Below are 56793 nucleotides of genomic sequence, written 5' to 3' on the forward strand. Positions count from 1 at the left end.
GACGGCAACAAGGTCGACACCTACGCCTACAGCCCCCGCGGCGTCCGCCTCCTGGCCCAGTCGAGCGAACCGGTGGCCCAGCCCTACCGCTTCGCGGGCAACTACCAGGACCCCACCGGCCTCTACCACCTGAAGGCCCGCTACTACGACGCCAACATCGGCCGCTTCACCCAGCCCGACCCGTCGGGCCAGGAGAAGAACCCCTACCTGTACGCCGAGGGCGACCCGGTCAACCGGATCGATCCGAGCGGTCTCTACAGCCTTGCCGACGCGATCGATGACGGCAAGGAGGTCTACGACGCGGTCTCCAGTGGCGTGCGGGGCGACACGGACGCGCTGGTGGGCCAGGCCTCAGGCATCGCGGCAGGCATCCTGGTCGAGTCCGCATGCCAATTCGTGGCCGGATTCGCGGGGGCGCCCACTGCCGGCGTCGGAGCAGTGGCGGTCGAAGCCGGTTGTGGCTACGCGAGCACTGCGGTGGGCGACTGGACCGCCAACACGGTGGAAGACAAGTTGAAGTCCTGACCGACCCGGGGCGGTCACCATCGGTGGCCGCCCCCCTGCCGAGGAAACGACAGTGGCAAAATTCTTCGAGAACGCGTACGGGAACCAACAGGCGATCCGCAGGAACGCATGGACAGTCGTCGCCGCGTCGCTGGTCGCTTATGCACTGTCGGCCGTTCTCTGGGCCAAGGGAGGATTCGCCGCCGCGTCCCCACTGCTCCTGGTGGCCGTTGTCGCCGACGCAGTCTGTCTGCTGGTCTACCTGACGTTCCGTAACCGCCGACTCGGGTCGTCGAAGTAAGGGAGGGGACAGCACATGGAACTCGCTCGTACCGAGGTGACTCCCGGAGGAACGCTCGGCGTCGTCCTGTTCGTCGTGGCCATCCTGTGCGTCGTCGTACCGATCGTGATCAACCGGCGCCGCAACCGGTGACGGTCATCATGCAAGCGGGGCGGCCCCGGTCGGCAACGGACGGCCGGGGCCATGCCGGGCAACTTCGTCCTGAAGGGCGGCAGCAAGTTCCCTCGCGAACCGTCGACACAAACGCTGAGAGTCCTGCGGTGCGGACGCGAGAGGGAGAGGCGGACGAACCGTCGTGACAGGCCAGGGAGTTCCGTGGCCGGCACGGCTCGCTGCCCCCGGGGGCGGGCCCGATCTTCCCCTTTGGGGTCAAGTGCTCTTGGTGATCGTGTTCGGGATCGTTGCGGTGTGCGTCGTGGTCCAGCTGATCACGGCGAGGAGGAGACGCTAGTCCGTCCCGGACGGCCGGGCGCGCGAGAGGGCGACACCCCGCACAAGGTGTCGCCCTCTCTTCGTGCGCCGGGGCCGCCGCCGATCGGTGAGGGTCGGGGACCGGCGGCGGACCCGGGGTCCGTGCGGCCTAGCGGTGGTCGCTGCCCGTCGACTGGGTCGCCGCGCGGCCCGCCTCCAGGCGGGCGACCGGGATGCGGAACGGGGAGCAGGAGACGTAGTCCAGGCCCACCTCGTGGAAGAAGTGGACGGACTCCGGGTCGCCGCCGTGCTCGCCGCAGACGCCGAGCTTGAGGTCGGGGCGGGTGCGGCGGCCCGCCTCCGCGGCCGCCTTCACCAGGGAGCCGACGCCGTCCTTGTCGATGGTCTCGAAGGGGCTGACGCCGAAGATGCCCTTCTCCAGGTACGCCGTGAAGAAGCTCGCCTCCACGTCGTCGCGGCTGAAGCCCCACACGGTCTGGGTGAGGTCGTTCGTGCCGAAGCTGAAGAACTCCGCCGCCTCCGCGATCTGCCCGGCGGTCAGCGCGGCGCGCGGCAGCTCGATCATCGTGCCGATCGCCAGCTTCAGCGACGTACCGGTGGCCGCCTCGACCTCCGCGACGACCTGGTCGGCCTCGTCGCGGACGATCTCCAGCTCCTGGACGGTGCCGACGAGCGGGATCATGATCTCGGCGCGCGGGTCGCCCTTGGCGGCCTTGCGCTCGGCCGCCGCCTCGGCGATGGCGCGGACCTGCATGGTGAACAGGCCGGGGATGACCAGGCCCAGGCGCACTCCGCGCAGGCCCAGCATCGGGTTCTGCTCGTGCAGCCGGTGCACGGCCTGGAGCAGCCGCAGCTCGTTCTCGTGCGGCTCCTGCCGGGACTCGGCCAGCGCCACGCGGACGGACAGCTCGGTGATGTCCGGCAGGAACTCGTGCAGCGGCGGGTCGAGCAGGCGGATGGTGACGGGCAGGCCGTCCATCGCCTCGAACAGCTCGACGAAGTCCTTCTTCTGCAGCGGCAGCAGCGCCTTGAGGGACGCCTCGCGCTCGGCCTCGGTGTCCGCCAGGATCAGCCGCTCGACCAGCTCACGCCGGTCGCCGAGGAACATGTGCTCGGTGCGGCACAGGCCGATGCCCTGGGCGCCGAAGCGGCGGGCGCGCAGCGCGTCCTCGGCGTTGTCGGCGTTGGCGCGCACCCGCAGCCGGCGCTTGCGGTCGGCGAAGGCCATCATGCGGTGCACGGCCTCGACCAGCTCGTCGGCGTCGTCGGCGCCCGGGTGCATGCGGCCCTCGAAGTACTCCACGACCGGGGACGGGACGACCGGGACCTCACCGAGGTAGACCTTGCCGGACGAGCCGTCGATGGAGATGACGTCGCCCTCCTCCACCACGTGCCCGCCCGGGACGGTCATCCGGCGCCGCTTGGTGTCGACCTCCAGCTCCTCGGCACCGCAGACACAGGTCTTGCCCATGCCGCGGGCCACGACGGCCGCGTGGGAGGTCTTGCCGCCGCGGGAGGTCAGGATGCCCTCGGCGGCGATCATGCCGTCCAGGTCGTCGGGGTTGGTCTCGCGGCGGACCAGGATGACCTTCTCGCCGGAGCGCGACCACTTCACGGCGGTGTAGGAGTCGAAGACCGCCTTGCCGACCGCCGCGCCGGGGGACGCGGCGATGCCGCGCGCGACCTGCCCGGCCTTGGCCGTCTCGTCGAAGCGGGGGAACATGAGCTGGGCGAGCTGGGCGCCGGTGACGCGCTGGAGCGCCTCGGTCTCGTCGATCAGACCCTGGTCGACGAGCTGGGTCGCGATGCGGAACGCGGCCCCCGCGGTGCGCTTGCCGACCCGGGTCTGGAGCATCCACAGCCGGCCGCGCTCGATCGTGAACTCGATGTCGCACAGGTCCTTGTAGTGGTTCTCCAGCGTCTCCATGATCTGCATGAGCTGGTCGTACGACTTCTTGTCGATCTGCTCCAGCTCGGCGAGCGGGACGGTGTTGCGGATGCCCGCGACGACGTCCTCGCCCTGGGCGTTCTGCAGGTAGTCGCCGTACACGCCCTGGTGGCCGGAGGCGGGGTCGCGGGTGAAGGCGACGCCGGTGCCGGAGTCGGGGCCGAGGTTGCCGAAGACCATGGAACAGACGTTGACCGCGGTGCCCAGGTCGTGCGGAATGCGCTCCTGGCGGCGGTAGAGCTTGGCCCGGTCGCCGTTCCAGGAGTCGAAGACGGCCTTGATGGCCAGGTCCATCTGCTCGCGCGGGTCCTGCGGGAAGTCCCGGCCGGCCTCCTTCTTGACGATCTTCTTGAAGGTGGTGACCAGCTTCTTCAGGTCGGCCGCCGCGAGCTCGGTGTCGACCGCGACGCCCTTGGTCTCCTTGGCCTTCTCCAGCGCCTCCTCGAAGAGGTCGCCGTCGACGCCGAGGACGGTCTTGCCGAACATCTGGATCAGACGGCGGTAGGAGTCCCACGCGAAGCGCTCGTCGCCCGCCTGCTGGGCCAGGCCCTGCACGGACGCGTCGGAGAGGCCGATGTTCAGGACCGTGTCCATCATGCCGGGCATGGAGAACTTGGCGCCGGAGCGGACCGAGACCAGCAAGGGGTCGTCGGCCTGGCCGAGCTTCTTGCCCATGCGCTGCTCCAGCGCGTCGAGGTGCGCACTCACCTCGTCACGCAGTGCCGCCGGCTCCTCCCCGCTGTCGAGGTAGACCTTGCATGCCTCGGTGGTGATGGTGAAGCCGGGAGGAACGGGGAGTCCCAGGTTGGTCATCTCGGCGAGGTTGGCGCCCTTGCCACCGAGGAGGTCCTTGAGGTCTTTGTTTCCCTCGGTGAAGTCGTAAACGAACTTCGCTACGTGGGGTTCTCTGTTTTCCGACACGGTCTCGACTCCCTCGAGGACGCGGTGGCTGCCCTGACGTCGGGGAATGTACCCAGATCGAAGGCGTCTGGGTACGTCCACGCGTGCGTCATGTGCCTGTAACCAGTCCTCTGCCACGGGATCGAAAGTCAAGGCAGGGCAAGCAATCGGCAGCCGATGTTTTCACTTGTTGAACGCAAGCATCCGCCCCTGGCGGTTTCTCGCGCTCACATGAGCGGCAATTGCCACGTCTGAGTTTGCTCGATGAACGATCAAGTGGTGGCACTGAGTGCCACCCCTTGGAGAAGTGCAGGCGCCCATGATCCGCTCATCTGAGCGTCACCCCGATCAGGGGTGGCGAGAATCACGCTGCCACAGGCCGCCCGATGTCACCATGCGGACGGGTACCCGGACGGAAACGCGTCTGTCACGCGCGCGGGCGGTCGCCGCCGGGCCGCGAGGTCGCCCGCCGGAGACGCACGGCCGGCGCCGGCACCGCGGGGGTCACCCGCCCGGGGTCACACCCCCAGCGCCAGCAACCGCTCCTCCACCCGCTCGGGCGCGTACAGGTGGTCCACCACCAGCGCCCCCGCGCCCACCAGACCGGCCTGTTCCCCGAGCCGGGAGGTCACCACCTCCAGGCGGGCCGTCGAGCGGGGCAGCGCCCGCTGGTACAGCAGTTCCCGCACGCCCGTCACGAACGGGGTCCCCGCGAGGTCCCCGGCGAGCACCAGCACGCCCGGGTTGAGCAGCGTCACGACCGTGGCCAGGACCTCGCCGACCTGCCGGCCGGCCTCCCGGGCCAGGGCCGCCGCCTCCGGGTGCCCGGCCGCGAGCAGGTCCCGTACGTCGGAGCCGGACGCGGCGGGCACCCCGGCCGCCGCCAGCCGCCGGGCCACCGCGCCGCCGCTGGCCAGGGCGGCGAGGCAGCCGTAGGAGCCGCAGCGGCACAGCGCGTCGGCGCCCTCCGGCACCCGGATGTGCCCGAGGTCCCCCGCCCCTCCGTCGATCCCCCGGTACAGGGAGCCGTCCACCACGACGCCGGCGCCGATGCCGGTGGAGACCTTGACCAGCACGAACGCCGAGCAGCCGGGGTAGGAGGCGCGCTGTTCGCCGTACGCCATGAGGTTGGCGTCGTTGTCGACCAGGACCGGGACCGGCCCGGCGCCCGTGGCCTCGCCGAACGCCCTGGCGAGCCGGCCGCGTATGTCGTAGCCGTCCCAGCCGGGCATCATCGGCGGCTGGACCACCCGGCCGGTCGTGCTGTCCACCGGGCCGGGCACCGCGAGGCCGATGCCGCACACCTCCCCCGGGGCGTGCCCCGCCGCGGCCAGCACCTCGGCGAACCAGCGGCCCAGTCCGTCCAGCACCCGCTCGGGCCCGTCCTCGACGGCGAGCGGGCCGGCGTGCTCGGCCAGGATCTCGCCGGTCAGGGTGAGCACCGCCGCGCGGGCGTGCCGGGTGTCGAGGTCGGCGGCGAGGACCACCGCGTGCGCGTCGTCGAACTCCAGGGTGATGGAGGGGCGTCCGCCGAGCGGCGAGTCGACCGGGCCGCCCGCGCCCTCGCGCAGCCAGCCCGCGCGGAAGAGCCGGTCCAGGCGCTGGCCGACGGTGGCCCGGGACAGGCCGGTGACCTGCTGGAGCGCGCCGCGGGTCGTGGCCCGGCCCGTGCGCACCAGGTCGAGCAGGTCCCCGGCGCTCGCCTGGCTCCGGCCCCCGTGGCCGCGTCCGGTCATCGCACACCCCCTTGTGTTCATCGATTCTGCATTACATAGTGAGTTCTGCGTGTTAAACAGACGTAACCTCACGGTAGCCACTGCCGAACCCCCGTGGAGCCCCGAGTGGATGGAACCGCCCAGCTCACCGCCCGCCCGGCAGTGCGCGCGTTCGCATACGATCCTCCCGCCGCGCCGGGGTCCGTGCACGCACGGGCGGTGGCTGTCCTCGACGCCAACTGGACCGGCACCTCCACGGTGCCCTCGCGCGGGCTGTACCCGCACCAGTGGTCCTGGGACTCGGCGTTCATCGCGATCGGCCTGCGGCACGTGGCGCCGCTGCGGGCGCAGACCGAGCTGGAGACGCTGCTGGCCGCCCAGTGGGACGACGGACGCGTGCCGCACATCGTCTTCCACCCCTCCGTCCCGCTCGACGCCTACTTCCCGAGCCCCGACTTCTGGCGCTCCGCGACCGCGGGGCGGGCCGCCGGCGCCCCGCGCACGGTACAGACCTCCGGCATCGTGCAGCCACCGGTGCACGCGCTGGCCGCCTGGCTGGTGCACCGCGCCGACCCGGCGCTGTCCAGGGCGCGCGGCTTCCTGGCCCGGGTCTACCCCCGGCTGGCCGCCTGGCACCGGTACCTGCTGCACCGGCGTGACCTGGGCGGGGGCGGGCTGGTGTCGGTCGTGCACCCCTGGGAACAGGGCATGGACAACAGCCCCTGCTGGGACGGCCCGCTGTCCCGGGTCACCCCGGCACCGGCCCGCTCCTTCCGCCGCGCCGACCTGGCCCACGGCGCGCCCGAGGACCGGCCGACGGACCTGGACTACGGGCGGTACGTGCGGCTGGCGGGCGACTACCGGGACGGGGGGTACCGGGACGGGCGGGGCGCGTTCGCGGTCGAGGACCCCTCCTTCAACGCCCTGCTCGCCGTCTCCGAGCACGCGCTCGCCCGCATCGCGCGCGAACTCGGGGCGACGGGCACGGCCCGCCACGCGCGGGCACAGCGGCTGACGGCGGCCCTGGTGGAGCGGCTGTGGGACCCGGCGTACGGCCTGTTCCTGTGCCGGGACGTGCGCACCGGCGAGGCGGTCCCGGAGCGCGGGGTCACCGGGCTGGTCCCGCTGCTGCTGCCCGGCCTGCCGCGCGAGGTGGCCCGCGCCCTGGTGGGCACCCTCACCGGGCCGCACTTCGGGCTGGGCACGCGCACCCGGCTGGTGCCGAGCCACGACCTGCTGGGCGAGACGTTCGACCCGCACCGCTACTGGCGCGGGCCCGCCTGGTTCAACACCGGCTGGCTGCTGGAGCGGGGCCTGCGGCTGCGCGGCGAGCGGGCACGGGCCGACGCCCTGCGGGCGGCGGTGCTGGACCTCGCGGCCGCCTCGGACTTCGCCGAGTACGTCGACCCGTACACCGGTCAGGCGTGCGGGGCGACCGGCTTCGGCTGGACCGCCGCCCTCACGCTCGACCTGCTGCACGACGCGTCCGGCGAGGACGCCGCCCTCCACGGCTGACACTGCACGCGCCGCGACGGCGACGGCGACGGCGACGGCGACCAGGGGATCCAGGCAGACGAGGCACACCTGGGGGAGCCCAGGCAGACGCAGGGAGGGGACCGGGGATGACGGACCGGCATCATCTGCTCGTGTACGGCGGGACGTTCGCCGCCGTCGACGACCGCGGGGACATCGGCGGCGGGCGCGGCACCGGAGCCTGCCCGCCGGGGCTGTTCGTACGGGACGCGCGGCACCTCAGCCGCTGGCAGCTCACCGTGGACGGCGCCGTGCCGGAGCCGCTGGCGCCGGTCGCCGACGGGGACGCCGCCCGCTGCGTGCTCGTGCCGCGCGGCGGCCGCACCGAGCCGCCGCCCTGCACGCTCTTCCGTGAACAGGCCGTCGGCGACGGCTCGTTCGTGGAGTCGCTGCGGGTGACCAACAACTGTCCGGTGGCGACGACGGTGCGGCTCGCGGTCACCGCCGACGCCGACTTCACCGACCAGTTCGAGCTGCGCGCCGACCACCGCACCTACACCAAGGCGGGCGCCGTCCGCGCCCGCGAAGTCCTCGACGACGGCGTGGAGTTCACCTACCGGCGCGGCGCGTGGCTGTCCCGGACCACGGTGACCGCCGAGCCCGCCCCGGACGGCGTGGAGGAGACCGGCACCGGGGCCCGGCGCCTGGTGTGGACCCTGGACCTGGCCCCGCACGGCTCCGCGGAGCTGGTGCTGCGGGTGATGGCCCGGCCGCACGGCGAGAAGCGGGCGTTGCGCGTGCCGCGCTCCCCCGCCGCGCTCACCGGGCAACTCCTCGCGGCCGAGGGGAGGTTCGTCGAGGGCGTGGCGTTCCCGACGGGCTGGCCGGAGCTGGCGGCGGCCTGTGCGCGCGGGCTCGCGGACCTGGCCGCGCTCCAGGTCCCGGCCACCGGCCCGGACGGCGAGGAGCTGCGGGTGCCGGCGGCGGGCGCGCCCTGGTTCCTGACCCTGCTGGGCCGCGACGCGCTGCTCACCTCGCTGTTCACGCTGCCCTACCGGCCGCAGCCGGCCGCCGCCACGCTGCTCGCGCTCGCGGCGGCCCAGGCCACCGGGACCGGCCGGGAGGCGGTGGCGCAGCCCGGCAAGATCGTGCACGAGGTCCGCCACGGCGAGCTGGCCCACTTCGGCCAGGTGCCGTACGGCCGGTACTACGGCTCGGTGGACGCCACTCCGCTGTTCCTGGTGCTGCTCGGGGCGTACACCGAGCAGACCGGGGACACCGCCCTGGCCCGCCGGCTGGAGCCGCACGCCCGGGCCGCCGTGGGCTGGATGCTGGACCACGGGGGACTCACCTCGCTCGGCTATCTCGTGTACCGCGCCGACCGGGGCGGCCTGGCCAACCAGAACTGGAAGGACTCCCCCGGCGCCATCTGCTCGGCCGACGGCAGCCGCCCGAGCGGGGCCGTGATGGCGGCGGGCGCCCAGGGCTACGCCTACGACGCCCTGCGCCGCACGGCGTGGGTGGCGCGCACCGTGTGGGACGACGGCACCTACGGCGCGCTGCTCGCCCAGGCCGCGGCCGACCTGCGCGACCGTTTCCAGCGGGACTTCTGGATGCCCCGGCGGTCCTTCCCGGCGCTCGCGCTGGACGGCACCGGCCGCCCGGTGGACGCGCTCGCCTCGGACGCCGGGCACCTGCTGTGGTCGGGGCTGCTGGACAAGGAGTACGGCGAGCTGGTGGGCCGGCGCCTGCTGGAGGAGGACTTCTTCTCCGGCTGGGGCGTGCGCACGCTGGCCGCCGGGCAGCCCGCGTACCACCCGCTGTCGTACCACCGCGGCTCGGTGTGGCCGCACGACAACGCGCTGATCGCCCTGGGCCTGGCCCGCTACGGCCTGCACGACGAGGCCCGCACCGTCGCGCACGCCCTGGTCGACGCGGCGACGGCGACCGGGCACCGGCTGCCGGAGGTGCTGGCGGGCTACGGCCGCGACACGCACCCGGAGCCGGTGCCGTACCCGTACGCGTGCGTGCGGGAGTCGCGCTCGGCGGCGGCCCCGCTGGCGCTGCTCACGGCGGTCGGCGGGGCGTGAGCGGCGCCCCCGGCGGGTGACCGGCGGTCTCCCCGGCCGGTGCGCCGGCCGGCTCCTTGGCCGGGTGTTTGCGCGGTGTTTGCCGAGCACGGGCCGTCGGGGCTGAACGCGGGCCTGCGGGGCGCCGTACGCATCGGTGGCGGATCCGGCCCACCCCGGGTCCGCCCCACGACCGGCCGCCGCACGGAAGGACCCCCGGGTGCCCGCCTCCACACCCTCACCCGCCCCGCCCGCCCCGACGTCCCCGGCGGAGCCGGGCGCGCAGGGGACGACGGACTCCGCGCATCCGGGCACCACCGCCGGGAGCACCACCACCGAGGAGCCACCCGCGGGCGACGCAGCCGGGGAGGCCGCCCCCGACGCTCCCGGGGCTGCCCCCGAGGTGACGCGCGGGCGCGCCGTCGTCGCGCGCCTGGCCCGGCTGCGGGCCTGGCGGGAGCGGTACCCGCGGGTCGCGCGGGCGGTGTGGTGGGCGACCACCGTGCTGTCGGTCGCCCTCGTCCACCTGGCGCTGCTGCTGCCGGTGCCGCTCGCCGGGTTCGAGCCGCGGATGCTGCTGCGGCTGCCCGGGGAGGCGGTCGTGGTGGCCGCCGTGCTCACCGCGCTGCCGCGCCGGCCCCGCGTGGTGGTGGCGGCGCTGGGCGGGGCGGGCCTGGCCGCGCTGACCGTGGTGGACCTGCTGGACATGGGGTTCGGCTCGTACCTCGGGCGGGGGTTCAACCTGGTCCTCGACTGGGAGCTGCTGGGCGACGCCCGCTCCTACCTCGCCGACTCGCTGGGCGGGACGACCACGACCCTGCTGACGGCCGGGGTGCTCGTCCTGGTGGTGGTGCTGTTCGCCGGCATGGCCGCGGCGATGGTGCGCATCGGCACCGTCCTCGGGCGCGACGCGCAGAAGTCGACCCGGGCCACCCTCGTCGCGGGCACCGTGTGGATCACCTGTTCCATCCTGACGGTCCAGGTGGCCGGGCAGCCGCTCACCGTGCACCGGGCGGCGGGCGCGCTGAACGCGCAGACCGACCGGGTGCGGGACACGCTGCGCGACGAGGCCGCGTTCGGCCGGCAGGCCCGGGCCGACCGGTTCGGCGCCACCCCCGGCGCGCAGCTCGTGCCGGACCTGCGCGGCAAGGACGTGGTGTTCACGTTCATCGAGAGCTACGGGCGCAGCGCGATCGAGGACCCGGTCATGGCGCCCGGCGTCGACCGGACGCTCGCGTCGAGCACCGCGGCGCTCCGGAAGGCCGGGTACCGGGCGAAGAGCGGCTGGCTGACCTCGGCGACCTACGGCGGGAGCAGCTGGCTCGGCCACTCCACCACCCTGTCGGGCCTGTGGATCGACAACCAGCAGCGCTACCGCACGGTGATGGCCAGCGACCACCTGTCCCTGACCAAGGCGTTCCGCAAGACGGGCGCCTGGGACACCGTCGGGGTCATGCCGGGCGTGCAGAAGAGCTGGCCGGAGCAGAAGTACTACGGCCTGGACAAGGTCTACAACGCCTTCCAACTGGGCTACCGGGGGCCGAAGTTCAGTTGGTCGACGATGCCGGACCAGTACGCGCTGGAGGCGTACCAGCGGCTGGTGCACGGCCGGCAGCGCGACAAGCCGCTGATGTCGGAGATCATCCTGACCTCCAGCCACCAGCCGTGGGCGCCGATCCCGAAGATGGTCGGCTGGGACGAGCTCGGCGACGGCTCGGTGTTCGGCCCGATCGCGCAGGCGGGCCGCAAGGCCGGGGACGTCATCGCCGACACCACCGCCTCGCGCGAGGAGTACGGCAAGTCGATCCAGTACTCGGTGACCGCCCTGACCCAGTGGCTGGAGCGCTACGGCACCGACGACACCGTGCTGGTCTTCCTCGGCGACCACCAGCCGATCTCCCGGGTCAGCGGCACCCACGCCAGCCGGGACGTGCCGATCTCGATCGTGGCCAAGGACCCGGAGGTCCTCGACCGGATCGCCGGCTGGGGGTGGACGGACGGGCTGCGCCCGGCGCACGGCGCCCCGGTGTGGAAGATGAGCGCCTTCCGCGACCGCTTCCTGCTGGCCTACGGCTCCACCCCGCACCCCAGCGGGGGCTGACGCCCCGGCCGGCGGGGTCAGCCGCCCGAGGTGTCCAGCTCGGCGTCCTCGCCGATGCCCGCGCAGTCGTACGGGTCCTTCAGCCAGCCGTCCGGCAGCACCACGCGGTTGTTGCCGGAGGTACGGCCGCGGGGCCCGTCGGCGCCGTCCGGCCAGGGCTGGTCCAGGTCCAGCTCGTCGAGGCCGGCCCGCAGCTCGGCGAGCGAGGAGGTGACCGCCAGGCGCTTGCGCATCTCGCTGCCGACCGCGAAGCCCTTGAGGTACCAGGCGACGTGCTTGCGGAAGTCGATCACGCCCCGCGCCTCGTCGCCGATCCACTCCCCGAGCAGGGTGGCGTGGCGGACCATGACGTCGGCGACCTCCCGCAGCGCGGGGCGCGCCAGGTCGGCCGGACGGCCCTCGAAGGCGGCGACCAGGTCGGCGAACAGCCACGGGCGGCCGAGGCAGCCGCGGCCCACGACGACGCCGTCGCAGCCGGTCTCGCGGACCATGCGCAGGGCGTCCTCGGCGGACCAGATGTCGCCGTTGCCGAGGACGGGGATCTCCGGCACGTGCTCCTTGAGGCGGGCGATGGCCTCCCAGTCGGCGGTGCCGCCGTAGTGCTGGGCGGTGGTCCTGCCGTGCAGGGCGATGGCGGTGACGCCCTCCTCGACGGCGATGCGGCCGGCGTCCAGGTAGGTGAGGTGGTCGTCGTCGATGCCCTTGCGCATCTTCATGGTGACCGGCAGGTCGCCGGCCCCGCTGACGGCCTCGCGCAGGATGGCCCGCAGCAGGGGGCGCTTGTAGGGCAGGGCGGAACCGCCGCCCCTGCGGGTGACCTTGGGCACCGGGCAGCCGAAGTTGAGGTCGATGTGGTCGGCCAGGTCCTCCTCCGCGATCATGCGGACGGCCTTGCCGACGGTCGCCGGGTCGACGCCGTACAGCTGGATCGAGCGCGGGTTCTCACTCGCGTCGAAGTGGATGAGCTGCATGGTCTTCTCGTTGCGCTCGACCAGCGCCCGCGTGGTGATCATCTCGCTGACGAAGAGGCCCTTGCCGCCGCTGAACTCCCGGCACAGCGTGCGGAACGGGGCGTTCGTGATGCCGGCCATGGGGGCGAGGACCACGGGGGGCCGGACGGCGTGCGGGCCGATCTGCAGGGTCGTGTTCTGGGCGGGCGCGGTCGTGGGCATTCCCCCATTCTCCCGTACCGGACCCGGTGGGGCGACATTCATTAGTTAGGCGTACTATTCACCTATGCCCGAGCTCAGCCACCGCCGGCGCCTGCTGGTCCTGACGATCTGCTGCTTCAGTCTCCTGATGGTCAGCCTCGACACCACCGCGCTCAACGTCGCCCTGCCCGCCATGCAGCGCGGCCTGGACGCGAGCACGGCGGGGCTGCAGTGGAGCATCGACGCGTACACCCTGGTCCTCGCCTCGCTGCTGATGCTGTCGGGCTCCACCGCCGACCGGATCGGACGCAAGAAGGTCTTCCTGACCGGGCTCGTCCTGTTCGCCCTCGGCTCCCTGCTGTGCTCGCTCGCCCCGAGCCTGGAGCTGCTGGTGGCGTTCCGCATGGTGCAGGCGGTCGGCGGCTCCATGCTGAACCCCGTCGCCATGTCGATCATCACCAACACCTTCACCGACCCGCGCGAGCGGGCCCGCGCCATCGGCGTGTGGGGCGCGGTGGTCGGCATCTCCATGGCGGCCGGCCCGCTGGTCGGCGGCCTGCTGGTGGAGTCGGTGGGCTGGCGCTCCATCTTCTGGGTGAACCTGCCGATCGGCCTGGCCGCCCTGCTGCTCACCCTGCGCTTCGTCCCCGAGTCCCGCGCGCCCCGGGCCCGCCGCCCCGACCCGGTGGGCCAGGTGCTGGTGATCGCCCTGTTCGGCTCGCTGACCTACGCGATCATCGAGGCGCCGGAGAGCGGGCCCGCCACCGTCCTGCCCTTCGCGGCGATCGCCCTCGCCGGGCTGCTGGGGCTGCTGTGGTACGAGCCCCGCCGCGACGAACCGCTCATCGACCTGCGCTTCTTCCGCTCGGTGCCGTTCAGCGGCGCCACGCTCGTCGCGATCTGCGCGTTCGCGGGGCTCGGCGGGTTCCTGTTCCTGTCCACGCTGTACCTGCAGAACGTGCGGGGGCTCGACGCGCTGCACGCCGGCCTGTGGATGCTGCCGATGGCCGTCCCCATGTTCCTGTGCGCACCGCTGTCCGGACGGCTGGTCGGCACCCGGGGGCCGCGGCTGCCGCTGCTCGTCGCGGGCGCGACGATGACGGTGAGCGGGGTGCTGTTCGCCGCGTTCGAGGCGGAGACGTCGGACGTCACGCTGTTCCTCGGGTACGTCCTGTTCGGCATCGGCTTCGGCTTCGTCAACGCCCCGATCACCAACACCGCCGTCTCGGGCATGCCCCGGGCCCAGGCCGGCCTGGCGGCGGCGGTCGCCTCCACCAGCCGCCAGCTCGGCCAGACGCTCGGCGTCGCGGTGATCGGCGCCGTGCTGGCGTCGGGGATCGGCGCGGGCTCCTACCGGGGGTCGTTCGTCTCGGCGGCGGTACCGGGGTGGTGGATCCTGGCCGGGTGCGGGGTGCTGGTGCTGGTGCTCGGGGCGGTGAGCAGCGGGGCGTGGGCGCGGCGGTCGGCGGAGCAGGTGGCGGATCGCCTCGCGGCGGGAGAGGTACGGGACGCCGTGCCGCAGCTGGAGTCCCGGGCGTAGGAAGGGTCCTCCCGGATCACCCGACCTCCCTCCCCTCCCTCCCCCTCACTGCCTCCCCTCTCTCCCCCGGGCTGACCCGGCTCGTCCGACGCCGGGGCGTCAGGCGGGCCGGTCGTCCCGTCGCTGCCGCCCCACGCGGAAGGTGAGGTAGGCGTAGGGCTCACCCGCGCGGGGCGCCCGGGTCCAGGACCGGGTGGTGAACGTGGCGAGCCTTCCCCGGGTCAGCGCGAAACGGGGCAGGGACAGACCCAGCTCCGTGTGCAGGGCCGCCAGCATCCGCCGTTCCCGTACCGGTTCGCTGTCGTCCGGGTCGATCAGGCGCGCGGGGTCCAGCGCCCCGGGTACGGCGCCGGAGCGCTCGACGTCCGCCCCCCGTACGGTGAACGCGTACCGCTCCTCACCCCGTTCGGCCACGGAGAGGTGGAACGCGGCCGGGTGCCGGTCCGGGAAGGCGCTCCTCGGCTCCCGCCACACCACGACCGCGCGCCCGGCGCCGGAGGCGGCCACCGCCGGGGACCGGATCAGCCGGCCCATGCGGCCTGCGGAGTGCCCGTCGAAGGCGAAGGCCCACCCCTCGGGGCCGCGGCCCACGGCGACCACGGCCCTGTCCTCCCAGGGCTCGGTGTCCTCCCGCTCGCCGCGTGCCCGCCAGCGCGCCCCGAACCGGTTCACGGGGGCGCTCAGCCGCGCGCCCTCCTCACCGATCAAGGCGGGCAGCCGGGCCGGATCGACGCCCTCCACCCAGACGCAGCGGTACCCGTCGAGCGGCTGCCCGTGCACGGCGGGCTCGGTCAGCCAGTGCAGGCCCGGCGGATCGAGATCGGGCACCGGCTCGGGACCGGGGCCCGTGTGCCCCGCCCGTGGTGTCGCCAGGATCTGCCGTCCGCGGTCCGGGGTGACCGGCGGGCCGAGGACCGGATCGGCGAGCAGGCCGACCGGGGCGATCAGCGACGGTCCGGGCGCCTCCCACCGCGGGAGCGCCTCGCTCAGCGTCCGCCAGGCGACGTCGGTCGCGCCCCAGCGGGCCGCCTCGCGGGCCTCGGCGACCGCTCGGCCCCACGGTCCGGGCGGCGCGTAGCGGTAGGTGCCGTCCCGCATGCCGCCCAGCACGGCCTCGGCGGTGCTCCGGGGCACCCCGCGAGCCGCCATCATCCCCAGCCAGTGCTCGTCCCCGTCCGGCCGCCAGGTGCCGTTCGCCTGTGCCATCGCCTCCACCGGCAGCAGGTCGGGCAGATAGCGCGGGTCGCCCACCAGCATGCCGTAACTCAGCGGATCGCCGGGAGCGTTGAGCTGCCGGAGCTGGGTCAGCAGGGCGGCGCTGTGCGGCCGGCCGAAGGAGGCAGCCTCCTCGAGCAGGGGCAGGGCCTCCTCGTGCCGTCCGCGCAGGGCCAGCACGCGGGCCCGGTCGACGCGGTCGTCCTGGGCGCGCGTGGTGGCGTTGGCGAAGTCGGGGCGCGCGGCCCGGTCGGCGTGGAAGGCCCGGTACATGGCCTCCATGTAGGCGCGGAAGGACGGGTAGCGGTCCGGCGGCTCACCGCTCCAGCCCTTGTGGACGTAGAGCGCCCACTCACCGTCCTGGCCGGTGTCCCCCGGATCGAGCAGGGCGTACGACATGTCGGAGTCCGTCTCCAGCCGCAGCGCCCGTCGCCACATCCCGGCCAGCAGGACCTCCTCCCTGCGCGGGTGGTCGCCGAGGTTCCCCTCGTAGAGCGGGGTCAGGTCGTACGGGTCCCCGAACCAGCCGATGTCGGCGGTGCCGCCGAGCTGGTAGATCCCCGCGGCCTGCCCGACGTGCCACCCGTCGCTCACGGCCAGGAACGCGCGGTACGAGGGCGGCAGCCGGCACCCGAGCCGCTGCTCGGCCGCGGCGATCGCCGTCTCGCCCGCCCCGGGCGCTCCGAGCGGCGGGAAGGCCGCCGGACCGGCCGCCTCCTCGTCGGCGCGCGGGACCCACTCCTCCTGCCAACGCCCCAGGAACTCCCGCCAGTTCAACGACTCTTCGCTCATGGCCGGATCGTCGCACGCGGCACTGACAGCGGCACCGCCCGGAGCACTGCCCCCCGGGGCGCCGGACGCCCGCGGTCAGGGGACGCCGTCAGCGCACCGTGCGGGGCAGGCGCAGGCTCAGCAGGCCCGTGAGGAGGACTCCGGCGAGTTGGGCCGCCAGGGTCCACAGCAGGGCGTCGCGCATGCCCGTGTGGGGGGCCAGGGAGAGGAACAGGGTGCCGAGGGTGGCCACGCCCAGCGCCAGGGCCGACTGCTGGGTGGTCACCATGACCCCGCCGCCCACGCCCGCCCGGGCCGGCGGCACCTCGGACAGCACGATCCGCATCAGCACCGGGAGCTGGAGCGCCTGTCCGGCGCCGGCCACCGCCGCGCCCGGCAGCAGCTCGACCAGGCCGAGGTCCGGCCACGCCCGCCACGCCGCCAGCATCATCAGCGCCACGCCCACGCCCTGGATCACCGCGCCCGCGCTCACCACCCGGGTGCCGTACCGGGTGACCAGCCGCGGGCCGGCCAGCGAGACGAACAGGAACACCAGGGCCATCGGCGCGAGGGCCAGGCCCGCCGGGACCGGGTCCAGGCCCGCGCCCCGCTGGAGGGCGACCGCGATGACGAACATGAACCCGCTGAAGCCCATCGAGAACGGCACGATCATCACCAGGGCGCGCCGCAGCGAGGTCAGCGCGAACAGGCTCGGCGGCACCAGCGGCGTACGGCCCTGACGGTCGGCCCGGCGCTCCACCGCCCAGAACGCGCCCGCCGCGCAGGGGAACGCGGCCAGGGACAGCCACGTCCACAGCGGCCAGCCGGCCGCCCGGCCCTCGGTCAGCGGGACGAGCAGCGTCAGCAGCGCGGCGGCGAGCAGTGCCGTGCCGGGGCCGTCCACCGGCTCGGGGCGCCGGGAGCGGGTCTCGGGCACCGCGCGGGCGGCCAGGAGCAGGCCGACGACCACGACGGGCACGTTGACGAGGAACACCGAGCGCCAGCCGGTGCCCGCGAGGTCGGCGGCGACCAGGACCCCGCCGAGGATCTGGCCCGCCACCATGGACAGGCCGGCCGTGGCGCCGTACAGGCTCATCGCGCGGGCCCGGCGGGGGCCCTCGGTGGCGGCCTGGATGGTGGCGAGGACCTGCGGGAGCATCGCGGCGGCCGACGCGCCCTGCGCGACGCGGGCCGCGACCAGCGTCCAGGCGTCCGGCGCGAGGCCGCAGGCCAGCGAGGTCAGGCCGAAGGCGGCCATGCCGCCGAGGAAGAGCCGGCGCCGCCCGAAGAGGTCGCCGAGCCGGCCGCCCAGGACGAGCAGCACGGCGTAGGCGACGCCGTACCCGGCGACGACGAGTTCCAGGACGGACTCGCTCGCGCCCAGGTCGCGGCCCATGGTGGGCAGGGCGACGTTGACGATGAAGAAGTCGACGAGCGGCAGGGACGCCGCCAGCAGCACGGTGAACAGTCCCAGCGTGCCCAGCGCGGGCGGTGCCGGCGCGGTGCGCGGGCTGTGGGCGCTGTACGGGGTGGAGGTCCTTGCCGTCGGTGCGGTCGTTCCGGTCGTGGGCGTTGTCTCGGTCACGGGACCGAGCCTGCGCGCCGGCTCAGACGGGTACCAGAGTGTCCTTGTCCTGGTAGCAGGAGTACCTGGCAACAGGATCCGCGCCACGGCACCCTGGAGGCATGGCGAGCACGGCGAGCACCACCAGCACGGTAGGCACGACGGGCCGGCACAGCGCGAGCGCGACCGCGCGGGACGGCACGGAGATCCGGCGGCACGAGCTGGCCGGGTTCCTGCGCAGCCGCCGCGAGCGGATCACCCCCGAGCAGGTGGGCCTGCCGCGCGGCACCCGCCGGCGCACGCCCGGGCTGCGCCGGGAGGAGGTCGCCCAGCTCTCCGCGGTCGGCGTCACCTGGTACACCTGGCTCGAACAGGCCCGCGACATCCACGTCTCGGTGCAGGTCCTCGACGCGCTGGCCCGCACCCTGATGCTCGACGCCGGTGAGCGCGCCCACCTCTTCCAGCTCGCCGGCGCGACCGATCCGACGCCCGCCGCGCGCTGCCCGTCCGTCACGCCGGCGCTGGAGGAGATGCTGCACCGGCTGGAGCCCCTGCCGGCCTGCATCCAGAACAGCCGCTACGACATCCTGGCGTACAACCGGGTCTACGGCCGTCTCCTGGGCGACCTGGACGCGGTGCCGCCCGAGGACCGCAACTGCATGCTCCTCGTGCACACCGACCCGCAGTGGCGGTCCTCGATCGTGCACCTGGAGGAGGCCGAGCGGCTGATGGCGGCCAAGCTGCGCGCGTCGATGGCCGGTCACCTGGGCGAGCCCGCCTGGAAGATGCTCGTGGCGCGGCTGGAGGACCGGTCCCCGTCGTTCCGGGAGAACTGGCGCCGCTACGAGGTCCACGCCAGCCCCACCCGGACCAAGCTGTTCCGCAACCCCTGGGTCGGCCTGCTCACCCTGCACCACACGGACCTCTGGCTGACGCCCGAGTTCGGCGCCCGCATGGTGACGTACGCCCCGGCGGACGACGACACCCGGCTGCGCCTGGAACGGCTGCACGCGCTCGTGACGCGGGACGAACGGCGGGATCACCCGGAGGCCGCGGCGTGAACCGGGTCGGACCGCCACCGGTCCGACCCGAGATACTTCCTAGGGCCGCAGGCCCCGCAGGAGCAGGTCCACCACCGCGGTGAACTCGTCGTCGATGGTGGGGGCGGTCCACTCGCGGGCGTGGCATGGGTCGTGGAAGCGTCCGGTGGCGTGGAAGACGGCGCGGGCCGCGGTGAGCGGGTCGGGAGCCGTGAAGGTGCCGTCGGCCACGCCCGCGCCGATGATGGCGGCGAGCTGCGCGGTGAGGTCCTCGATGTGCTCGCCGACGGCGGGGCCGCTCTCCTCGACCAGCACCATGTAGGTGGCGAACAGCTCCGGGTCGTCGCCCGCCTTGTGCCGCTTGGCCTCGAACAGCGCGGCGAGCCAGTCCCGCAGCCGGGCCCCCGCGTCGCGGTCCTCGGCGGCGATCACGGCCAGCCGCTCGGAGGTACGGTCCAGCCAGCGCTTGGTGACGGCCTCGCGCAGCGCGGCCTTGGTGCGGAAGTGGCGGTAGACGCTGCCGTGGCTGACGCCGAGCGCGCGGGCCACGTCGACCACGGTGGCCTTGGCCGGTCCGTGGCGGCGCAGCACCTCCTCGGTCGCCTCGAGGATGCGCTCGGCGGTCAGGGTCTCGGTGGTCGCTGCCATGTCCTAGACCGTACCCGGTGGCCTCACTTGCTCCCGAGGTGAGCCATCTGCGCGGCCGGGTAGCGGTCGCCGGCGGCGGCGTCCGCGGGCACGGCCCGCTCCACGGCGGCGAGGTCGGCCTCGTCCAGCGTGACGTCCAGCGCGCCCAGGGACTCGGCCAGCCGCTCGCGGGTGCGGGCGCCGACCAGCGGCACGATGTCCTCGCCGCGGGAGAGCACCCAGGCGATGGCGATCTGCGCGACGGTGACGCCCTTGTCCGCGGCGATCGCGCGCAGGGCCTCGACGAGGCCGAGGTTGTGCTGGAGGTTCTCGCCCTGGAAGCGGGGCGACATGGCCCGGAAGTCGTTCGGGGCGAGCCGCCGGTCGGGGGTGAAGTGGCCGGAGATCAGACCCCGGGACAGGACGCCGTAGGCGGTGATCGAGATGCCCAGTTCGCGGGTGGTGGGCAGGACCTCGTCCTCGATGCCGCGGGAGATCAGCGAGTACTCGATCTGGAGGTCGGAGACGGGGGCGGTGGCGGCGGCGCGGCGGATCGTGTCGGCGCCGACCTCGCTGAGGCCGATGTGCCGGACGTACCCCTTCTCGACGAGTTCGGCGATGGCGCCGACGGTCTCCTCGACGGGGACGTCCGGGTCGAGCCGGGCGATGCGGTAGACGTCGATGTGGTCGACGCCGAGCCGCTGGAGGGAGTAGGCGGCGAAGTTCTTCACGGCGGCGGGGCGGCCGTCGTACCCGCTCCAGCCGCCGTCGGGGTCGCGCAGGGCGCCGAACTTCACGCTGACCTGGGCCTGCTCCCGCAGCGCGGCGGGCGCGGTGCGCAGTGCCTCGCCGATCAGCATCTCGTTGTGGCCCATGGCATAGAAGTCGCCGGTGTCGAGCAGGGTGATCCCCGCCTCCAGGGCGGCGTGGATCGTGGCGATCGACTCCGCCCGGTCCGCCTCGCCGTAGAGCGCGGACATGCCCATGCAGCCGAGGCCGAGGGCGGAGACCTGGGGACCGGTGGTACCGAGGGTGCGCGTGTGCATCGTCATGCCCCCAGCTTGGCATGACGACTGACAGATTTCAATATCTGTTATTCGTTACTCGTCCGCGTGTCGCGTCCGGTCAGGCCGGCGCAGTCCGCGCACGTGCCGAAGATCTCCACCGTGTGGGCCACGTTGACGTAGCCGTGCTCCGCGGCGATCGCCTCGGCCCACTTCTCCACCGCCGGGCCCTCGACCTCGACGGCCTTGCCACAGGCGCGGCAGACCAGATGGTGATGGTGCTCGCCGGTGGAGCAGCGGCGGTAGACGGACTCGCCGTCGGAGGTGCGCAGGACGTCGACCTCGCCGGCCTCGGCGAGGGACTGCAGGGTGCGGTAGACCGTGGTCAGCCCGACCGAGTCGCCCTTGTGCTTGAGCATGTCGTGGAGGTCCTGGGCGCTGCGGAACTCGTCGACCTCGTCGAGCGCCGCCGCCACGGCGGCACGCTGCCGGGTGGCGCGGCCCTTCACGGGCGGTCCAGCGGTCGTCACCGGTCTCTCCTTCGGATGGCTCGCGTCGGCACCTGCCGGGCCATTGTGCCAGCCCGGCTCCCGGCCGGTCAGGCGCCGACGCCGCCGTCGGGCGCGCGCGTGGCCGGAATCGCGCACTCCGCCGGGTCCCCGGACGGGCCGTCCGCGGCCAGGGCGCGGGCGCGCCGCCGGGCCAGTGGGGCGGCCAGCGCGGTCAGCACCAGGAACGCGGCGATGGTCAGCAGCACGATCGTCGCGCCGGGCGGGACGTCCTGGTAGTACGACGTGACGGTGCCGCCGAGGGTCACCGTGACCCCGATCGCGACGGCGACCGCGAACGTCGCGGCGAAGCTCCGGCTCAGTTGCTGGGCGGCGGCGACCGGCACGACCATCAGGGCCGACACCAGCAGCAGGCCGACCACCCGCATCGCGACCGTCACCGTGACCGCCGCCGTGACGGCCGTCAGCAGGTTCAGCGCCCGCACCGGCAGCCCGGTCACCCGGGCGAACTCCTCGTCCTGGCTGACCGCGAAGAGCTGCCGGCGCAGACCCAGGGCGACCAGCACCACGAACGCCGCGAGCAGGCAGATCGCCGTCACGTCCGACTCGGACACCGTCGACAGGGAACCGAACAGGTACGACGTGAGGTTGGCGTTGGAGCCGCCCGGCGCGAGGTTGATGAACATCACGCCGCCGGCCATGCCGCCGTAGAAGAGCATCGCGAGGGCGATGTCGCCGCGGGTCCTGCCGTACCAGCGGATCAGCTCCATCAGGACGGCGCCCAGCACCGACACGAGGGTGGCCATCCACACCGGGGAGGTGGACAGCAGGAAGCCGAGGCCGACGCCGGTCATGGCCACGTGCCCGATGCCGTCGCCCATCAGGGCCTGGCGGCGCTGGACGAGGTAGATGCCGACCGCGGGGGCGGTGATGCCGACCAGGACGGCGGCGAGCAGCGCCCGCTGCATGAAGGCGTAGTCGAGGATTTCCATCAGCTGAGCAGTCCCGTGCGGAGGGGGCCGGCGTCGGCCGGTGCGTGCGGGTGGACGTGGTCGTGGCCGGGGAGGGCGTGCTGGCCGACCGCCCGCGGGGGCGGGCCGTCGTGCAGGACGCAGCCGTCGCGCAGCACCACCGCGCGGTCGATGAGGGGTTCCAGAGGGCCCAGTTCGTGCAGGACGAGCAGGACGGTGGTGCCCCGGTCGACCTGCGCGCGCAGGGTCGCGGCGAGCACCTCCTGGCTGGCCAGGTCCACGCCCGCCATCGGCTCGTCCATGATCAGCAGCTCCGGCTCGGCGACCAGGGCGCGGGCGATCAGCACGCGCTGGTGCTGGCCGCCGGAGAGGGCCTCGACCGGCTCCCTGGCCCGGTCCGCGAGGTCGACCAGCTCCAGGGCGTGCCGTACGGCCGCATGGTCGGCCTTGCGGAACAGGCCGAAGCGGGTGCGGGAGAGCCGGCCCGAGGAGACCACCTCGGTCACGGTCGCCGGCACCCCGCCCGCGGCGGTCGTGCGCTGCGGCACGTAGCCGAGGCGGGCCCAGTCGCGGAAGCGGGCCCGGGGCGTGCCGAACAGCTCGACGCTGCCCGCGCTGACCGGGACCTGGCCGATGACGGTGCGCACGGCCGTCGACTTGCCGGAGCCGTTGGCGCCGAGCAGGGCGACGACCTCGCCGCGGCCCACGGTCAGGTCGATGCCGCGCAGGACGGGGCGTGCGCCGAGTTCGGCGCGGACGCCGCGCAGCGCTATGACGGGCTCGCTCATGCCGCTCCCCTGCCGGTCGGTCCGGTCGGTCCCGTCGGTCACTTCGCCCCCAGGGCGGTCTTCAGGGCCGTGAGGTTGGCCCGCATGACCTGGAGGTAGTCCTGGCCGCGGGACTTCTTGGTGATGCCCTCGATCGGGTCGAGGACGTCGGTCCGCAGGCCCGCGTCCTTCGCGACGGTCTTCGCCGTCTTGTCGCTGACGAGCGTCTCGTAGAAGACGGTGGTGACCCCGTCGGCCTTCGCCAGCTTCTCCAGTTCCTTCACGCGCGCGGCGCTGGGCTCGGACTCGGGGTCGAGGCCGTTGATGGCCTCCTCGGTGAGGCCGTAGCGCTCGGCGAGGTAGCCGAAGGCGGCGTGGGTGGTGAGGAAGACCTTGCTCCGGGCGGTGGCGAGGCCGGTCCTGAACTCGGTGTCCAGGGCGTCGAGTTGGCGCACCAGGTCCGCGGTGTTCTTGCGGTAGTCGGCCGCGTGGCCGGGGTCGGCCTTGGCGAAGGCCGCGCCGACGCCCTCGGCGACCTGGGCGTAGCGCACGGGGTCGAGCCAGATGTGGGGGTCGAGGCCGGACGACTCCCCGTCGTCGGAGCCCTCGTGGTCGTCGTGCTCGGCCGCGTGGCCGCCGACCTCGTTGCCGTGCTTCTCCAGGGAGGTCAGGGAGGCGGCGTCGATCTTCGTCCTGACCCCGGACTGGGCGACGGCGTCGTCGACGGAGGGCTGGAGGTTCTTGAGGTAGAGCACCGCGTCGGAGTCCTGGAGCCGCGCGGTCTGCTTCGCGCTGATCTCCAGGTCGTGGGGCTCCTGGCCGGGCTGGGTGAGGCTGGTGACGTGCGCGTGGTCCCCGCCGATCCGCTCGGCGAGGAAGGCCATCGGATAGAAGGAGGCGACGACGTCGAACTCGTCCGTGTCGCCCGCGGCCGCGGTGTCGCCGCCGCAGGCGGTGAGGGTGGCGAGTCCGAGGGCGGTGGCGGCCGTGGCGGCCGCGGCGGATATGAGGCGTCGTCGTACGTTCATGACAGTCATTTTCAACGAAGATGGAAACCGTTGTCAACAAGCCTCGTCAGGGGGCCGGACCGGCCCCGGTTTGCCCCGCTGCCGGGCCCCCGATTTGGTTGAGGGGGAGCCCGCGCCGGTACGCTGAAGCATTCGCTGGAAGCACCTCGCTTCGTCGCCCGTCGTCGTAATGAAGAGAGCACCGTGGCCGCCGACAAGATCGACACCATCGTCAGCCTGAGCAAGCGCCGTGGCTTCGTTTTCCCCTGCAGTGAGATCTACGGCGGTCAGCGCGCCGCCTGGGACTACGGGCCGCTCGGTGTCGAGCTGAAGGAGAACATCAAGCGCCAGTGGTGGCGCTACATGGTGACCTCCCGCGAGGACGTCGTCGGTCTCGACTCGTCCGTGATCCTCGCCCCCGAGGTGTGGGTCGCCTCCGGCCACGTCGCCACCTTCAGCGACCCGCTGACCGAGTGCACCTCCTGCCACAAGCGGTTCCGCGCGGACCACCTGGAGGAGGGCTACGAGGAGAAGAAGGGCCGCGCCCCGGAGAACGGCCTGGCCGACATCAACTGCCCCAACTGCGGCGTCAAGGGCCAGTTCACCGAGCCCAAGCAGTTCTCGGGTCTGCTCTCCACGCACCTCGGCCCCACCCAGGACACCGGCTCCATCGCGTACCTGCGTCCGGAGACCGCCCAGGGCATCTTCACCAACTTCGCCCAGGTGCAGACCACTTCGCGCCGCAAGCCGCCGTTCGGCATCGCCCAGACGGGCAAGTCCTTCCGCAACGAGATCACGCCCGGCAACTTCATCTTCCGCACCCGCGAGTTCGAGCAGATGGAGATGGAGTTCTTCGTCAAGCCGGGCGAGGACGAGCAGTGGCAGGAGTACTGGATGGAGCAGCGCTGGAACTGGTACACCGGCCTGGGCCTGCGCGAGGAGAACATGCGGTGGTACGAGCACCCGAAGGAGAAGCTCTCCCACTACTCCAAGCGCACCGCCGACATCGAGTACCGCTTCCAATTCGGCGGTTCCGAGTGGGGTGAGCTGGAGGGCGTCGCCAACCGCACCGACTACGACCTCTCGGCCCACGCCAAGGCCTCCGGCCAGGACCTCTCCTACTTCGACCAGGAGGCCGGCGAGCGCTGGACCCCCTACGTCATCGAGCCGGCGGCCGGTGTCGGACGCGCCATGCTCGCCTTCCTGCTCGACGCGTACGTCGAGGACGAGGCGCCCAACGCCAAGGGCAAGCTGGAGAAGCGCACGGTGCTGCGCCTGGACCACCGCCTCGCCCCGGTGAAGGCCGCGGTCCTGCCGCTGTCCCGCAACCCGGAGCTGTCGCCCAAGGCCAAGGGCCTCGCCCAGGCCCTGCGCCAGCACTGGAACATCGAGTTCGACGACGCCGGCGCCATCGGCCGCCGCTACCGCCGCCAGGACGAGATCGGCACCCCGTACTGCGTGACCGTCGACTTCGACACCCTCGAGGACAACGCGGTCACCGTGCGCGAGCGCGACTCGATGAAGCAGGAGCGCGTCTCCCTCGACCAGATCGAGGGCTACCTCGCGTCCCGCCTCGTGGGCTGCTGACCCCCGGTCCGCGGCACCCCGGCACGCACGACGCCCGCCCCGCCCCCGCCTCGCGCGGGGTGCGGGGCGGGCGTCGTCGTGTCCGCGGTGCCCGCCCGTCCGCCGGTCAGGAGGGCTCGTCGGGGCTGCGGCCCTCCATGGCCAGGAGTTCCTCGTTGGGGACGGCGCCGCCGAAGCGGCGGTCCCGGGAGGCGAACTCCAGGCAGGCCCGCCACAGGTCGCGGCGGTCGAAGTCCGGCCACAGCACGTCCTGGAAGACCATCTCGGCGTAAGCGCTCTGCCAGAGCAGGTAGTTGGAGGTGCGCTGCTCGCCGCTGGGCCGCAGGAACAGGTCCACGTCCGGCATGTCCGGGTAGTACAGGTACTTCTGCAGCGTCTTCTCGTTGACCTTCGACGGGTCCAGGCGGCCCGCCCGCACGTCCTCGGCGAGCGCCTTCGCCGCGTCGGCGATCTCGGCGCGGCCGCCGTAGTTCATGCAGAAGTACAGCGTCAGGCGGTCGTTGCCCTTGGTCTGCTCCTGGGCGATCTGGAGCTCCTTGGCGACCGACTTCCACAGCTTGGGCATCCGGCCCACCCAGCGCACCCGCACGCCCAGCTCGTCGAGCTGGTCGCGGGTCTTGCGGATGAAGTCGCGGTTGAAGTTCATCAGGAAGCGCACCTCGTCGGGCGAGCGCTTCCAGTTCTCCGTGGAGAAGGCGTAGAGGGAGATGTTGCGGACGCCGATCTCGATGGAGCCCTGCAGCACGTCGAGGACGCGCTCGGCGCCGACCTTGTGGCCCTCGGTGCGCGGCAGCCCGCGGTCCTTGGCCCAGCGGCCGTTGCCGTCCATGACGATCGCCACGTGCTCGGGGACCAGCTCGCCCGGGAGCTTCGGCGGACGGGCCCCGGACGGGTGCGGCTCGGGCGCCCGGTACTCGCGCCGCTGACGCCCCAGGATGCCGCGTACGACCATGTGCTTCTCGTCTCCTCGTGTCCCTCGGTTGTTGCTTGCTTGCTCTGCGACCGCTCCGGCCCGCCCGGGCCGGGAGGGTCACTTCTCCACGTACCGCAGGGAGCGCAGTCCGCGCTCCAGGTGCCAGTGCAGGTAGGCGGAGACCAGCCCGTTGCCCTCGCGGACGTACCGCGCCTCGCAGGCGTCGGCCGTCTCCCAGTCTCCCGTGAGCAGCGCGCCCAGCAGGACCAGGGTCTGCGGGGACGGCACGACGCTGCCGGGGACCCGGCAGTCGGCGCACACCGAGCCGCCGGAGGCCACCGAGAAGAACCGGTTGGGCCCGGGCATGCCGCACTTGGCGCAGTCGCCGAAGCTCGGGGCGTAGCCGTTGACGGCCAGGGAGCGCAGCAGGAACGCGTCCAGCACCAGGTGCGGGGCGTGCTCGCCGCGGGCGAGCGTGCGCAGCGCCCCGACCAGCAGCAGGTACTGCTGCACGGCCGGCTCGCCCTCGTGGTCGGTGAACCGCTCGGCGGTCTCCAGCATGGCCGTCCCGGCCGTGTAGCGGGCGTAGTCGGTGACGATGCCGCCGCCGTACGGCGCGATGGTCTCGCTCTGGGTGCACAGCGGAAGCCCGCGCCCGACGAGCTCGCTGCCGCGCGCGAAGAACTGCACGTCGACGTGCGAGAACGGCTCCAGCCGGGCCCCGAACTTCGACTTGGTGCGCCGCACACCGCGCGCCACCGCCCGCACCCGCCCGTGCCCGCGGGTGAGCATCGTGATGATCCGGTCGGCCTCGCCGAGCTTCTGGGTGCGCAGGACGACGCCGTCGTCCCGGAAGAGACTCACGAGCGCCCTCCCCGCACGGCCGGCACCCGGCGGGAACCCGCACCCCGCGCACGGGTGCGCGCCGGGCCACGGTCGAGTCGGGACGCAGTCATGGGTCCATTCTCGCCTACGCGCGGGGGGCGCCGTGTCGCACCGACTAGGATCGCCCGGTTCGTACGGGAGGGGGGACCACGTGGCGCGGGATTCGCTGGGGCGCAGGTTCGGGTGGCTGTGGGGGGCGTACGCGGTCAGTACGTTCGGGACGTGGCTGGCCTTCGACGCGCTCCAGGTGATCGCCGTGCTCGTGCTGCACGCCGGGGCGCTCGAGGTGGCGGCGCTGGCGGCGACGGGGCCCGCCGTGGGGGCGCTGGCGGCGGTGCCGCTGGGGCCGTGGGTGGAGTTCCGGCGCAAGCGGCCCGTGATGATCGGCGCCGACCTGCTGCGCTGCGCGGCGCTGCTGAGCATCCCGGCGGCGTACGGGCTGGGGCTGCTGGGGCTGGGGCAGCTCCTGCTGGTGTCGGTGGTGGTGGCCGCCGCCGACATCACCTTCACCGCGGCGAGCGGGGCGTTCTTGAAGGGGCTGCTGCCGCGCGAGGACCTGCTGGTGGCCAACGGGCGCTTCGAGTCGACGATGTGGTCGGCGACCATGGTCGGTCCCCCGCTCGGCGGGGCGGCGATCGGCCTGTTCGGGCCGGTGGTGACGGTGGCGGCGGACGCGGTGAGCTACCTGCTGTCGGCGCTCGGCCTGCGCGCGGTCGGCGGCGGTGAACCGGCCCCGGCGGCGCCCGCGAGGGCGGGCCGGCTGAGCGCGCGCGAGCTGCTGGAGGGCTGGCGGTACATCCTCACCCATCCCGTGCTGCGCCCCCTGTTCGTGAACGCCGCGCTGGTGAACGGCCTGATCATGGTGTCCGCCCCGCTGCTGGCGGTGCTGATGCTCGGCCCGCTCGGCTTCTCCCCCTGGCAGTACGGGCTGGCCTTCGCGGTGCCCTGCACCGGCGGCCTGGTCGGCTCGCGCCTGTCGCGCCGGCTGGTGGCCCGGTACGGACGCCGCCGGGTCCTGCTGACCGCGGGCACGCTGCGCGCCGTGTGGCCGGTCGGGCTGGTCCTCGTCGGCCCGGGGGTGACCGGCCTGGTCCTGGTGATGGTGGTCGAGCTGGCCCTGATCACCTGCGCGGGCGTCTACAACCCGGTGCTGGCCACCACCCGCCTGGAGCTGACCCCGTCGGACCGGGTGACCCGCACGCTGTCGGCCTGGTCGGTGAGCACCAAGACGAGCATCGCGGCCCTGACCGCCCTGTGGGGCCTGCTGGCCGAGCTGACGAGCCCCCGCCTCGCGATCGGGCTCGCGGGGGTCCTGCTGCTGGCGACGCCGCTGCTGTACGCGCCCGTGCGCCGGGACCCGGCGGCGCTGCGGCCGGAGCCCGATGCCGGCTCCGCCGTGCCGGGGGCCCGGACCTGACCGGTCGCGGGCGCCCCGCGCCCCTCGGCTGAAAACCGCGCACGCCGGCACCTGCCCCATTGCACGGTAACTCAACGTCCGTAGAATTCAACGCGCCATGTATTTCAGCGCGCTGCATCCGAGCGACGGTGAGGCCCCGTGAAGACGACGAACGGTGGGAACGGCCCGGCGGACTACGACGTCGGCGTGATCGGAGGCGGCTTCGCGGGCTCGCTGCTCGCGACCGTCCTGGCCCGGGCCGGCGTACGGACGCTGCTGCTGGAGGCGGCACCGGGGCCGCGGTTCGCCGTGGGCGAGTCGATGGTGCCCTACAGCGCGGCGCTGGCCCGGGCCGTCGCCCGGCGGTACGACGTGCCGGAGATCGCCTCCCTCGGCGCGGCCGAGCAGGTCGCGGGCACCCTGTCGGCCCGCACCGGGGTGCTGCGCAACGTGGGCTTCGTGCTGCACCGCCCGGGGCTGCGCCAGCACCCCGGCGAGGTGTACCAGGTGGTCAACCCCTCCGTCGTGCCCGACCCGCCGCACCTGTACCGGGAGGACGTCGACGCCCGGCTGCTCGCGCTGGCCGGGCGCACGGGCGCCGAGGTGCGCACCGGCGCCGGGGCCCGCGTCGAGGGCGTGCGCGTCGAGGCGGACCGCGGGGCGTGGCTGCGCACGGCCGACGGCACGCAGACCGCCGTGCGGTACGTCGTGGACGCGAGCGGGCCCGGCTCCCCCGTGGCCCGCGAGCTGGGGCTGCGCGAGGAACCGGCCGCCTGGGACCACCGGTCGCGCTGCCTGTACACCCACATGACGGGCGTGACGCCGTACGACGACACCCCGGCCGGGCGGGCCGGCGGGCAGCCCGGCCGGTGGCACGAGGGCACCCTGCACCACGTCTTCGACGGCGGCTGGCTGTGGGTGATCCCGTTCGGCAACCGGCGGCGGGGCGGCGACGGCCCGTGCAGCGTGGGGCTCGTCCTCGACGCGCGCCGGCACCCGGCGGCGGACGGGCGTGCGCCGCAGGAGGAGTTCGACGCCGTCCTGGGGCGACTTCCGGACGTGGCGCGGCAGTTCGCGGGTGCGCGGGCCGTGCGCCCGTGGACCTCGGTGGACCCGCTCCAGCACTCCGTGCGCCGCATGGTCGGCGACCGCTACTGCCTCGCCTCCCACGCGGCCGGGTTCGTCGACCCGCTCTACTCGCGCGGGCTCGGGCACAGCCTGGAGGTCGTCAACGCCCTCGCCTGGCGGCTGATCGCGGCCGCGCGCGACGGCGACTGGTCGACGGAGCGCTTCCGTCCCGTCGAGGACCTCCAGCGCTCGCTGCTCGGCGCGCACGACGACCTCACCCGCGCCTCGTTCGTGGCGTTCCGCGACCACGCGCTGTTCAACGCCGTGGTCCGGCTGTGGACGCTGAGCACGGTGCTCGGCGCGCTCGCCGTCGAGCACGCGTCCGCTGCCCACGCGAGGACCGGCGACGACGCCGTCTTCCGCGCGCTGGAGGGGCCGGACCGGCCCGGCGGCGCCCACTTCGCCTCCCTCGCGCCGCTGGCCCGCACCCTGTGCACCGACGTCGAGGCGGGCCGGCGCACCCCGGCCGACGCCGCGGAGCGGATCTTCGCCGCGCTCCGCGAGGCCGACTACGTGCCCCCGCCGCTCGGTCTCGCCGACCCGGCCGACCGGTTCTTCCACAACACCCCGGCCCGGCTGCTGCGGGCCGCCCGCTGGGTGCGCGCCGAGGCCCCGCAGGACACCGCCGTGCTGCTCAAGGGGGCGCTGCGCGGGCTGCTCGGCGAACGCCTGCGCGCGGCCCGCCGCTGACCGGCGGACCGACGCCGGCCGAGCGGTCCCGCGAGCACCACCCCACCCCGACACCGATCGCCGTAGCGCCACCGCCCGGGCGGGCACCGCCCGGGACGAGACCGACCCCGCGACCCCGCTCCCCACAGCGGCGGCCGTCGCGGCGAGACGACCGACAAGGAGACAGGACATGGAGCCACGGGGCACGCAGAGGTACGACGTCGCGATCCTCGGGTCGGGGGTGGCCGGGTCGATCCTGGGCGCGATCCTCGCCCGGCAGGGGGTCAGGACGCTGCTGCTGGACGCCGGCTCGCACCCACGGTTCGCCATCGGCGAGTCGACGATCCCGTTCACGCTCGTCTCGCTGCGCACGCTCGCCGAGCGCTACGACGTGCCGGAGATCGCGCACCTGGCGTCGTTCACGGACACCACCCGGGCGATCGGGCCGCGCTTCGGCGTCAAACGCCACTTCGGGTTCCTGCTGCACCACGAGGGTGCCCCGCAGAACCCGCGCGAGGTCAACGAGTTCGCCACGCCGCCCCAACTGCTGCACGAGGCCGCGCACCTGTTCCGGCAGGACACCGACTCGTACCTGTTCCACGTGGCGGTGAAGTACGGCTGCGTCGCGCGCCAGAACTTCCTCGTCACCGACATCGACTTCGACGGCTCGGGCGTCACCCTGTCCGGCCGGGACGGCGAGTACCGGGCCCGCTACCTGGTCGACGCGAGCGGCTTCCGCTCCCCCGTCGCCGAGAAGTTCGGCCTGCGCGAGAACCCCTGCCGGTTCAAGCACCACTCGCGCTCGGTGTGGAACCACGTCGTCGGCATCACGCCCACCGACCGGCTCTTCGACACCGTGCCCGAGAACTGGCGGCCGCCGGTGCCCTGGTACGAGGGCACCGTGCACCACATGTTCGAGCGCGGCTGGGGCTGGGTGATCGCCTTCGACAACAACAAGTGGTCCAGGAACCCCCTGTGCAGCGTGGGCATGACCGTCGACCCGCGCCGCTACCCCAAGCCCGACGGGCTGACGCCCGAGGAGGACTTCCACGCCCTGGCGGCACCGTTCCCGGACATCGCCCGGCAGTTCGAGGGCATCAAGCCGGTGCGCGAGTGGACGGCGACGGGCCGGCTGCAGTACTCGTCCTCGCGGACCGCCGGCGACCGCTGGTTCCTGCTGTCGCACGCGGCCGGCTTCATCGACCCGCTGTTCTCCCGCGGCCTGTCCAACACCACCGAGGCGCTCAACCTCCTCGCCTGGCGGCTGCTGCGGGCGGTGCAGGACGACGACTTCTCGGCCGAGCGGTTCGCCCCGGTGGACCGGCTCCAGCAGGGCCTGCTAGACCACAACGACACCCTGGTCAACTCGTCGTACATCTCCTGGACCGACTACGACCTGTGGAGCGCGGTGTTCAGGATCTGGGCGTGGGGCGCCAACGCGGGGGTGTACCGCATGCAGAGCGCGCTCACCAAGTTCCGCCGGGACGGCCGCGACAGCCACTTCACCGACCTGGAGGAGGTGCCCAACCCGGGCCTGTACTGGCCCGACCACGACGGCTTCGCCGACCTGTACGAGACGATGGTCAAGCAGTGCGAGGCCGTCGAGGCCGGCGTGGTGACCGCCGCCGACGCCGCCGACCTGCTCTACGACCGGCTGCTGGCCGCCGACTTCGTCCCGAAGAACTTCGGGTACGCCGAGCGCGAGGTGCGCTTCCTCGACCCGCGGCCCAAGACCCTGCTGAAGATGGTCCGCTGGGCCGCCACCGAGGCCGACCCGGTGGTGCGCCGGATGATCCTCGGCAACGGCCGCGAGGCGGTCAAGGCGCGGCTGAGGGGCACCAAGCTGTTCTGAGGTCCCCCGCCCCCGGGCGCACCCCCGGACCCGCCCGGTCAGGCACCGTCCGGGTCCGGGCCGTTGGTCAGGACGCGCAGGCTGTCCGGGCCGGGCCGGCCGTTCGGGGACTGCTGCTCGCGGGCGGCGTCCCAGAGCTGCTCGAAGCGGCGGATCAGCGGCTGCACCAGGTCGGCGCGGGCGTTGACGGTCGTCGAGGAGTTCACGCTGAGCTGGTCGGCGTGGATCTCGTAGCTCAGCGCCCCGTCGAAGACGATGAAGTCGATCATCTTGCCCCGGCGCAGGTGCGCGGGAAGCTGGTCCAGCGCCACCACCCGGACCTCGATGCCCATCTGCCGCTGCTCCTCGCAGATCGGGGCGAGGGCGGCCCGCTCGCCGCGCTCCTTGACGATGAACAGCCGCCGCACGGTGATGTGCCGCTCCAGGATCGCGTCCCGCTGGGCGGTGAGGTAGCGGCTGGCGGGCTCGGTGGACCAGAAGCCGTCGTCGACGACCGTGGTGCTGATCGCGTCGATGCTGCTGCGGGTGCACTTGGTGAGCGTCATCAGCCAGTCGTGGTTCTCGCCCGGTGTCTCGGCGCTGAGGTTGGTGAGGTCCTCCATCTGCGCGGCGAGCCGGTTGATCTCCTCGTGCGCGAAGTCGTGCAGGATCTCGGGCCCGGTGGAGACGACCTTGGTGGCGTGCTCGGCGAGCCGGGGCACGCCGTCGCCGCGTAACTTCTCCACCTCGTTGAAGAGCTTGGTGGCCTCGCCGATGTCGGCGAAGCGTTTCTCGACCACGTACTTCAGGTCGGTGAGCTGGTGCGCGAAGGAGATCATGAACTGGGTGAGCAGCACCGCCCCGCCGCACAGCACGGACAGCACGAGCTGCCAGGGGCCGTCGTCCTCGGGCAGCAGGACGTTGGTGAGGATGTAGACGACTCCGCCGATGACGATGGTGACCAGGACCTTCTGGGTCACCCGCCGGGCGCTGTCGGCGTCGGAGCGGCGCGGGGTGTCGGTGCGGTCAGGGTGGCGCGGGAGCGTCGGGCCAGGCATCTCGTGTGTCCCCCCGTCGGGATGGTGCGCGGACCGTCTGTCTGGTGTGGGTCGTGCCGTGTGGTTCCTTCTCGTGCGGTGGTTCTCCGTGCGGGTGGCTCAGCGGGCCGTGAGCCGGGCGTCGAGCGCCTCGCGGCGGGCCAGCAGGGCGCGCAGCGCGAGCTGGTCGCGGATGCGCTGGGCCAGGGCGTCCCACTGGCGGGTGAACCCGGGCGTCTCCTCCAGCGCGTCCCACAGTCCGGACAGGACGCGCTCCAGGCGGGCGCGGGGCATCCACAGGTGGAGCAGGTGGTCGACGAGCGGCCCGAGCACCTTGCGCACGGCGGCCTGGTCGTCGGTGCCCAGCCGTACCCCGTCGAGCTTGTCGCCGACGGTGGTCAGCAGCCAGTCGTGCAGGGCCAGGTCCTCGCAGAGCCCGGCGACGGCGGCGGGCGCCGTGCCCTCGGGCAGCCGCAGGGCGACGGTGCGCAGGCCCTCCTCGCCGACGGTGAAGCGCAGGGACGGCTCGCTGCCCGCTGGCGCCGGCCGGGCGGCCCAGCGCAGGACGGTGCTCGCCGTGTTGAGCGGGGTGTCGTAGTCCAGCAGCTCGGCGCGCGAGATGCGGGCCAGCAGGCTCTCGGCGACGGAGCCGACGTCCAGCTCCTCGGGCCGGTGCCCGGCGAGGAAGCCCTCGGCGACGGCGGCCGCGGGCAGGCGGCCGACCGGCACCAGCAGGCCGGGCCGCACGAGGTAGTAGCCCCAGGGGCGGCGGCTGTCCGGTCCGTCGGCCGGGGCGGCGAAGTACGCCGTGGACTGCAGGACGCGGCCCTCGGTGAGCACGGCGCGGGCGGCGACCGTGCCGATCGCGCGGACCTTGGCGCCGTTGGCGGTGGGCAGCCGGCAGTCGACGCCGGTCAGGACGTCCGGGGAGACGGCGCAGCGGTTGGGGCGCCGGGAGACCCGGACGCGTTCGTCGGCCCGCAGCCGCAGCAGCGTCTCGGCGGCCCGCTCGTCCACGGCGTCCCGGGTGGGCAGCAGACAGGTGCGCACCTCGCCGCAGGCGAGGACCGGGCGCGCCGGACGCGGGGTGCTCTCCTGGGCGCCCATGTCACAGTCCCGGCGGGAACACGTAGGAGGTGCGCTCGACGACCCCGGCCGGTAACGGGTACTCCTCGGCGGCGGACCGCCGCGCGACCTGGTCGAGCACGTCGGGTTCGAGCTGCACCTGGTCCAGGACGACCCGCACGGCGTGCTCGACGGGCAGGAAGCGGCCCGGGAGCACGCTGCACGTGCCGTAGGCGGTGAACGGCGCCGCACCGGGGGTGAGTTGCACGACGGGCGGCAGGGCGTCCCAGTCGGCCGGGAAGGCGGCGGGGTCCCACGCGACGGGGGTGAGGACCGCGCGCCCGTTGTCGCGGAGCAGCCCGAGGCGGGCGAGCTGCCACACCGAGGCCAGGAAGGCGCAGGACCAGGTGCGGTCGTCCTCGGGGCCGCTGAACAGCTCGACGTCCATGAAGACGGAGTGACCGCGGGCGAGGGTCTCGCTGGGGGGCTGCCAGACGTCGCTCGCGTCGAGCGCAGCGGAGGTGCGCCGCGAGGGGGTGCGGCGGCCGTTGGTGAGCCAGCCGGTGCGGCCGACCGGCGGGCGGTAGCCGGTGCTGCCGGGCGGCGGTGACTCGACCAGCCGGTGCAGCACGGACTCGGCGAGCGGCGCGCTGCCCGGGCGGGCGGGGTCGGGGGCGGCGCAGCCGGACTCGCGGGCCAGGTAGTCGATGGCCAGGCCGGCCTCGCGGGCGGCGGCGAGCAGCGGCGGGACCAGCTCGGCCGGGGTGGCGAGGCGGCTGAAGTAGTCGTCGACGAGGAAGCAGGTGCTGATCCGGGGGCGCCGGCCCCCGGGCAGCGGTCCGACGCCGGCCCGGACGGCGTCCGCCCAGGGCCGTACCGCGGCGAAGTGGCGGGCCAGCCGGGCCGGGCCGTCGGCGAAGTCCTCCATGTACAGGTGCCCCAGTTCCAGGGACAGGTGGGAGAAGGGCACGGACGCGGTGGGCGGCTCGGCACTGGTCTCCCGGAAGGGGGTCCCCTCGTCGGGGAGGGCGCCCTTCACAGCTGCCCCCAGTACTTGTCGTCGCCGAGCCGCTGCGCGAGGTCCCCCATCGCCTGCCAGGTCTCCAAGTTGGCGACGCGGCTGTCGACGACGTCCTCGTAGGTGATGAGCTGTTCCCGCCATTGCAGGACGGGCTCCAGCGGAATGGACGCCAGGGCCCGGGTCTTTCCGATCCCCAAACCCGCTGCCATTGCCTCGAGTTGGCGGTCGCGTTCGTGCATCCACACGGATTGTTCGGGGCGCGCCTGGGACCACAGCGGGGATTGCAGGTCGGGCACGGCGGCCCGCACGAAGCGGATCGCTCCGGAAAGGGCCGTCTCGTCGTGGCCCATGGCGACTCCGGCCCGGACAATGCCCTGTTTTCCCGAGACGAGTTCGGCGGCCGCCATCACGTGCTGGCGGGTCCAGCGGTGATACACGAGCCAGCGCGTGGTGATGCGGGCGAGCGCGCTGCGCGGGGCGGTCGCGGCGAGTGCGAGGTCCATGGCATAACTGCGGCCGGCGCTCAGATCGACGACGATGACGTCGAATTCGCGTTTCAGCCGCAGGACCAGGTCCACGCACCGGTGCAGGTTCTCCTCGTCGGTGACGAATTCCCCGCCGGTGCGGTCCCCGGGCAGCAGCACCAGGCGCCCGGACCCGGAGGGCCGGGTGCGCAGCACGGGGTGTTCGGTGCGGGCCCACACGTCGACCCGCAGGGGTTCGCCGGTCTTGCCCTTGAGGTACGAGTGCAGCCCCTTGCCCTCGGCCTCGGTGAGGACGTCGGGCAGGTCGAAGACGGCCGGGGCGGTGGGCGAGCCGAAGTCGAAGTCCAGGTAGCAGACGTCGTCCCCGTCCAGCGCGCGGTGGTAGGCGAGGTTGGCGCTGGTGACCGAGCGGCCGGTGCCCCCCTTGTCGGAGGCGGCGAAGACGAGCACGCCTCACACCCCCGAGCCGGTGTTCTCCCGGGCGCGTGCCAGGGAGTCGAGCCGGGTGAGCACCCCGAGGGCGAGCGCGTAGGCGGTGCCGGGCTGGACGTCGACGAGGGCGCGGGCGCGGCGCAGGTCGACCTCGACGGCCATCATGGCCTCGCCCTGCCGGCTCTTGGCGGGCGGCGCGGGCTGGTCCATCTGCACCTTGCCGAACAGGTGGGCGGCCTCGCTGATCATCTCCCGGGCCAGGGTGGCGAGTTGGGCGCTGCGGATCGGCGGCTGGGCGTACAGGCCGTACGCGGCGACCATGCACTCGGTGACGCGCTCGGTGACGCTCCAGGAGACGGGGCCCTGCGGGGCGGGGCTCTGGCGGACCGGTGACTCGGGGTAGACGGCGTGGACGTTGTCCCACAGGCCGGCGCCGGAGCCGTCGCCGATGCGGCGCTGCCAGAGGTGTTCGAGGATGTCCTCGGCGAGCCGGAGCAGCCGGTCCTGGGCGTCGCTGCGCCGGGACAGCGAGCAGAGCTGCACGGTCCGCTTGAGCAACTGCGCGGAGAAGTCGGACATGGTCCACTTCATGGCCGGGCCGATCTCCTCGCTGCCGAGCAGCGGCAGGCTGACGCCCGGGTTGTGCAGGGTGATCGCCGGGTCGTCGCGGGTCATGCCGCTGGTGACGCGGCCGCGTTCGGCGAGGCGCTCCATGACGGCGACGGTGCGGGTGAGGTCGTCGTCGGTGGCGCGGCGGCGGACCAGGTCGTGCACCAGGATGGAGGCCACGGACAGGGAGAAGTACTCCGACTCGAGCTGCTGGAGCGTGGTTCGCCAGGGGATCTCCTCCAGCGGCCAGGTCCCGTCGCCGAAGCGGGCGATGGCCGACCAGTACTGCTGGGTGATCTCCCAGCGCAGCCGCAGCGCGTCGGCGAGCTTCTGCTGTTCGGCGTTGAGCAGGCCGAGGACGAGGGTGCGCTCGGAGAACAGGTCGGGGATGCCGTCCAGGGCGACCACGGTGAAGTACAGGTAGGGCACCGCGCCGGCCACGCCCTGGGGCTGCTTGCCGACCGGTTCGCCGGTCTCGACCTCGGGTGCGTCGCGCACGACGCTCCAGGACCAGCCGCACTCGAACAGGCGGTTGTCGTTGCGCAGTCGGTCGGCGATGTCGCTGTCGAGGCCGAGGGTGACGCTTTCGCTGATGACGGCGCGCAGGGCCTTGAAGCGGTCCTGGAAGCGCTGGACGACCTGCCGTTCGGACAGCCGGCCCTGGCCCAGCAGCCGGACCAGGGACTGGCCCTGCGGGGAGGGGACGTCGACGACGTTGACCGTGAAGGAGCGCAGCAGGGCGACCATGGCGGCGGTCAGCCGGGTGCTGGTGGCCTCCTGGAGCCGGTCGATGAGCGCCAGGGTGCTCGGGCGCTGGGTCTTGGTCCGGTAGACCTTGAGGAAGCCGAGGGTGGCCAGGCACAGCGTGACCGACATCGAGTAGGAGTCGACCACGCCGGTCTCGCGCTGTTCCTTGGCCAGCTCCTGGGCGGGGTCCGCGGCGGTGAAGTAGTGGCCGCCGGAGAAGGTCGGGCTGTCGCCGTTGCGGTGCCGGTCCATGAAGGCGGTGAGGACCTTCACCAGGTTGCCGGGGATCTCCGCGGAGTCGCCCGCGGCGCGCAGGGCCCGCTCCACGTCCTCCTGGGTGGTGTCCGGATCGTCCAGGCGGAACGAGGTGATCTCCGTCGCCGGGTACAGCAGGCAGAGCAGCCGCTCCGCGTCGGCGACGCTGCTGCGCCCTCCCCACTCACCCCAGTCCCACTCCCCGTCCGCGAAGGAGTGGCGGGCCACTGACTGCCACACCTCGAGCAGGTTCTGACGCGGTTTGATCTGCATGCCCATTCCCCTCAAACAGGCCCGACTACCTGGCGGCGACCGAGAATGCCGGTCATTCCTTCCGGCGGCCGCAGACCAGAATCATTCCGGTGTGCCCGTGCCGCACGAGATGGCCGACGTCGGCCATGCGGTGCACGTCGTCGAGATGGGCGAAGCCCTCGAGTGCGGCGCACACCTCGGCGATGTCGATGTCATAGGTGGCCGGGAATTCCAGATCCCCCACCCGGTATCCCTCGGAATGCTCCATGAACGCGGCAGCGAAAGGCGCACCCGGTTTCAGCACGTGCATGAAGCAGCCGACTCCGCGGCGGAATTCATCCAGGGATTCGGTGATGGACTCGGCGACGAAGAACATCGTGCCGATGTCCCATCGGGTGTCCGCTCGGCAGAGGTCGAAAAGGCTGCCCTGAACGGGCACTGCGGCCTCACTGAAGAAATCCCGGGAATCGAATCCCCGGTACTCCCGGTCCTCGCGCAGCACCTTCCAGAACTGCTCCCAGTGCCCGTCGTAGTCGGGGCGCTGGCCCTCCAGGTACCGGATGTTGTTCGCCGACCACTCCAGCAGGGTGATGTTCCTGCACCACGGGAGCATCGCGAGCGAGGGGTAGAGGTTGGGACCCGCACCGACGTCGATCCCCGAAAGCACCCGGTCGCTCCCCCGCAGCCGGCCGCTGAAATGATCGCGTACACGGGAAACGATCTCCTCGTCCACGGTCTTCATGTCGAGGTAGTTATTGCCGATGTACGCACCGGGGTCGAAGGAGTCCCATGGAACATCCTTATTGAGCGTCGGCTGCTCAGCGGTGTGCGGTCCCGAGGTCATGGTTCAGCCTAGCAGCAGCCCGGGGGTTGTAGGACCGGCCCACATGGGGCAATCATGGACGATCATAAGGTAATCACGCAAGGTCCGATGCGTCACTTAAGGGGAACTCATGATTCCTCCCAGGGATCGCTATCCGTCGGCCCCGGGTTCGTTTCTGAGCCGGACGGCACGGAAAAGACCACCGCGGATCAGAGCGGTCACCGAGACGGACCTACCCGACATCGTCCGTGTCGACAAGGAGGCATTTCCGGCCGCTCCCTATCCATTCTTCGTGGTGCGCCAGTTCTTCGACGCGTTCCGTGAGCACATGTTCGTGCTGGAGGACGGCGACGGCGAACTCAGGGGCTATGTGATGTCGACGGGCACCGACGACGCCGAGAGCTGGATCCTAAGCCTCGCGGTCACGGCGGAGGTGCGCCGGCAGGGGTGGGGGCGGCAGCTCATGACCGAGGTGCTGAGCCATCTGCGCGGCCGGGGCGCGCACACCGTGGTCCTGTCCGTCGAGCCCGACAACGCCACCGCCATCGCGCTCTACGACTCCCTCGGCTTCACCCCGGCCCCCGGCGGCCCCCTGCGCGACTACTTCGGCCCGGGCGAACACCGCCTGCTGATGACCCTGGCCCTGTGAGTCCGTGAGCACGTGAGCCTGTGAGCCCGTGACCGGCACCGGCGCCGTCGACCTCGCGGCGGCGCCGGTGCCGGTCGGCTTCCGGACGGATCAAGGGCGTCGCCCTGCCGCCCCGAACCGCCGTACGTAGCGGGCCTGCCAGGGGGTCTCGACCGCGCGCCGGTGGTAGTGCCGGCGCACGTACGCCACCGCCTGCTCGGCGGGAACGCCGTCCAGCACCGCCAAGCACGCCAGCGCCGTGCCCGTCCGGCCGCGCCCGCCGCCGCAGGCGACCTCCACCCGCCCGGTCGCGGCCCGCCGCCACGCCTCGGTGAGCGCGGCCGCCGCCTCGTCCGGGTCGGCGGGCAGCCGGAAGTCGGGCCAGCGGATCCAGCGCGCCTCCCAGGCGACGGCCGGCGGCGGCCCGCCGAGCAGGTAGAGCCCGTACGTCGGATCAGGACCGCCGGCCCGCGGCCGGCGCCGCAGCCCGCGCCCGCGCACCAGCCGCCCGGACGGCAGCCGCAGCACCCCGGCGCCGCCCGCCTCCCAGGGGCTCACCCCACCGTCGTCGCCCACGGACCCTCACGCTCCCCTCCTCGAGACCGGACCCCCATCCGAGCGCACGTTCCGCACACCGGGCAAGCGGCACCGCCACGAAAACCCCCGGCCCCGCGGGCAACCCCCCACCGCCCCCCGGTGGTCTGGTGGGCGAGGAGGGGGTGCTGGATGCAGGACGGGCTGGAGGACCAGTTCCAGGAGTTCGTCAGGGCGCGGTGGTCACGGCTGGTGCGTACCGCGTACCTGCTCACGGGCGACACCCACCACGCGGAGGACCTGACGCAGACCGCGCTGGCCAAGGCGTACCGCTCGTGGCGGCGCGTGGCGCGCGCCGACAACCCGGAGGCGTACGTCCGGCGGATGCTCGTCACCTGCAACAGCGACCGCTTCCGCAAGCGCCGGGTCACGGAGTCGCTGACGGCGGCTCCGCCCGAGGTGGCCTGGCGGGACGAGGGCGCCGGCCGCGTCGAGGAGCGCGGGGTTCTCCTCGACGCGCTGGCCGCCCTGCCGCCGAAGCAGCGCGCGGTGGTGGTCCTGCGCTACTGGGAGGACCTGTCCGAGGCGGAGGTCGCCGAGGTGCTCGGCTGTTCGCCGGGCACGGTCAAGAGCCAGGCGTCCAAGGGCCTGGCCAAGCTGCGCGCCTGCCCGGGGCTGGCCCCGGCGGTGGCCGCGGGTCAGGGAGGCGAGCGGTGAGCGAGGAACCGCGTACGACGCAAGAGGACCAGGACGGCGAGGGGGTGCGGGACTTCGAGGAGCGCCTGCGCCGGCTGCTCGCCGAGGACGCCTACGCCCTCCACCCGGCGCCGGCGCCGTACCCGGTGATCCGGCGGCGGGGCGTGCTGGAGCGGCGGCGCCGGCTGGCGGTCGCCGGGCTGGCGCTGGCCGTGCTGGCGGTGGCGCCCGTGGGGGCGTACGCGTGGACCGGGGGGACCGGCGGACGGGGTGACGGCCCGGCGGCGGAGCCGTCGGCCGCCGCCCCGCGGAGCCCCTCGCCGACGGCCGCGGCGACACCCGCCGGGCCCGGACGGCCCGCCACCCCGGGGCAGTTGCTGGACGGGATCACCTTCGAGCAGGCCGCGGACGGCCTGGCCGAGTGCCTCGCCTACGGCCGGGAGGGCGACACGACCGCGGGGGCCGAGGCGCTGGGCGTGCCCGCCGACTACCGGCTCCTCCTCGCCCTGCGCAGCACCGGCGACTCCAACTCCCCGGGGGACGGGCGGTTCCTGGTGGCCGCCTCGGCGTCGCACCGGCTGATCTGCAAGCTCGTGGACGACGAGGTGACCGCCCTGAACACCAGCGGCGGCGACCTGTCCGGCGACGGCCCCGGGCCGGTCTTCCCCGACATGAACGGCGGCAAGCTGTACCAGCAGTCGTTCCTGGACCGCGGCCGCTGGAAGCTGCCGTTCCGGTGGGGGGCCGTCGGCGCGGTGAAGCCGTCGGTGGCGAAGGTGACCGTGTCCTACGGCGGCGCGACGGCCCGGGCCGTCCTGGACCACGGCTGGTTCGTCGCCGCGGGCGTCCTGGACCGGCAGGTCACCGCGGCGCCTCACGTGAAGGGCTACGACTCCTCGGGCAAGCTGGTGTACGACTCGGACCACGACCCGTCGTACCAGCGCACCCTCCCGTAGGGTCCGCCCGGCACCAGGAGGACCATGTCGCTGCCCGCTCCGCTCACCGGTGTGATCCCGCCCGTCTGCACCCCGCTGGGCCCGGACGGCGAGGTGGACGTGGACTCGCTGCTGCGGCTGGTCGACCACCTGGTGGCCGCCGGGGTGGACGGCCTGTTCCTGCTCGGGTCGACGTCGGAGGCCGCGTTCCTGACCGACGGGCAGCGGCGGCGGGTGGTGGAGGCGGTCACCGGGCACCTGGGCGGACAGCTGCCCGTGCTGGCCGGGGCGATCGACATGACCACGCCCCGCGTGCTGGAGCACATCGCGTCGGTGACGGCGGCGGGCGCGGACGGGGTGGTCGTCATCTCCCCGTTCTACGCCCGGCTCGGGCCGGCGGAGACGGCCCGCCACTTCCGGCTGGCCGCCGCGGCGAGCCCGGTCCCGGTCCTCGCCTACGACCTGCCGTCCGCCGGTCCCGCCGAGCTGTCCGCCGACCTCGTCGTGCGACTGGCGTCGGACGGGGTGCTGGCCGGCCTGAAGGACTCCAGCGGCGACCTGGCCGGCTTCCGCGACGTGGTCACCGGTACCCGTCACCTGCCCGGGTTCAGCGCCCTGACCGGCTCCGAGCTGCTGGTCGACGCGGCCCTCGCGCTGGGCGGCCACGGAGCCGTGCCCGGCCTCGCCAACGTCGACCCGGAGGGCTACGTCCGCCTGGACCGGCTGTGCCGGGCCGGACGCCGGGAGGAGGCCCGCGCCGTGCAGGAGCGGCTCTGCGCGCTGTACGGCCTGGTCCGCGTCGGCGCCGGCCGGATGGGGGCCGGCTCGTCCGCGCTGGGCGCGTTCAAGACGGCGCTCCACCTGCGCGGCGTGATCGCCTGCCCGGCGACGGCGGAACCCCAGGTGCCGCTGTCCGAGGCCGAGGTGGAGGAGGTGCGGCGGCACCTGCTCGAGGCCGGGCTCCTGTGACGACCGGAACCCGCCCTACAGCTCCGCCACCGGCAGCAGCCGGAAGGCGATCGCCTCGTACGGGCCCGTGCTGCCCGTCTCGTACAGCACCCCGGCCGTCCGCGGGTCCACCTGCACCAGGTCGGAGTAGGCGGCGGGCCGGTCCGACAGGGTGAGCGCCCGGGTGAAGGTGCCCCCGCCGTCGGTGCTGCGCCAGACGGCCAGCGCCCGGCGGGCGGCGGGCCGCGACGGCGCCGAGAACAGCAGCGGGGCGCCGGCGCCGTCGAGCTGGAGCACGCTGCCCTGGACCACGGGGACGTCCGCGAGCGTGGGCTGCGGGGCGAACGGGCGGGTGAGGGTGCGGCCGGCGTCGCCGGAGTGGGCGTCGACGCGGTTGCCGGGCGCGGTGCCGCCCTGGTCGCGGGCGTTGAGGTAGAGCCGTCCGTCGGGGAGCTGGGCGGCGGTGGTCTCGTTGACGTTCACGGTGCCGGCCGGGTCGTCGGGGTCGTCGTCGACGTAGCCCAGGCCCCAGGTGCGGCCGCCGTCGTCGCTGAGCAGGCAGTGGCCGGCGTAGTGGCGGAACTCCCGGCCGGTGTCGGGGGAACCGGGCGGCGGGGGCGTGGAGTGGTCGGCGGGCACGACCAGCCGTCCCGCGTACGGGCCGCGGGTCAGGGCCACGGCGTGTCCGGGCCCGGTGGCGTACCAGCGCCAGGACGCGGGCTTGACCGAGGCGGTGATCTCGCGCGGCGCGCCGAAGCGGTGTCCGTCGTCGTGGCTGTGCTGCACCCACACCCGGCGGCCCTGCCCGGGCGCGACCTCGCCGCGCATGATCTGCGCCTCGGTGACGGTGCCGCCGTTGGAACAGCTCACCAGCACGACGGCGCCGGTGCGCGGGTCGACCACGGGGGCGGGGTTGCCCCGGGTGTCCCCGTGCCCGGCGGCGGCCACCGTCAGCGGGCCCCAGGTGCGGCCGCCGTCGGCGGAGCGGCGGACCACGAGGTCGATGTCCCCGGTGTCGCCGGGACCGTCGCGCCGGCCCTCGGCGAAGGCGAGCAGCGTGCCGCGCGGGGTGCGGACGACGGCGGGGATGCGGTAGGCGGCGTAACCGTCCCGGCCGGAGACGTAGGGCACGGAGGTGTCACGCGCTGCGGTGTCGGGCACGGGGACGCCGGGCGCGGTGCCGGGCGGGCGGCGCCCGGCGGCGGAGGCCGGGCGGGCGGTGGCGTACGGGGCGAGCGAGACGGCGGTGGCGAGGACGGCTCTGCGCAGGAGTGTCATCCCTGTCCCTCGGGAGGCGGGCCGGTGTCGCCCCCATGCTGCCCGGGCGGGACGGCCGGGACCGGGCACGCCACGGCCCGGTCGTCCGCGCCGGCATGTTCCGCTTCCCGGTGGCTCAGGACGTCCCGCGGCTCAGGACGGCGTGCGCGCCGCCGCTGCCATCAGCCGGGTCACGTCGTCCGTGCACAGGGTGAGGGCCGCGCCGACCGTGGCCAGCACCTCCCGCTCCGCCGGTGTGTAGGGCCCGTCGGCCAGGGCGATCCGGGCGCCCTGGAGCAGGATCGCCTCGCGGCCGATCGTGGCGAGGTGCGGGGCGAGCGGGTCCAGGGCCTCGTGCAGCTCTATGGCCAGTCCGGCGCCGCAGGGCTCGCCGAAGACCCGCCCGGTGTCGGCGGCCAGGGCCTCCACCAGGGCGTCGAGCTGCTCCTCGGTGCAGTCGTCGAAGCCGGCCGCGCGCACGGCGGAGGCGGCCGTCTCCAGGGACGCGCGGGCGCAGGTGCCGCCCGCCGCGAGGACGGCGAGGGCGACGGTGTGGACGGCGTCGCGGAGCATCGCGGAGAAGCGGGTGGTGGTCGGGTGGTCGAGGACGTCGGTGCCGAAGTGGCGCCCGCAGGCCCCGCAGGCCACGACCGGCCCGGTCTCACCGCGCGGGAGGACGGGAACGCCCAGCAGGGTGAAGCGCCGACGGCCGGTGAGGCGCTGGTAGTTGCGGTCGCCCCCGCAGCCGGGGCAGAAGAACTCCCCGTCGCCCACGGGCGTCCACGCGGTGCGGGTGCCCAGGATGCGCGCACCCCTGGCGGCACGGCCGTCTCGTCCCCGTACTGGCAGCACGTCGCACCTCCGTAACCACGCGGCAACATCGCCGTGCTTGCGTGATGTTAGCCACATCACGGACGCGGAGTCAGCACCCAGGACGAGACCTTCCCGTGACCCGCACGGTCCGCTGGCCGAAAACGAGAGGTCCCGCCCTGCCGGGACCGGCGGGGCGGGACCTCGGGACGAGCTAGCGCGCGGCCCGGTTCACGGCGGAGACGACCGCCTTGAGGGACGCCCGCGTGGTGTTCGCGTCGATGCCGATGCCCCACAGGACCTTGCCGTCGATGGCGCACTCGATGTACGAGGCGGCCTGCGCGGAGGCGCCCTCGCTCATCGTGTGCTCCTGGTAGTCCAGCAGGCGTACGTCGATCCCGATGGACTGCAGGGCGTCGAAGAAGGCCGAGATCGGACCGTTGCCCGAGCCGGACAGGACGGTGTCCTCGCCGTCGACGGTCGCCTCGACGGTCAGCGTGTCGATGCCGTCGGTGTCGGTGGTCGACTGGCCGGTGCGGACCTGGATGCGGCCCCACGGGTTGTCGGGGTTGGGCAGGTACTCGTCCTGGAAGACGGCCCAGATCTCCTTCGGCGTGATCTCGCCGCCCTCGGCGTCGGTCTTGGCCTGGATCAGCTTGGAGAACTCGATCTGCATCCGGCGCGGCAGTTCCAGCTTGTGGTCGTTCTTCAGGACGTACGCGATGCCGCCCTTGCCGGACTGGGAGTTGACGCGGATGACGGCCTCGTAGGAGCGGCCGACGTCCTTGGGGTCGATCGGCAGGTACGGCACCGCCCACTCGATGTCGTCGACCGTGACGCCCCGGGCCTTCGCCTCGGCCTCCATCGCGTCGAAGCCCTTCTTGATGGCGTCCTGGTGGGAGCCGGAGAAGGACGTGTAGACCAGGTCGCCCACGTACGGGTGGCGCGGGTGGACCTCCATCTGGTTGCAGTACTCCCACGTACGGCGGATCTCGTCGATGTCGGAGAAGTCGATCTGCGGGTCGACGCCCTGGGAGAACAGGTTCATGCCCAGGGTGACCAGGTCGACGTTGCCGGTGCGCTCGCCCTGACCGAACAGGCAGCCCTCGACACGGTCGGCGCCGGCCATCAGGGCCAGCTCCGCCGCCGCCACGGCCGTACCGCGGTCGTTGTGGGGGTGCACGGACAGGCAGACGTACTCGCGGCGGGACAGGTTGCGGTGCATCCACTCGAAGCGGTCCGCGTGCGTGGAGGGGGTGGAACGCTCCACGGTGGCGGGCAGGTTGAGGATGATCTCGCGGCCCGGGCCGGGCTGCCAGACGTCCATGACCGCCTCGCAGACCTCCAGCGCGAAGTCCAGCTCGGTGTCGGTGAAGATCTCCGGCGAGTACTGGTAGCCGAACTCCGTCTCGGGGCCCAGCAGTTTCTCGGCGTACTCCATCACCAGGCGGGTGCCGTCGACGGCGATCTGCTTGATGTCGTCCCGGGAGCCGCGGAAGACCACCCGGCGGAAGACGGGGGCGGTGGCGTTGTACAGGTGGACGGTGGCCCGGCGGGCGCCCTTGAGGGACTCCACGGTCCGCTCGATCAGGTCCTCGCGGGCCTGGGTCAGTACGGAGATCGTCACGTCGTCCGGGATCGCGCCCTCTTCCTCGACGATGGAGCGCACGAAGTCGAAGTCGGTCTGGCCGGAGGCGGGGAAGCCCACCTCGATCTCCTTGTAGCCCATCGCGACGAGCTGGTCGAACATCCGGCGCTTGCGCTCGGGCGACATGGGGTCGATCAGTGCCTGGTTGCCGTCCCGCAGGTCGGTGGACAGCCACCGGGGAGCGGCGGTGATCCGCCGGTCGGGCCAGGTGCGGTCGGGGATGTCGACCTGCTCGTACTGACCGTACTTGTGGATCGGCATGGAACTGGGCTGCTGGCGGTTGGCCATGATGCTTCGGGCTCCTCAGGGTGTCCGGAATGGACGGCCGACGACGCAACACCGAGCTCCGCGGGGAGGGGGTCGGCCTCGACTACAGGCCCTCGCCGCGGCAGCTAAGGAGAAGCAGCCCGAAACGCATGATGCCTCGCAGCCTAGCGAAGGGATCCGGTGCGCGCGGGCCCGTATCAGTATGCGGGACCGCGTGGACGCGCGCGGACGATCGCGACAAAAAGTGCGCCATACCACTGGGCCGCCCGCTCCGAGCCGCAATGTCGGCCTATTTCACCAATCATGGTGGCTAGTAGTGACAGTGCCGTCACCCGGTGCGAAGGTGCCGGGCATGACCACCCACGGGGGCTTCCAGCCCGTCTTCTGCACCGTCGTCCCGCCCCACGTCCTCGACCGACTGGCCCGCAGCGACGACCCCGCCCGCTCCGGGCCCGCCCGCCGCACCCTGCGGCGCGACGGCGAGCTGCGCACGCTGCGCCAGGTGACCACCGAGTTCCGCCTCGCGGCGGAGCCGGACACCCGCGCGCCGTCGGACCAGCCCGCGCGCACGATCCACGACGCCGGGCACCGCACCGACCTGCCCGGCGCCGTGGTGCGACGCGAGGGCGAGCCGCCCGGCCAGGACGCCACGGTCAACCGTGCCTACTCCGGCCTCGGCGCCACCTTCGACCTGTACCTGCGGGTCTACGGGCGCCACTCCATCGACGGCGAGGGCCTGCCGCTGGTCGCGACCGTCCACTACGACGAGCAGTACGACAACGCCTTCTGGAACGGCGAGCAGATGGTGTTCGGCGACGGGGACGGCGAGGTCTTCCTCGACTTCACGCTGCCCCTCGACGTCATCGGGCACGAGCTGACCCACGGCGTCACCCAGCACACCGCGAACCTCACCTACTACGGCCAGTCCGGCGCCCTGAACGAGTCGGTGTCCGACGTCTTCGGCTCGCTCATCAAGCAGTACGCCCTCGGCCAGACCGCCGCCGAGGCCGACTGGCTGATCGGCGCGGGACTGCTCGCCCCCGGCGTCACCGGCTCGGCCCTGCGCTCGATGAAGGCGCCGGGCACCGCGTACGACGACGACGTGCTCGGCAAGGACCCGCAGCCCGCGACCATGGCCGGCTACGTGCGCACCGGCCGCGACAACGGCGGCGTCCACATCAACTCGGGCATCCCCAACCACGCCTTCTACCTGGCCGCCGCCGCGCTCGGCGGTCACGCCTGGGAGAAGGCCGGGCAGATCTGGTACGACGTCCTCACCGGCGGCGAGCTCGCCGAGCGCGCCCTGTTCGCCGACTTCGCCGGGCTCACCGTCAAGGCGGCGCGGGAGCGGTACGGGGACGGCGGCGACGAGTTCGAGGCCGTGCGCAAGGCGTGGGAGCAGGTGGGCGTGCGGATCCTGTGAGCGCGCGGGCCCGCCCGCGACGGCAGGGGTGCGGATCGCGCCCGTCCGTACTAGACAGGACGCATGCGGATTCAGGTGAGGCGCACGGGCGGGTTCGCCGGTATCGAGCGGCGGGGCGAGGTGGAGACCTCCGGGCGGCCGGACGCCGCGGAGTGGCATGCCCTGGCCGAGCGCGCGGTCGCGTCCGGTCCGGGCACGCCCCCGGCCGGCGTGCCCGACGGGTTCAGCTACCGGATCACGGTCGACGACCGGACGGTGTACTGCGCGGACCCCCGGCTCACGGAGGACCAGCGGACGCTGGTCTCACGGGTGCTGAAGGAGGGTGCCTGAGTCTCGGCCCCCGCGCCGGGGCGCTCGCACCGGCTCCGCCCAACCGCCGGTTGTCGCCCGCCCGTTGACTTCCGTTACCGACGGTACGGATGATCCGCGCATGGCGACTGACCGACGCACCGCGCTCCCCCCGTTCCCGCCCGGCTTCCTGTGGGGCGTGTCGACCTCGGCCCATCAGATCGAGGGCGCCGCGGACCGGCGCGACCCGTCCGTGTGGGACGAGTTCACCGCCGTGCCGGGCCGGGTGAAGGACGGCTCGACGGCCGCCGTGGCCTGCGACCACTACCACCGCTACCGCGAGGACGTGGCCCTCCTCGCCGGACTCGGGGTGGACGCCTACCGCTTCTCGGTCTCCTGGCCGCGGGCGAACCGCCCGGGCGGGCTGGACTTCTACGACCGGCTGGTGGACGAGCTGTGCGCGGCGGGCGTCCGCCCGGTCCCCACCCTCTTCCACTGGGACCTGCCCGCCTCGCTGGACTGGCTGCGGCGGGACACCGCCGCCCGCTTCGCGGACCACGTGACCGCCGTCGCCGACCGGCTCGGCGACCGCGTCGGCACCTGGATCACCCTCAACGAGCCCGCCGAGCACACCCTGTTGGGCCACGCGCTCGGCGTGCACGCCCCCGGCAGGCGGCTGCTCTTCGACGCGCTCCCGGTCGCCCACCACCAGTTGCTGGCCCACGGCCTGGCCGTGCGGGCGCTCCGCGCGGCCGGCGCCGGCGACGTCGGCATCGCCAATTCCCACGGCCCGACCTGGCCGGCCTCCGGGGACCGGCCGGACGTCGAGGCGGCGGACTTCTACGACCTGCTGCTCAACCGCCTGTTCGCCGAACCGGTCCTGCTGGGCGCGTACCCGGAAGGGATCGGGGAGCTGATGCCCGGGGACGTGGCGGCCGACCTGGAGGTGATCGCCGAGCCGCTCGACTGGTACGGGATCAACTACTACGCCCCGACGCGGGTGGGCGCCCCGCAGGGCACCGACATCGAGTTCGGCGGCGTCCGCATGCCCGCGGAACTCCCCTTCACCGTGCGGGAGATCGCGGACCGGCCGGTCACCGACTTCGGCTGGCCGGTGGTCCCCGAGGCGCTGACGGAACTGCTGACCACCTTCAAGGCCCGCTACGGCGACCGCCTCCCGCCCGTCGTCATCACCGAGAACGGCTGCAGTTACGACGGCATCGACGACCAGGAGCGCATCGCCTACCTCGACGCCCACATCCGCGCCCTGCACGACGCCCACACCGCCGGCGTGGACGTGCGCGGCTACTTCGTCTGGTCCCTGATGGACAATTTCGAGTGGGCCGAGGGCTACGCCCGCCGCTTCGGCCTGGTCCACGTCGACTTCACGACGCAGCAGCGCACGCCCAAGGCGTCCTACGCCTGGCTGCGGGAGGCGCTGCGCACCCGGGGGTGACCGCCCCGCCCCCTACAGGGCGCCCGCGTCCCGGGCCGCCCACACCGACGGGTGGACCGGGCGGTAGCCGAGCTCCCGGCGGATGCGCTCGGTGGACAGGACCCCGAAGAACGGGTCGGGGTCGGTGCGGTCGTACACCTCGGCGGGCACCTCGACGCCGTTGAGCCGGTACAGCTCGACCGTGGTGACCGGGGCGTCGTCGGCGATGTTGTAGACGCGGCCGCCGATGCCCGGGGCGTGCAGCAGCCGCAGCAGGCCCTGGGCGACGTCCGCGTGGTGGGCCATCTGGAGCCGCTGGGCCGCCGCCCAGTGCGCGGCCCAGCGCAGCGACTCGGCCAGGTGCGGGTCGCCCTCGCCGTAGACGAACGGCAGCCGCCCGATCCGTACGTCCAGGCCGTCCAGGGCGAGCAGGTCCCGCTCGGCCCGGATCTTGGACTCCGCGTAGGCGCCCCACATCTCGCCGCCGGGGCGGCTCTCGTCGTCCTCGGTCAGCGGGCGGCCACGGCCGACGCCGTACACGTTCCCCGTGCTGACCTGCACGAAGCGCGCCACTCCGGCGGCCAGCGCGGCGCGGCCCAGCTCCACGGCGGCCGCGTGGTTCACCGCCCACGCCTCCTCGTCGGGCACCCCGCGGAAGGTCGCGGCGACGTTCACCACCGCGTCCGCCCCGGCCACCGCCTTGCCGAGCGCCTCCGGGTCGCGCAGGTCGCCGGTGACGACCTCGGCGCCCAGCGCGGCGAGCCGCTCCGCGCGGGCGGCGTCCCGCACCAGGACGCGCACCGTGTCCCCCGGCCGCCGCTGTCCCAGCAGCCGCGGCGCGAACCTGCTGCCGACGCGTCCCGTCGTCCCCGTCACCAGTGTCAGCATGATCTGCTCCTCGTCTCCGTCCGGTACGACCACCCTCCGGCCGGGAGCGCGGGACCGGGAGAGACCCGTGGATCGGGGGACCGGCAGTCCCTGGATATGCCGCGCGCGGTGACGGACGCTGGAGGGGTGGACCGAGCCGAACTCGCCGACTTCCTGCGCCGCGGCCGCGCCCGGCTGAACCCGTCCGACGTGGGCCTGGCGGCCGGCGCCCGCCGCCGCACGCCGGGGCTGCGCCGCGAGGAGGTGGCGGCGCTGGCCGGCATGTCGGTGGACTACTACACGCGGCTGGAGCAGTCCCGCGGCCCGCGCCCGTCCCGGCAGATGCTCACCGCGCTCGCGCGGGCCCTGCGCCTGACCGACGACGAGCGCGACCACCTGTTCCACCTGGCCGGCGAGGAGCCCCCGCGCCGGGACGCGCCGGCCGCCCACGTGCGCCCCGGCCTGCTGCTGGTCCTGGACCGGCTGCACGACACGCCCGCGCTGGTGATGACCGACGTGGGCGAGGTGCTGGCGCAGAACGCGATGTCGCGGGCGCTCAGCGGGGACGTACTGGCGCGCCCGCCGCACGAGCGCAACGTGGTGCGCCGGTTCTTCCTCGACCGTGCGGGGCGCGACCTGTTCCCGGCGGAGGACCGGCCCGAGCACGCCCGCGCCCACGTGGCGAACCTGCGCGCGGTGGCCGCGGCCCGCCCCGACGACCCGGAACCGGCCGCCCTGGTGGCCGAACTACGGGCGTCCAGCGAGGAGTTCGCCGAGCTGTGGGACCGGCACGAGGTGGCGGTGCGCCGCGCCTCGGTCAAGCGCTTCCAGCACCCGGTGGTCGGCCTGCTGGAGCTCGACTGCGAGCTGCTGCTGACCGACGACCACCACCAGCACCTGCTCATCCACACGGCCCGCCCGGGCTCCGGGTCCCACGAGCGCCTGCAGCTCCTGCGGGTGGTGGGACTGCAGGACCTGACGGCGGGGGCGGTCTGAGCCCAGGCGCGCTCCGGGTCTCAGAAGCCCAGGCGGCGGAGCTGCTTGGGGTCGCGCTGCCAGTCCTTGGCCACCTTCACGTGCAGGTCGAGGAAGACCGGCGTGCCGAGCAGCGCCTCGATCTGCTGGCGGGACTTCACGCCCACGTCCTTCAGCCGCTTGCCCTTCGGGCCGATGATGATGCCCTTCTGGCTGGGCCGCTCGATGTAGATGTTGGCGTGGATGTCCACCAGCGGACGGTCCGCCGGGCGGTCCTCGCGCGGCAGCATCTCCTCCACGACCACGGCGATGGAGTGCGGCAGCTCGTCGCGCACGCCCTCCAGCGCGGCCTCGCGGATCAGCTCGGCCACCATCACCTGCTCGGGCTCGTCGGTGAGGTCGCCCTCGGGGTACAGCGCCGGCCCCTCCGGCAGCAGCGGCACCAGGAGGTCGGCGAGCAGCGTCACCTGCTGGTCCCCGACCGCCGACACGGGCACGATCTCCTGCCACTCGAACCCCAGCTCGCGCGCCATCTGGTCCACCGCGATGAGCTGCTCGGCCAGCGCCTTGGAGTCGACCAGGTCGGTCTTGGTGACAATGGCGATCTTGGGCGTCCGCTTGATCCCGGCCAGCTCCTTGGCGATGAACCGGTCGCCGGGCCCGATCTTCTGGTCGGCGGGCAGGCAGAAGCCGATCACGTCGACCTCGGCCCAGGTGGCACGCACCACGTCGTTCAGCCGCTCGCCGAGCAGCGTCCGCGGCTTGTGCAGCCCCGGGGTGTCCACCAGGATGAGCTGGGCCTCGGGCCGGTGCACGATGCCCCGCACGGTGTGCCGCGTGGTCTGGGGCCGGTTGGAGGTGATCGCCACCTTCTTCCCGACCAGAGCGTTCGTGAGGGTGGACTTGCCCGCGTTGGGCCGCCCCACGAAACAGGCGAAACCGGCCCGGTGCGCGGCCTTCGCCGACTGCTCGGATGACTGGGTACGAACGCTCATGCCGCCCATTCTCCCTGATCCCCGGAGCCCCGCCGCACCACGCCCGTGGCGCCGCCGCACCGGTGAGGGTCCGGAAACCCGCCCGCAACGAAACGTCACGGAAACACAGCCGTACGCGACCGGAAACGCGCAGCGGTGACCCTCTGACGAGCCCTCGCACCGTTGGAGACCCCGTGACGACCTTCGCCGCACCGCGGATCGACACCGGCGACACCGCCTGGCTGCTCGCCGCCACCGCGCTCGTGCTGCTCATGACCCCGGGCCTGGCCCTGTTCTACGGCGGCATGGTCCGCACGAAGAGCGTGCTGAACATGCTGATGATGAGCTTCGTGTCGATCGCCCTGGTCACGGTCGTCTGGCTGGCGGCCGGCTACTCGCTGGCCTTCGGCGGCGACACGGCCGCCGGTCTCGTCGGCGGCCTGGACCACCTGGGCCTCGCGGGGATCGGCCCGGACAGCGTCACGGGCACGGTCCCCACGCTGCTGTTCGCCACGTTCCAGCTGACCTTCGCGATCGTCACGGCGGCCCTGGTGAGCGGCGCCGTCGCCGACCGCGCGAAGTTCGCCGCGTGGCTGGTCTTCGTGCCGGTGTGGGCGCTGCTGGTATACGTTCCGGTCACCCACTGGGTGTGGGGTCCGGGTGGCTGGATCCTGACCCACCTCGGTGCCCTGGACTTCGCCGGCGGTCTGCCCGTGGAGATCACCTCCGGCGCCTCCGGGCTCGCCCTGTGCCTGGTCCTGGGCCCGCGCCTGGGCTTCAAGAAGGACGCGATGCGCCCGCACAACCTGCCCATGGTGGTGCTGGGCGCCGGCCTGCTGTGGTTCGGCTGGTTCGGTTTCAACGCGGGCTCGGTGCTCGCCGCGAACGGCCTGGCCGCGGCCGTCTTCCTCAACACCCTCGCGGCGGGCTGCACCGGCCTGCTCGGCTGGCTCTTCGTCGAGCAGCGGCGCGACGGCCACCCCACCACGCTGGGCGCCGCGTCCGGCGCGGTCGCGGGCCTGGTGGCGATCACCCCGTCCTGCGGCTCGGTGTCCCTGCTGGGCGCCCTGGTGGTCGGTCTCGCCGCCGGGGTCGTCTGCTCGTACGCCGTGAGCTGGAAGTTCAAGCTGAACTACGACGACTCGCTGGACGTCGTCGGCGTCCACCTGGTCGGCGGGATCGTCGGCACCCTGCTCATCGGCGTGTTCGCCGAGCGGGCCATGACCGGCGGCACGGAGGGCCTGCTGTACGGCGGCGGCCTCGCCCAGCTCGGCAAGCAGCTCGTCGCCGTGGTGGTCGTCGCGGTGTACGCGTTCGGCGTGACCTTCGCGATCGGCAAGGTGCTCGACCGCGTGATGGGCTTCCGCGCGAGCGAGGAGCAGGAGCACACCGGCCTGGACCTTACGGTGCACGCCGAGAGCGCCTACGATCACGGGGTCCTGGGCCACGGCGCCCCGGTCGCCCACTCCGTCCTCCCCTCCGCCCAGAAGGTCAAGCCGCAGGCATGAAGCTGATCACCGCCATCGTCAAGCCGCACCGCCTCGACGAGGTCAAGAACGCCCTGCAGGAACTCGGGGTGCAGGGCCTGACCGTCACCGAGGCCAGCGGCTACGGCCGGCAGCGCGGCCACACCGAGGTCTACCGGGGCGCCGAGTACCGGGTGGACCTGGTGCCGAAGGTGCGCATCGAGGTGGTCGTCGAGGACGCCGACGCGGACCCGGTGATCGACGCGATCGTCCGGGCCGCGCAGACGGGCAAGATCGGCGACGGCAAGGTGTGGGCGCTGCCGGTGGAGACGGTCGTCCGGGTGCGCACGGGCGAGCGCGGGCCGGACGCGCTCTGAGCCGCCGCGGGGGCGGCAGGAGCCGTCAGAGCTGGGCTCCCTGACGGGCTCTCGCCCTGCTCACTCCGCCGGGACCGTCGAGCGCACCGTGCCGTCCGGGGCCGCCAGCAGCACCGGCGTCCCCGCTCCGCCGAGGTCCCGGACCGCGGCCAGGTCCTCCGCCGGGACGGTGTCCGCCCCGGTCACCACCGCCGCCGCCTCCAGCGAGCCCGCGCCCGAGGCCACGGCCATCGCCACCGCCGTGCGCAGCGCGCTCAGCCGCAGCGACGCCAGCTCCACCGTCCCGGCGACGTAGGTGCGTCCCGTGTCGTCGCGCACGGCCGCGCCCTCGGGCACGCCGTTGCGGGCCCGCGCGGAACGGGCCAGCGTGACGATCTTGCGGTCCTCGGGGTCAAGCGCGCTGCTCTCGGTCATGCCCCGAGCATACGAACACCCGCCACGGGCACGGAGCTGGGCCCGGCCACGTGGGGGGGGTGACCTGCGCTCAAGGGCGGTCGAGGCGGAGGCGCTCGGCGCGCGGCAGACCGGCGACCACCAGGTCGTAGGAGTCCTCCACGAGCTCCCGGACGAGGCGGTCGGGGAGCTCGCCGTCGGCGACGACGGTGTTCCAGTGCCGCTTGTTCATGTGCCAGCCGGGCACGATCAGCCCCGGGTGCTCCCCGCGCAGCCGGACCGCGTCCTCGGGGTCGCACTTGAGGTTGACCTTCAGGGGCCGGGCGTCGAGGGCGGACAGCGCGAAGAGCTTGCCGAGGACCCGGAAGACCGAGGTCTCCGGGCCGAACGGGAAGTCCTCCTCGGCCGCGTTGAACGACAGGCACAGGGCCCGCAGCTCCTGGGGCGTCACGCCGGTTCCGCCCCCGCCCCGTCGACCCCCGCGTGCTCCTTGTGCTGCTCGCCGGCCCGGGCGGCCGGGCCGACGGGCTCCACCAGCACGGTCACGATCTTGTTCCGGCGTCCGGCCGCCGTCTCGGCGGTCAGCCGCAGCTCGCGGCCGTCGGGCAGCTCCACGACGCTGGACGCCCCGGCGATCGGCACCCGGCCCAGGGCCTTGGCGAGCAGGCCGCCGACGGTCTCCACGTCCTCGTCGTCGTACTCCTCCAGGCCGTACAGCTCGCCCAGGTCGGTGATGTCGAGGCGGGCCGTGACGCGGTAACGGTCGTCGCCCAGCTCCTCCACGGGCGGCAGCTCCCGGTCGTACTCGTCGGTGATCTCGCCGACGATCTCCTCCAGGATGTCCTCGATGGTGACGATGCCGGCGGTGCCGCCGTACTCGTCGATCACCACCGCGACGTGGTTGCGCTCCTCTTGCATCTCGCGCAGCAGGTCGCCCGCGTTCTTGGTGTCGGGCACGAAGAACGCCGGCCGCATCGCCGTGGAGACCAGCTCGCTCTCCGCGTCCCGGCTGATGTGCGTCTTGCGGGCCAGGTCCTTCAGGTACACGATGCCGACGATGTCGTCCTCGCTCTCCCCGGTGACCGGGATGCGCGAGAAGCCCGAGCGCAGCGCGAGCGTCAGGGCCTGGCGGATCGTCTTGTAGCGCTCGATCACCACCAGGTCGGTGCGCGGCACCATCACCTCGCGCACCAGGGTGTCGCCCAGCTCGAAGACCGAGTGCACCATGCGGCGCTCCTCGTCCTCGATCAGCGACTCCTTCTCGGCGAGGTCGACCAGCGCCCGCAGTTCGGCCTCGGAGGCGAACGGGCCGCGGCGGAAGCCCTTGCCGGGGGTCAGGGCGTTGCCGATGAGGATCAGCAGCGAGGGGATCGGGCCCATCACCCGGGCCAGCGGCAGCAGCACGTACGCGGCGGCCGTCGCCGTGTTCAGCGGGTGCTGGCGGCCGATGGTGCGCGGGGAGACGCCCACGGCCACGTACGACACCAGGACCATGACGCCGATGGCGGCGAGCAGCGCCTGCCAGGTCGTGTCGATGCCCCGCAGGCACGCGTAGGTGACGAGCGCGGCGGCCGCCATCTCGCAGGCGACGCGCACCAGCAGCGCCACGTTCAGGTAGCGGGTCGGGTCGGCGGCGATCTGGGCGAGCTTGGCGCTGCCCCGCCGGCCGGTGCGGACGGCTTCCTCGGCGCGGAAGCTGGACACGCGCGCGAGGCCCGCCTCCGCGCAGGCGGCGAGCCAGGCGACGACGACCAGGGCGATCGCGCCGGCGACGAGCTGGGGGCTCATGACACGGTCGGCGCGGGCGACGGGCCGGTCAGGCCCTTCTCGGCGCGCCAGCCGTCCACGATGGCCGCCTGCAGGCCGAACATCTCGGCCTTCTCGTCGGGCTCCTCGTGGTCGTACCCCAGCAGGTGCAGCACCCCGTGGACGGTGAGGAGCTGGAGCTCCTCGTCCATGGAGTGCTGCGTGGCGGCCTCGGCGCCCTGCCGGGCGGCGACCTCCGGGCACAGGACGATGTCGCCGAGGAGCCCCTGCGGGGGCTCGTCGTCGTCCTTGGACGGCGGGCGCAGCTCGTCCATCGGGAAGGACATCACGTCCGTCGGGCCCGGCAGGTCCATCCACTGCA

At 73.4% G+C, this 56793-nt stretch carries 50 protein-coding genes (1 of these 50 only partly in view); 21 read left to right on the top strand and 29 right to left on the bottom strand.

Features of this window, described 5'->3' with window-relative positions:
• Both E4U92_RS36410 and E4U92_RS00640 read left to right on the top strand, forming a co-directional pair.
• Positions 1-525 (top strand): RHS repeat-associated core domain-containing protein (locus E4U92_RS36410; protein ID WP_241681771.1); only part of this gene is annotated, 525 nt, incomplete at its 5' end.
• Positions 526-577: 52 nt separating this feature from the next.
• On the top strand, positions 578-805 hold the full coding sequence (locus E4U92_RS00640; RefSeq protein ID WP_137298248.1) for a hypothetical protein: 228 nt from the start codon (positions 578-580) through the stop codon (positions 803-805).
• Between the two features lie 580 nt (positions 806-1385).
• Here E4U92_RS00640 and ppdK read toward each other — a convergent pair.
• Positions 1386-4106 carry a pyruvate, phosphate dikinase gene (gene ppdK, locus E4U92_RS00645; protein ID WP_137298249.1) on the bottom strand — a complete coding sequence of 907 codons (2721 nt, stop codon included), beginning with the start codon at positions 4104-4106 and terminating at the stop codon, positions 1386-1388.
• Positions 4107-4603: 497 nt separating this feature from the next.
• On the bottom strand, positions 4604-5821 hold the full coding sequence (locus E4U92_RS00650; RefSeq protein ID WP_137298250.1) for an ROK family transcriptional regulator: 1218 nt from the start codon (positions 5819-5821) through the stop codon (positions 4604-4606).
• 105 nt (positions 5822-5926) lie between these two features.
• Here E4U92_RS00650 and E4U92_RS00655 point away from each other — a divergent pair, with 105 nt between their 5' ends.
• From E4U92_RS00655 to E4U92_RS00665, 3 genes are all read left to right on the top strand, one after another.
• Entirely contained in the window at positions 5927-7315 is a 1389-nt protein-coding gene (locus E4U92_RS00655; protein WP_137298251.1) for an MGH1-like glycoside hydrolase domain-containing protein, read from the top strand.
• Positions 7316-7422: 107 nt separating this feature from the next.
• Complete coding sequence (locus E4U92_RS00660) at positions 7423-9363, top strand: amylo-alpha-1,6-glucosidase (protein WP_137298252.1); 1941 nt, start codon at positions 7423-7425, stop codon at positions 9361-9363.
• Positions 9364-9562: 199 nt separating this feature from the next.
• The gene (locus E4U92_RS00665) at positions 9563-11443 is read left to right on the top strand and encodes an alkaline phosphatase family protein (RefSeq protein WP_229862274.1); all 1881 of its coding nucleotides are present in this window, start codon (positions 9563-9565) and stop codon (positions 11441-11443) included.
• A gap of 17 nt (positions 11444-11460) precedes the next feature.
• Here E4U92_RS00665 and dusB read toward each other — a convergent pair whose 3' ends face one another.
• Positions 11461-12615, bottom strand: coding sequence for a tRNA dihydrouridine synthase DusB (dusB, locus tag E4U92_RS00670; RefSeq protein WP_137298254.1), 1155 nt, complete (start codon positions 12613-12615; stop codon positions 11461-11463).
• A 64-nt stretch (positions 12616-12679) separates the two neighbouring features.
• Between dusB and E4U92_RS00675 the strand changes: the two genes are divergently transcribed.
• On the top strand, positions 12680-14134 hold the full coding sequence (locus E4U92_RS00675) for an MFS transporter (RefSeq protein WP_137298255.1): 1455 nt from the start codon (positions 12680-12682) through the stop codon (positions 14132-14134).
• Between the two features lie 99 nt (positions 14135-14233).
• Here the strand turns inward: E4U92_RS00675 and E4U92_RS00680 are convergent, their stop codons facing one another.
• Together E4U92_RS00680 and E4U92_RS00685 are read right to left on the bottom strand one after the other, a co-directional pair.
• Positions 14234-16141, bottom strand: a complete 1908-nt coding sequence (locus tag E4U92_RS00680; RefSeq protein WP_137298256.1) for an SMI1/KNR4 family protein — start codon at positions 16139-16141, stop codon at positions 14234-14236.
• Positions 16142-16229: 88 nt separating this feature from the next.
• Entirely contained in the window at positions 16230-17705 is a 1476-nt protein-coding gene (locus E4U92_RS00685; protein WP_137298257.1) for an MFS transporter, read from the bottom strand.
• Between the two features lie 101 nt (positions 17706-17806).
• Here E4U92_RS00685 and E4U92_RS00690 point away from each other — a divergent pair, with 101 nt between their 5' ends.
• Positions 17807-18745, top strand: a complete 939-nt coding sequence (locus E4U92_RS00690) for a helix-turn-helix transcriptional regulator (RefSeq protein WP_137298258.1) — start codon at positions 17807-17809, stop codon at positions 18743-18745.
• A 39-nt stretch (positions 18746-18784) separates the two neighbouring features.
• Here E4U92_RS00690 and E4U92_RS00695 read toward each other — a convergent pair whose 3' ends face one another.
• From E4U92_RS00695 to E4U92_RS00720, 6 genes are all read right to left on the bottom strand, one after another.
• A complete protein-coding gene (locus E4U92_RS00695; RefSeq protein WP_137298259.1) occupies positions 18785-19372 on the bottom strand; it encodes a TetR/AcrR family transcriptional regulator in 588 nt (195 codons plus the stop codon).
• Between the two features lie 23 nt (positions 19373-19395).
• Positions 19396-20403 (bottom strand): aldo/keto reductase, encoded by a 1008-nt coding sequence (locus tag E4U92_RS00700; RefSeq protein WP_137298260.1) that lies wholly within the window; start codon positions 20401-20403, stop codon positions 19396-19398.
• Positions 20404-20444: 41 nt separating this feature from the next.
• Positions 20445-20885 carry a Fur family transcriptional regulator gene (locus E4U92_RS00705; RefSeq protein WP_137298261.1) on the bottom strand — a complete coding sequence of 147 codons (441 nt, stop codon included), beginning with the start codon at positions 20883-20885 and terminating at the stop codon, positions 20445-20447.
• Between the two features lie 68 nt (positions 20886-20953).
• Positions 20954-21856 carry a metal ABC transporter permease gene (locus E4U92_RS00710; RefSeq protein ID WP_137298262.1) on the bottom strand — a complete coding sequence of 301 codons (903 nt, stop codon included), beginning with the start codon at positions 21854-21856 and terminating at the stop codon, positions 20954-20956.
• A complete protein-coding gene (locus E4U92_RS00715; RefSeq protein ID WP_137298263.1) occupies positions 21856-22623 on the bottom strand; it encodes a metal ABC transporter ATP-binding protein in 768 nt (255 codons plus the stop codon). Before E4U92_RS00715 ends, E4U92_RS00710 begins: the two co-directional genes overlap by 1 nt.
• 38 nt (positions 22624-22661) lie before the next feature.
• Positions 22662-23630, bottom strand: coding sequence for a metal ABC transporter substrate-binding protein (locus tag E4U92_RS00720; protein WP_137298264.1), 969 nt, complete (start codon positions 23628-23630; stop codon positions 22662-22664).
• A 183-nt stretch (positions 23631-23813) separates the two neighbouring features.
• Here E4U92_RS00720 and E4U92_RS00725 point away from each other — a divergent pair, with 183 nt between their 5' ends.
• Positions 23814-25196: a glycine--tRNA ligase gene (locus E4U92_RS00725; RefSeq protein WP_067241287.1), complete on the top strand. Its 1383-nt coding sequence runs from the start codon at positions 23814-23816 to the stop codon at positions 25194-25196.
• A gap of 106 nt (positions 25197-25302) precedes the next feature.
• On the opposite strand, the gene E4U92_RS00730 is transcribed toward E4U92_RS00725, so the two are convergent.
• Both E4U92_RS00730 and recO read right to left on the bottom strand, forming a co-directional pair.
• Entirely contained in the window at positions 25303-26148 is an 846-nt protein-coding gene (locus tag E4U92_RS00730) for an isoprenyl transferase (protein ID WP_137298265.1), read from the bottom strand.
• Between the two features lie 78 nt (positions 26149-26226).
• Entirely contained in the window at positions 26227-26973 is a 747-nt protein-coding gene (gene recO, locus E4U92_RS00735; RefSeq protein ID WP_137298266.1) for a DNA repair protein RecO, read from the bottom strand.
• A gap of 172 nt (positions 26974-27145) precedes the next feature.
• On the opposite strand from recO, the gene E4U92_RS00740 reads away from it, so the two are divergent.
• The 3 genes from E4U92_RS00740 (at position 27146) to E4U92_RS00750 (ending at position 32039) form a co-directional block, all read left to right on the top strand.
• Entirely contained in the window at positions 27146-28411 is a 1266-nt protein-coding gene (locus tag E4U92_RS00740; protein ID WP_229862283.1) for an MFS transporter, read from the top strand.
• Positions 28412-28549: 138 nt separating this feature from the next.
• Positions 28550-30208 (top strand): FAD-dependent monooxygenase, encoded by a 1659-nt coding sequence (locus tag E4U92_RS00745; RefSeq protein ID WP_137298267.1) that lies wholly within the window; start codon positions 28550-28552, stop codon positions 30206-30208.
• A 169-nt stretch (positions 30209-30377) separates the two neighbouring features.
• Positions 30378-32039 carry an NAD(P)/FAD-dependent oxidoreductase gene (locus tag E4U92_RS00750; RefSeq protein ID WP_137298268.1) on the top strand — a complete coding sequence of 554 codons (1662 nt, stop codon included), beginning with the start codon at positions 30378-30380 and terminating at the stop codon, positions 32037-32039.
• Between the two features lie 38 nt (positions 32040-32077).
• Here E4U92_RS00750 and E4U92_RS00755 read toward each other — a convergent pair whose 3' ends face one another.
• The 6 genes from E4U92_RS00755 to E4U92_RS00780 form a co-directional block, all read right to left on the bottom strand.
• Positions 32078-33076: a hypothetical protein gene (locus E4U92_RS00755; RefSeq protein ID WP_137298269.1), complete on the bottom strand. Its 999-nt coding sequence runs from the start codon at positions 33074-33076 to the stop codon at positions 32078-32080.
• A 99-nt stretch (positions 33077-33175) separates the two neighbouring features.
• Positions 33176-34162 (bottom strand): SCO2521 family protein, encoded by a 987-nt coding sequence (locus E4U92_RS00760; RefSeq protein WP_137298270.1) that lies wholly within the window; start codon positions 34160-34162, stop codon positions 33176-33178.
• Between the two features lies 1 nt (position 34163).
• Positions 34164-35159, bottom strand: coding sequence for an SCO2522 family protein (locus E4U92_RS00765; protein WP_137298271.1), 996 nt, complete (start codon positions 35157-35159; stop codon positions 34164-34166).
• Complete coding sequence (locus E4U92_RS00770; RefSeq protein WP_137298272.1) at positions 35156-36076, bottom strand: SCO2523 family variant P-loop protein; 921 nt, start codon at positions 36074-36076, stop codon at positions 35156-35158. Before E4U92_RS00770 ends, E4U92_RS00765 begins: the two co-directional genes overlap by 4 nt.
• 3 nt (positions 36077-36079) lie before the next feature.
• The gene (locus tag E4U92_RS00775) at positions 36080-37942 is read right to left on the bottom strand and encodes an SCO2524 family protein (protein WP_137298273.1); all 1863 of its coding nucleotides are present in this window, start codon (positions 37940-37942) and stop codon (positions 36080-36082) included.
• 52 nt (positions 37943-37994) lie between these two features.
• Positions 37995-38765: an SCO2525 family SAM-dependent methyltransferase gene (locus E4U92_RS00780; RefSeq protein WP_137298274.1), complete on the bottom strand. Its 771-nt coding sequence runs from the start codon at positions 38763-38765 to the stop codon at positions 37995-37997.
• Between the two features lie 109 nt (positions 38766-38874).
• Here E4U92_RS00780 and E4U92_RS00785 point away from each other — a divergent pair, with 109 nt between their 5' ends.
• Positions 38875-39393 (top strand): GNAT family N-acetyltransferase, encoded by a 519-nt coding sequence (locus tag E4U92_RS00785; protein ID WP_137298275.1) that lies wholly within the window; start codon positions 38875-38877, stop codon positions 39391-39393.
• A 90-nt stretch (positions 39394-39483) separates the two neighbouring features.
• Here the strand turns inward: E4U92_RS00785 and E4U92_RS00790 are convergent, their stop codons facing one another.
• A complete protein-coding gene (locus tag E4U92_RS00790; protein ID WP_229862285.1) occupies positions 39484-39948 on the bottom strand; it encodes a phosphatase domain-containing protein in 465 nt (154 codons plus the stop codon).
• 150 nt (positions 39949-40098) lie between these two features.
• Here E4U92_RS00790 and E4U92_RS00795 point away from each other — a divergent pair, with 150 nt between their 5' ends.
• Genes E4U92_RS00795 through E4U92_RS00805 form a run of 3 tightly spaced genes read left to right on the top strand, consistent with a single transcriptional unit; the run spans position 40099 to position 42506 of the window.
• Positions 40099-40623: a SigE family RNA polymerase sigma factor gene (locus E4U92_RS00795; RefSeq protein WP_137298276.1), complete on the top strand. Its 525-nt coding sequence runs from the start codon at positions 40099-40101 to the stop codon at positions 40621-40623.
• A complete protein-coding gene (locus E4U92_RS00800; protein WP_137298277.1) occupies positions 40620-41558 on the top strand; it encodes a hypothetical protein in 939 nt (312 codons plus the stop codon). The genes E4U92_RS00795 and E4U92_RS00800 overlap by 4 nt, the downstream gene beginning before the upstream one ends.
• 24 nt (positions 41559-41582) lie before the next feature.
• Positions 41583-42506, top strand: coding sequence for a dihydrodipicolinate synthase family protein (locus E4U92_RS00805; RefSeq protein ID WP_137298278.1), 924 nt, complete (start codon positions 41583-41585; stop codon positions 42504-42506).
• Between the two features lie 15 nt (positions 42507-42521).
• On the opposite strand, the gene E4U92_RS00810 is transcribed toward E4U92_RS00805, so the two are convergent.
• The 3 genes from E4U92_RS00810 to leuA all read right to left on the bottom strand — a co-directional run bounded on the left by E4U92_RS00810 (position 42522) and on the right by leuA (position 46488).
• The gene (locus tag E4U92_RS00810; RefSeq protein WP_137298279.1) at positions 42522-43763 is read right to left on the bottom strand and encodes a sialidase family protein; all 1242 of its coding nucleotides are present in this window, start codon (positions 43761-43763) and stop codon (positions 42522-42524) included.
• A gap of 132 nt (positions 43764-43895) precedes the next feature.
• Complete coding sequence (locus tag E4U92_RS00815) at positions 43896-44594, bottom strand: tellurite resistance TerB family protein (RefSeq protein WP_137298280.1); 699 nt, start codon at positions 44592-44594, stop codon at positions 43896-43898.
• Positions 44595-44766: 172 nt separating this feature from the next.
• On the bottom strand, positions 44767-46488 hold the full coding sequence (leuA, locus tag E4U92_RS00820) for a 2-isopropylmalate synthase (RefSeq protein ID WP_137298281.1): 1722 nt from the start codon (positions 46486-46488) through the stop codon (positions 44767-44769).
• 331 nt (positions 46489-46819) lie between these two features.
• Between leuA and E4U92_RS00830 the strand changes: the two genes are divergently transcribed.
• The 3 genes from E4U92_RS00830 (at position 46820) to E4U92_RS00840 (ending at position 49634) form a co-directional block, all read left to right on the top strand.
• Complete coding sequence (locus E4U92_RS00830) at positions 46820-47890, top strand: M4 family metallopeptidase (RefSeq protein ID WP_137298282.1); 1071 nt, start codon at positions 46820-46822, stop codon at positions 47888-47890.
• A 63-nt stretch (positions 47891-47953) separates the two neighbouring features.
• A complete protein-coding gene (locus E4U92_RS00835) occupies positions 47954-48220 on the top strand; it encodes a protealysin inhibitor emfourin (protein ID WP_137298283.1) in 267 nt (88 codons plus the stop codon).
• Positions 48221-48320: 100 nt separating this feature from the next.
• Positions 48321-49634 carry a GH1 family beta-glucosidase gene (locus E4U92_RS00840; RefSeq protein ID WP_137298284.1) on the top strand — a complete coding sequence of 438 codons (1314 nt, stop codon included), beginning with the start codon at positions 48321-48323 and terminating at the stop codon, positions 49632-49634.
• A 12-nt stretch (positions 49635-49646) separates the two neighbouring features.
• Here the strand turns inward: E4U92_RS00840 and E4U92_RS00845 are convergent, their stop codons facing one another.
• A complete protein-coding gene (locus E4U92_RS00845) occupies positions 49647-50501 on the bottom strand; it encodes an NAD-dependent epimerase/dehydratase family protein (protein WP_137298285.1) in 855 nt (284 codons plus the stop codon).
• Between the two features lie 126 nt (positions 50502-50627).
• Between E4U92_RS00845 and E4U92_RS00850 the strand changes: the two genes are divergently transcribed.
• A complete protein-coding gene (locus E4U92_RS00850) occupies positions 50628-51476 on the top strand; it encodes a helix-turn-helix transcriptional regulator (RefSeq protein WP_137298286.1) in 849 nt (282 codons plus the stop codon).
• 20 nt (positions 51477-51496) lie between these two features.
• On the opposite strand, the gene era is transcribed toward E4U92_RS00850, so the two are convergent.
• Entirely contained in the window at positions 51497-52450 is a 954-nt protein-coding gene (era, locus tag E4U92_RS00855) for a GTPase Era (protein WP_168725007.1), read from the bottom strand.
• Positions 52451-52623: 173 nt separating this feature from the next.
• Here era and E4U92_RS00860 point away from each other — a divergent pair, with 173 nt between their 5' ends.
• Both E4U92_RS00860 and E4U92_RS00865 read left to right on the top strand, forming a co-directional pair.
• Entirely contained in the window at positions 52624-53937 is a 1314-nt protein-coding gene (locus tag E4U92_RS00860) for an ammonium transporter (protein WP_137298288.1), read from the top strand.
• The gene (locus E4U92_RS00865) at positions 53934-54272 is read left to right on the top strand and encodes a P-II family nitrogen regulator (RefSeq protein WP_137298289.1); all 339 of its coding nucleotides are present in this window, start codon (positions 53934-53936) and stop codon (positions 54270-54272) included. Before E4U92_RS00860 ends, E4U92_RS00865 begins: the two co-directional genes overlap by 4 nt.
• A gap of 60 nt (positions 54273-54332) precedes the next feature.
• On the opposite strand, the gene E4U92_RS00870 is transcribed toward E4U92_RS00865, so the two are convergent.
• From E4U92_RS00870 to ybeY, 4 genes are all read right to left on the bottom strand, one after another.
• The gene (locus E4U92_RS00870) at positions 54333-54686 is read right to left on the bottom strand and encodes a cytidine/deoxycytidylate deaminase family protein (protein WP_137298290.1); all 354 of its coding nucleotides are present in this window, start codon (positions 54684-54686) and stop codon (positions 54333-54335) included.
• A gap of 70 nt (positions 54687-54756) precedes the next feature.
• A complete protein-coding gene (locus tag E4U92_RS00875) occupies positions 54757-55116 on the bottom strand; it encodes an MmcQ/YjbR family DNA-binding protein (RefSeq protein ID WP_137298291.1) in 360 nt (119 codons plus the stop codon).
• On the bottom strand, positions 55113-56453 hold the full coding sequence (locus E4U92_RS00880) for a hemolysin family protein (protein WP_137298292.1): 1341 nt from the start codon (positions 56451-56453) through the stop codon (positions 55113-55115). The genes E4U92_RS00875 and E4U92_RS00880 overlap by 4 nt, the downstream gene beginning before the upstream one ends.
• On the bottom strand, positions 56450-56793 hold the 3' portion of the coding sequence (ybeY, locus tag E4U92_RS00885) for an rRNA maturation RNase YbeY (protein ID WP_137298293.1). 154 nt of this gene lie beyond the right edge of the window; the window shows 344 of its 498 coding nt (coding positions 155-498); its start codon lies off the right edge, out of view — the gene reads right to left on this strand; its stop codon occupies positions 56450-56452. The genes E4U92_RS00880 and ybeY overlap by 4 nt, the downstream gene beginning before the upstream one ends.

Origin of the sequence: Streptomyces galbus, assembly GCF_005280195.1 — a bacterium.
Classification (GTDB): domain Bacteria; phylum Actinomycetota; class Actinomycetes; order Streptomycetales; family Streptomycetaceae; genus Streptomyces; species Streptomyces galbus.

What these genes read in the sequence shown, in the direction of transcription:
- E4U92_RS00650 (WP_137298250.1), bottom strand. Translation starts at nt 5,821, where the DNA reads ATGACCGGACGCGGCCACGGGGGCCGGAGCCAGGCGAGCGCCGGGGAC.
- E4U92_RS00660 (WP_137298252.1), top strand. Translation starts at nt 7,423, where the DNA reads ATGACGGACCGGCATCATCTGCTCGTGTACGGCGGGACGTTCGCCGCC.
- dusB (WP_137298254.1), bottom strand. Translation starts at nt 12,615, where the DNA reads ATGCCCACGACCGCGCCCGCCCAGAACACGACCCTGCAGATCGGCCCG.
- E4U92_RS00675 (WP_137298255.1), top strand. Translation starts at nt 12,680, where the DNA reads ATGCCCGAGCTCAGCCACCGCCGGCGCCTGCTGGTCCTGACGATCTGC.
- E4U92_RS00680 (WP_137298256.1), bottom strand. Translation starts at nt 16,141, where the DNA reads ATGAGCGAAGAGTCGTTGAACTGGCGGGAGTTCCTGGGGCGTTGGCAG.
- E4U92_RS00690 (WP_137298258.1), top strand. Translation starts at nt 17,807, where the DNA reads ATGGCGAGCACGGCGAGCACCACCAGCACGGTAGGCACGACGGGCCGG.
- E4U92_RS00695 (WP_137298259.1), bottom strand. Translation starts at nt 19,372, where the DNA reads ATGGCAGCGACCACCGAGACCCTGACCGCCGAGCGCATCCTCGAGGCG.
- E4U92_RS00700 (WP_137298260.1), bottom strand. Translation starts at nt 20,403, where the DNA reads ATGACGATGCACACGCGCACCCTCGGTACCACCGGTCCCCAGGTCTCC.
- E4U92_RS00710 (WP_137298262.1), bottom strand. Translation starts at nt 21,856, where the DNA reads ATGGAAATCCTCGACTACGCCTTCATGCAGCGGGCGCTGCTCGCCGCC.
- E4U92_RS00715 (WP_137298263.1), bottom strand. Translation starts at nt 22,623, where the DNA reads ATGAGCGAGCCCGTCATAGCGCTGCGCGGCGTCCGCGCCGAACTCGGC.
- E4U92_RS00720 (WP_137298264.1), bottom strand. Translation starts at nt 23,630, where the DNA reads ATGAACGTACGACGACGCCTCATATCCGCCGCGGCCGCCACGGCCGCC.
- E4U92_RS00730 (WP_137298265.1), bottom strand. Translation starts at nt 26,148, where the DNA reads ATGGTCGTACGCGGCATCCTGGGGCGTCAGCGGCGCGAGTACCGGGCG.
- E4U92_RS00750 (WP_137298268.1), top strand. Translation starts at nt 30,378, where the DNA reads ATGGAGCCACGGGGCACGCAGAGGTACGACGTCGCGATCCTCGGGTCG.
- E4U92_RS00755 (WP_137298269.1), bottom strand. Translation starts at nt 33,076, where the DNA reads ATGCCTGGCCCGACGCTCCCGCGCCACCCTGACCGCACCGACACCCCG.
- E4U92_RS00760 (WP_137298270.1), bottom strand. Translation starts at nt 34,162, where the DNA reads ATGGGCGCCCAGGAGAGCACCCCGCGTCCGGCGCGCCCGGTCCTCGCC.
- E4U92_RS00775 (WP_137298273.1), bottom strand. Translation starts at nt 37,942, where the DNA reads ATGCAGATCAAACCGCGTCAGAACCTGCTCGAGGTGTGGCAGTCAGTG.
- E4U92_RS00780 (WP_137298274.1), bottom strand. Translation starts at nt 38,765, where the DNA reads ATGACCTCGGGACCGCACACCGCTGAGCAGCCGACGCTCAATAAGGAT.
- E4U92_RS00785 (WP_137298275.1), top strand. Translation starts at nt 38,875, where the DNA reads ATGATTCCTCCCAGGGATCGCTATCCGTCGGCCCCGGGTTCGTTTCTG.
- E4U92_RS00795 (WP_137298276.1), top strand. Translation starts at nt 40,099, where the DNA reads ATGCAGGACGGGCTGGAGGACCAGTTCCAGGAGTTCGTCAGGGCGCGG.
- E4U92_RS00805 (WP_137298278.1), top strand. Translation starts at nt 41,583, where the DNA reads ATGTCGCTGCCCGCTCCGCTCACCGGTGTGATCCCGCCCGTCTGCACC.
- E4U92_RS00810 (WP_137298279.1), bottom strand. Translation starts at nt 43,763, where the DNA reads ATGACACTCCTGCGCAGAGCCGTCCTCGCCACCGCCGTCTCGCTCGCC.
- leuA (WP_137298281.1), bottom strand. Translation starts at nt 46,488, where the DNA reads ATGGCCAACCGCCAGCAGCCCAGTTCCATGCCGATCCACAAGTACGGT.
- E4U92_RS00830 (WP_137298282.1), top strand. Translation starts at nt 46,820, where the DNA reads ATGACCACCCACGGGGGCTTCCAGCCCGTCTTCTGCACCGTCGTCCCG.
- E4U92_RS00835 (WP_137298283.1), top strand. Translation starts at nt 47,954, where the DNA reads ATGCGGATTCAGGTGAGGCGCACGGGCGGGTTCGCCGGTATCGAGCGG.
- E4U92_RS00840 (WP_137298284.1), top strand. Translation starts at nt 48,321, where the DNA reads ATGGCGACTGACCGACGCACCGCGCTCCCCCCGTTCCCGCCCGGCTTC.
- E4U92_RS00845 (WP_137298285.1), bottom strand. Translation starts at nt 50,501, where the DNA reads ATGCTGACACTGGTGACGGGGACGACGGGACGCGTCGGCAGCAGGTTC.
- era (WP_168725007.1), bottom strand. Translation starts at nt 52,450, where the DNA reads ATGAGCGTTCGTACCCAGTCATCCGAGCAGTCGGCGAAGGCCGCGCAC.
- E4U92_RS00865 (WP_137298289.1), top strand. Translation starts at nt 53,934, where the DNA reads ATGAAGCTGATCACCGCCATCGTCAAGCCGCACCGCCTCGACGAGGTC.
- E4U92_RS00870 (WP_137298290.1), bottom strand. Translation starts at nt 54,686, where the DNA reads ATGACCGAGAGCAGCGCGCTTGACCCCGAGGACCGCAAGATCGTCACG.
- E4U92_RS00880 (WP_137298292.1), bottom strand. Translation starts at nt 56,453, where the DNA reads ATGAGCCCCCAGCTCGTCGCCGGCGCGATCGCCCTGGTCGTCGTCGCC.